57 protein-coding genes (2 of these 57 running past the window's edge) are annotated in these 54968 nt (G+C 67.6%); 25 read left to right on the top strand and 32 right to left on the bottom strand.

What is annotated here, in order from left to right; genetic code table 11:
- Positions 1-377: the 3' portion of a hypothetical protein gene (locus M8A51_RS05345; protein ID WP_251777147.1), read on the top strand. The gene continues 49 nt to the left of window position 1, outside the view; 377 of the gene's 426 nt are visible here — the last part of the coding sequence; its start codon lies beyond the left edge, outside the window; its stop codon occupies positions 375-377.
- Here M8A51_RS05345 and M8A51_RS05350 read toward each other — a convergent pair.
- Together M8A51_RS05350 and M8A51_RS05355 are read right to left on the bottom strand one after the other, a co-directional pair.
- Positions 322-1008 carry a type IV pili methyl-accepting chemotaxis transducer N-terminal domain-containing protein gene (locus M8A51_RS05350; protein ID WP_251777148.1) on the bottom strand — a complete coding sequence of 229 codons (687 nt, stop codon included), beginning with the start codon at positions 1006-1008 and terminating at the stop codon, positions 322-324. The two genes, M8A51_RS05345 and M8A51_RS05350, sit on opposite strands and share 56 nt — an antisense overlap.
- A 107-nt stretch (positions 1009-1115) precedes the next feature.
- Entirely contained in the window at positions 1116-1703 is a 588-nt protein-coding gene (locus M8A51_RS05355; protein WP_251777149.1) for a uracil-DNA glycosylase family protein, read from the bottom strand.
- A gap of 141 nt (positions 1704-1844) precedes the next feature.
- Here M8A51_RS05355 and M8A51_RS05360 point away from each other — a divergent pair, with 141 nt between their 5' ends.
- Together M8A51_RS05360 and M8A51_RS26245 are read left to right on the top strand one after the other, a co-directional pair.
- Positions 1845-2858, top strand: coding sequence for an SDR family oxidoreductase (locus M8A51_RS05360; RefSeq protein WP_251777150.1), 1014 nt, complete (start codon positions 1845-1847; stop codon positions 2856-2858).
- A gap of 2 nt (positions 2859-2860) precedes the next feature.
- Positions 2861-2989, top strand: a complete 129-nt coding sequence (locus tag M8A51_RS26245; RefSeq protein ID WP_259371919.1) for a hypothetical protein — start codon at positions 2861-2863, stop codon at positions 2987-2989.
- A gap of 30 nt (positions 2990-3019) precedes the next feature.
- Here M8A51_RS26245 and M8A51_RS05365 read toward each other — a convergent pair whose 3' ends face one another.
- Positions 3020-3505, bottom strand: coding sequence for a hemerythrin domain-containing protein (locus M8A51_RS05365; protein WP_251777151.1), 486 nt, complete (start codon positions 3503-3505; stop codon positions 3020-3022).
- A 290-nt stretch (positions 3506-3795) separates the two neighbouring features.
- On the opposite strand from M8A51_RS05365, the gene M8A51_RS05370 reads away from it, so the two are divergent.
- From M8A51_RS05370 to M8A51_RS05380, 3 genes are all read left to right on the top strand, one after another.
- Complete coding sequence (locus tag M8A51_RS05370; protein ID WP_251777152.1) at positions 3796-5388, top strand: glycosyl hydrolase family 28-related protein; 1593 nt, start codon at positions 3796-3798, stop codon at positions 5386-5388.
- A 49-nt stretch (positions 5389-5437) separates the two neighbouring features.
- Positions 5438-6208, top strand: coding sequence for a hypothetical protein (locus M8A51_RS05375; protein WP_251777153.1), 771 nt, complete (start codon positions 5438-5440; stop codon positions 6206-6208).
- Between the two features lie 176 nt (positions 6209-6384).
- Positions 6385-6558 carry a hypothetical protein gene (locus M8A51_RS05380; RefSeq protein ID WP_251777154.1) on the top strand — a complete coding sequence of 58 codons (174 nt, stop codon included), beginning with the start codon at positions 6385-6387 and terminating at the stop codon, positions 6556-6558.
- 160 nt (positions 6559-6718) lie between these two features.
- On the opposite strand, the gene speD is transcribed toward M8A51_RS05380, so the two are convergent.
- From speD to M8A51_RS05405, 5 genes are read right to left on the bottom strand one after another with little or no spacing between them, the layout of a single operon-like run.
- On the bottom strand, positions 6719-7105 hold the full coding sequence (speD, locus tag M8A51_RS05385; protein ID WP_251777155.1) for an adenosylmethionine decarboxylase: 387 nt from the start codon (positions 7103-7105) through the stop codon (positions 6719-6721).
- The gene (locus M8A51_RS05390) at positions 7102-7257 is read right to left on the bottom strand and encodes a hypothetical protein (protein ID WP_251777156.1); all 156 of its coding nucleotides are present in this window, start codon (positions 7255-7257) and stop codon (positions 7102-7104) included. The genes speD and M8A51_RS05390 overlap by 4 nt, the downstream gene beginning before the upstream one ends.
- Before the next feature lies 1 nt (position 7258).
- On the bottom strand, positions 7259-8770 hold the full coding sequence (locus M8A51_RS05395) for a DUF4178 domain-containing protein (RefSeq protein ID WP_251777157.1): 1512 nt from the start codon (positions 8768-8770) through the stop codon (positions 7259-7261).
- Complete coding sequence (locus tag M8A51_RS05400) at positions 8767-9807, bottom strand: SPFH domain-containing protein (RefSeq protein WP_251777158.1); 1041 nt, start codon at positions 9805-9807, stop codon at positions 8767-8769. Before M8A51_RS05400 ends, M8A51_RS05395 begins: the two co-directional genes overlap by 4 nt.
- 40 nt (positions 9808-9847) lie before the next feature.
- Positions 9848-10240 carry a DUF350 domain-containing protein gene (locus M8A51_RS05405; protein ID WP_251777159.1) on the bottom strand — a complete coding sequence of 131 codons (393 nt, stop codon included), beginning with the start codon at positions 10238-10240 and terminating at the stop codon, positions 9848-9850.
- 202 nt (positions 10241-10442) lie between these two features.
- On the opposite strand from M8A51_RS05405, the gene M8A51_RS05410 reads away from it, so the two are divergent.
- A complete protein-coding gene (locus tag M8A51_RS05410) occupies positions 10443-11951 on the top strand; it encodes a polyamine aminopropyltransferase (protein ID WP_251777160.1) in 1509 nt (502 codons plus the stop codon).
- A 30-nt stretch (positions 11952-11981) separates the two neighbouring features.
- Positions 11982-13628, top strand: coding sequence for an NAD(P)-binding protein (locus tag M8A51_RS05415; protein WP_251777161.1), 1647 nt, complete (start codon positions 11982-11984; stop codon positions 13626-13628).
- A gap of 13 nt (positions 13629-13641) precedes the next feature.
- Here M8A51_RS05415 and M8A51_RS05420 read toward each other — a convergent pair whose 3' ends face one another.
- Positions 13642-14127 carry a hypothetical protein gene (locus M8A51_RS05420; RefSeq protein ID WP_251777162.1) on the bottom strand — a complete coding sequence of 162 codons (486 nt, stop codon included), beginning with the start codon at positions 14125-14127 and terminating at the stop codon, positions 13642-13644.
- Positions 14128-14348: 221 nt separating this feature from the next.
- Between M8A51_RS05420 and M8A51_RS05425 the strand changes: the two genes are divergently transcribed.
- A complete protein-coding gene (locus M8A51_RS05425) occupies positions 14349-14858 on the top strand; it encodes a MaoC family dehydratase (RefSeq protein ID WP_251777163.1) in 510 nt (169 codons plus the stop codon).
- On the opposite strand, the gene M8A51_RS05430 is transcribed toward M8A51_RS05425, so the two are convergent.
- A complete protein-coding gene (locus tag M8A51_RS05430; protein WP_251777164.1) occupies positions 14836-15213 on the bottom strand; it encodes a phosphopantetheine adenylyltransferase in 378 nt (125 codons plus the stop codon). The two genes, M8A51_RS05425 and M8A51_RS05430, sit on opposite strands and share 23 nt — an antisense overlap.
- The gene (locus M8A51_RS05435) at positions 15210-15521 is read right to left on the bottom strand and encodes a DUF2834 domain-containing protein (protein WP_251777165.1); all 312 of its coding nucleotides are present in this window, start codon (positions 15519-15521) and stop codon (positions 15210-15212) included. Before M8A51_RS05435 ends, M8A51_RS05430 begins: the two co-directional genes overlap by 4 nt.
- 130 nt (positions 15522-15651) lie before the next feature.
- Here M8A51_RS05435 and M8A51_RS05440 point away from each other — a divergent pair, with 130 nt between their 5' ends.
- A complete protein-coding gene (locus tag M8A51_RS05440) occupies positions 15652-16473 on the top strand; it encodes a helix-turn-helix domain-containing protein (RefSeq protein ID WP_251777166.1) in 822 nt (273 codons plus the stop codon).
- 55 nt (positions 16474-16528) lie between these two features.
- On the opposite strand, the gene M8A51_RS05445 is transcribed toward M8A51_RS05440, so the two are convergent.
- The 6 genes from M8A51_RS05445 to M8A51_RS05470 form a co-directional block, all read right to left on the bottom strand.
- Positions 16529-17050, bottom strand: coding sequence for a hypothetical protein (locus M8A51_RS05445; protein ID WP_251777167.1), 522 nt, complete (start codon positions 17048-17050; stop codon positions 16529-16531).
- A gap of 236 nt (positions 17051-17286) precedes the next feature.
- Complete coding sequence (locus M8A51_RS05450) at positions 17287-17910, bottom strand: hypothetical protein (RefSeq protein ID WP_251777168.1); 624 nt, start codon at positions 17908-17910, stop codon at positions 17287-17289.
- The gene (locus tag M8A51_RS05455) at positions 17901-18824 is read right to left on the bottom strand and encodes a hypothetical protein (RefSeq protein ID WP_251777169.1); all 924 of its coding nucleotides are present in this window, start codon (positions 18822-18824) and stop codon (positions 17901-17903) included. The genes M8A51_RS05450 and M8A51_RS05455 overlap by 10 nt, the downstream gene beginning before the upstream one ends.
- Positions 18825-18946: 122 nt before the next feature.
- A complete protein-coding gene (locus M8A51_RS05460; RefSeq protein ID WP_251777170.1) occupies positions 18947-19483 on the bottom strand; it encodes an Hcp family type VI secretion system effector in 537 nt (178 codons plus the stop codon).
- Between the two features lie 187 nt (positions 19484-19670).
- Positions 19671-20306 (bottom strand): protein phosphatase CheZ, encoded by a 636-nt coding sequence (locus M8A51_RS05465; protein WP_251777171.1) that lies wholly within the window; start codon positions 20304-20306, stop codon positions 19671-19673.
- Between the two features lies 1 nt (position 20307).
- Positions 20308-20700, bottom strand: coding sequence for a response regulator (locus M8A51_RS05470; protein WP_251777172.1), 393 nt, complete (start codon positions 20698-20700; stop codon positions 20308-20310).
- A 254-nt stretch (positions 20701-20954) separates the two neighbouring features.
- On the opposite strand from M8A51_RS05470, the gene M8A51_RS05475 reads away from it, so the two are divergent.
- From M8A51_RS05475 to M8A51_RS05485, 3 genes are all read left to right on the top strand, one after another.
- The gene (locus M8A51_RS05475; protein WP_251777173.1) at positions 20955-21323 is read left to right on the top strand and encodes a hypothetical protein; all 369 of its coding nucleotides are present in this window, start codon (positions 20955-20957) and stop codon (positions 21321-21323) included.
- 21 nt (positions 21324-21344) lie between these two features.
- On the top strand, positions 21345-22148 hold the full coding sequence (locus M8A51_RS05480; RefSeq protein ID WP_251777174.1) for an HDOD domain-containing protein: 804 nt from the start codon (positions 21345-21347) through the stop codon (positions 22146-22148).
- Between the two features lie 125 nt (positions 22149-22273).
- The gene (locus M8A51_RS05485; protein ID WP_251777175.1) at positions 22274-23242 is read left to right on the top strand and encodes a Bug family tripartite tricarboxylate transporter substrate binding protein; all 969 of its coding nucleotides are present in this window, start codon (positions 22274-22276) and stop codon (positions 23240-23242) included.
- 54 nt (positions 23243-23296) lie between these two features.
- On the opposite strand, the gene M8A51_RS05490 is transcribed toward M8A51_RS05485, so the two are convergent.
- Complete coding sequence (locus M8A51_RS05490; RefSeq protein WP_251777176.1) at positions 23297-24298, bottom strand: Bug family tripartite tricarboxylate transporter substrate binding protein; 1002 nt, start codon at positions 24296-24298, stop codon at positions 23297-23299.
- Between the two features lie 309 nt (positions 24299-24607).
- On the opposite strand from M8A51_RS05490, the gene M8A51_RS05495 reads away from it, so the two are divergent.
- Positions 24608-25999: a YbaY family lipoprotein gene (locus tag M8A51_RS05495; RefSeq protein WP_251777177.1), complete on the top strand. Its 1392-nt coding sequence runs from the start codon at positions 24608-24610 to the stop codon at positions 25997-25999.
- Here the strand turns inward: M8A51_RS05495 and M8A51_RS05500 are convergent.
- The 3 genes from M8A51_RS05500 to M8A51_RS05510 all read right to left on the bottom strand — a co-directional run bounded on the left by M8A51_RS05500 (position 25961) and on the right by M8A51_RS05510 (position 28760).
- Complete coding sequence (locus tag M8A51_RS05500) at positions 25961-26992, bottom strand: hypothetical protein (protein ID WP_251777178.1); 1032 nt, start codon at positions 26990-26992, stop codon at positions 25961-25963. The genes M8A51_RS05495 and M8A51_RS05500 overlap by 39 nt on opposite strands.
- Before the next feature lie 69 nt (positions 26993-27061).
- Entirely contained in the window at positions 27062-28243 is a 1182-nt protein-coding gene (locus tag M8A51_RS05505) for an HPP family protein (RefSeq protein ID WP_251777179.1), read from the bottom strand.
- 127 nt (positions 28244-28370) lie between these two features.
- Complete coding sequence (locus M8A51_RS05510) at positions 28371-28760, bottom strand: ArsR/SmtB family transcription factor (RefSeq protein ID WP_251777180.1); 390 nt, start codon at positions 28758-28760, stop codon at positions 28371-28373.
- Between the two features lie 125 nt (positions 28761-28885).
- Between M8A51_RS05510 and M8A51_RS05515 the strand changes: the two genes are divergently transcribed.
- The 3 genes from M8A51_RS05515 to M8A51_RS05525 all read left to right on the top strand — a co-directional run bounded on the left by M8A51_RS05515 (position 28886) and on the right by M8A51_RS05525 (position 32989).
- A complete protein-coding gene (locus M8A51_RS05515; RefSeq protein WP_251777181.1) occupies positions 28886-29227 on the top strand; it encodes a DUF2845 domain-containing protein in 342 nt (113 codons plus the stop codon).
- A 58-nt stretch (positions 29228-29285) separates the two neighbouring features.
- Positions 29286-29945 (top strand): GNAT family N-acetyltransferase, encoded by a 660-nt coding sequence (locus M8A51_RS05520; RefSeq protein WP_251777182.1) that lies wholly within the window; start codon positions 29286-29288, stop codon positions 29943-29945.
- A gap of 158 nt (positions 29946-30103) precedes the next feature.
- Positions 30104-32989 (top strand): PAS domain-containing hybrid sensor histidine kinase/response regulator, encoded by a 2886-nt coding sequence (locus M8A51_RS05525; protein ID WP_251777183.1) that lies wholly within the window; start codon positions 30104-30106, stop codon positions 32987-32989.
- A 30-nt stretch (positions 32990-33019) separates the two neighbouring features.
- Here the strand turns inward: M8A51_RS05525 and M8A51_RS05530 are convergent, their stop codons facing one another.
- The 3 genes from M8A51_RS05530 to M8A51_RS05540 form a co-directional block, all read right to left on the bottom strand.
- Positions 33020-34294, bottom strand: a complete 1275-nt coding sequence (locus M8A51_RS05530; protein WP_251777184.1) for a solute carrier family 23 protein — start codon at positions 34292-34294, stop codon at positions 33020-33022.
- Between the two features lie 428 nt (positions 34295-34722).
- Positions 34723-34899, bottom strand: a complete 177-nt coding sequence (locus M8A51_RS05535; protein ID WP_251777185.1) for a hypothetical protein — start codon at positions 34897-34899, stop codon at positions 34723-34725.
- The gene (locus M8A51_RS05540) at positions 34896-35159 is read right to left on the bottom strand and encodes a hypothetical protein (protein WP_251777186.1); all 264 of its coding nucleotides are present in this window, start codon (positions 35157-35159) and stop codon (positions 34896-34898) included. The genes M8A51_RS05535 and M8A51_RS05540 overlap by 4 nt, the downstream gene beginning before the upstream one ends.
- Before the next feature lie 281 nt (positions 35160-35440).
- Here M8A51_RS05540 and M8A51_RS05545 point away from each other — a divergent pair, with 281 nt between their 5' ends.
- On the top strand, positions 35441-35947 hold the full coding sequence (locus M8A51_RS05545; protein WP_251777187.1) for a DUF456 domain-containing protein: 507 nt from the start codon (positions 35441-35443) through the stop codon (positions 35945-35947).
- Between the two features lies 1 nt (position 35948).
- Here the strand turns inward: M8A51_RS05545 and M8A51_RS05550 are convergent, their stop codons facing one another.
- From M8A51_RS05550 to M8A51_RS05575, 6 genes are all read right to left on the bottom strand, one after another.
- Positions 35949-36842 carry an alpha/beta fold hydrolase gene (locus M8A51_RS05550; RefSeq protein WP_251777188.1) on the bottom strand — a complete coding sequence of 298 codons (894 nt, stop codon included), beginning with the start codon at positions 36840-36842 and terminating at the stop codon, positions 35949-35951.
- Positions 36843-37057: 215 nt separating this feature from the next.
- Positions 37058-37681, bottom strand: coding sequence for a TetR/AcrR family transcriptional regulator (locus M8A51_RS05555; RefSeq protein ID WP_251777189.1), 624 nt, complete (start codon positions 37679-37681; stop codon positions 37058-37060).
- 301 nt (positions 37682-37982) lie between these two features.
- A complete protein-coding gene (locus M8A51_RS05560) occupies positions 37983-38489 on the bottom strand; it encodes a BON domain-containing protein (RefSeq protein ID WP_251777190.1) in 507 nt (168 codons plus the stop codon).
- Positions 38486-40147, bottom strand: coding sequence for an ABC transporter ATP-binding protein (locus M8A51_RS05565; protein ID WP_251777556.1), 1662 nt, complete (start codon positions 40145-40147; stop codon positions 38486-38488). The genes M8A51_RS05560 and M8A51_RS05565 overlap by 4 nt, the downstream gene beginning before the upstream one ends.
- Before the next feature lie 39 nt (positions 40148-40186).
- Positions 40187-41233 (bottom strand): ABC transporter permease, encoded by a 1047-nt coding sequence (locus M8A51_RS05570; protein WP_407062207.1) that lies wholly within the window; start codon positions 41231-41233, stop codon positions 40187-40189.
- A 139-nt stretch (positions 41234-41372) separates the two neighbouring features.
- Positions 41373-42311 carry an ABC transporter permease gene (locus tag M8A51_RS05575; protein WP_251777191.1) on the bottom strand — a complete coding sequence of 313 codons (939 nt, stop codon included), beginning with the start codon at positions 42309-42311 and terminating at the stop codon, positions 41373-41375.
- A gap of 173 nt (positions 42312-42484) precedes the next feature.
- Here M8A51_RS05575 and M8A51_RS05580 point away from each other — a divergent pair, with 173 nt between their 5' ends.
- A complete protein-coding gene (locus M8A51_RS05580; RefSeq protein ID WP_251777192.1) occupies positions 42485-44305 on the top strand; it encodes an ABC transporter substrate-binding protein in 1821 nt (606 codons plus the stop codon).
- A gap of 21 nt (positions 44306-44326) precedes the next feature.
- Here the strand turns inward: M8A51_RS05580 and M8A51_RS05585 are convergent, their stop codons facing one another.
- Together M8A51_RS05585 and pyrE are read right to left on the bottom strand one after the other, a co-directional pair.
- Positions 44327-45031 (bottom strand): DUF4124 domain-containing protein, encoded by a 705-nt coding sequence (locus tag M8A51_RS05585; protein ID WP_251777193.1) that lies wholly within the window; start codon positions 45029-45031, stop codon positions 44327-44329.
- 31 nt (positions 45032-45062) lie between these two features.
- Complete coding sequence (gene pyrE / locus M8A51_RS05590) at positions 45063-45743, bottom strand: orotate phosphoribosyltransferase (RefSeq protein ID WP_251777194.1); 681 nt, start codon at positions 45741-45743, stop codon at positions 45063-45065.
- A 332-nt stretch (positions 45744-46075) separates the two neighbouring features.
- Here pyrE and M8A51_RS05595 point away from each other — a divergent pair, with 332 nt between their 5' ends.
- The 6 genes in view from M8A51_RS05595 to M8A51_RS05620 are tightly spaced (at most 42 nt apart) and all read left to right on the top strand, a layout consistent with a single transcriptional unit that may run on beyond the window.
- Positions 46076-46864 (top strand): ABC transporter permease, encoded by a 789-nt coding sequence (locus tag M8A51_RS05595; protein ID WP_251777195.1) that lies wholly within the window; start codon positions 46076-46078, stop codon positions 46862-46864.
- Positions 46865-46876: 12 nt separating this feature from the next.
- On the top strand, positions 46877-47551 hold the full coding sequence (locus tag M8A51_RS05600; RefSeq protein WP_251777196.1) for an ABC transporter ATP-binding protein: 675 nt from the start codon (positions 46877-46879) through the stop codon (positions 47549-47551).
- Entirely contained in the window at positions 47548-48657 is a 1110-nt protein-coding gene (locus M8A51_RS05605) for a capsular biosynthesis protein (protein ID WP_251777197.1), read from the top strand. Before M8A51_RS05600 ends, M8A51_RS05605 begins: the two co-directional genes overlap by 4 nt.
- 5 nt (positions 48658-48662) lie before the next feature.
- Positions 48663-50408 (top strand): polysaccharide biosynthesis/export family protein, encoded by a 1746-nt coding sequence (locus tag M8A51_RS05610; RefSeq protein ID WP_251777198.1) that lies wholly within the window; start codon positions 48663-48665, stop codon positions 50406-50408.
- Between the two features lie 42 nt (positions 50409-50450).
- Positions 50451-53960 (top strand): capsular polysaccharide export protein, LipB/KpsS family, encoded by a 3510-nt coding sequence (locus M8A51_RS05615; RefSeq protein WP_251777199.1) that lies wholly within the window; start codon positions 50451-50453, stop codon positions 53958-53960.
- On the top strand, positions 53957-54968 hold the 5' portion of the coding sequence (locus M8A51_RS05620; RefSeq protein ID WP_251777200.1) for a polysaccharide pyruvyl transferase family protein. The gene runs 86 nt beyond the window's last position; 1012 of the gene's 1098 nt are visible here — the first part of the coding sequence; it begins with the start codon at positions 53957-53959; its stop codon lies off the right edge, out of view. Before M8A51_RS05615 ends, M8A51_RS05620 begins: the two co-directional genes overlap by 4 nt.

A 54968-nucleotide genomic window follows, 5' to 3' on the forward strand; every position in this document is an offset into this window, starting at 1 on the left:
CCTTCGTGCTCAGCGGACAGTACATGCACTGGGTGCACGACCACCTGCGCGGCATGCCGGACGGCCCCCGCCTGTTCTACCGCTCGGTGCACATCTACCTGCTGTGGTCGGCGTTGCTCAATCTGGCGCTGGCCGGGGCCGCAACGGCACCCGGGCATCCGCGCTGGGCCGTCCCGCGCATGCTGGCCTCGACGGCGGTGGCCGTCGGGCCGGCACTGCTCGCGGCCTCCTTCCTGCTGGAAACCTACAACGCAGCCCTGCTGCGGCCGATGGCGCGCTGGGCCATCTACGCCGCGGTGGGCGGCGTGCTGGTGCACACGTTCACGTCGTGGACAAGGTCGCCGCCGCCTGCGCCAGCTCGTCCATCTCGGCCGTGACCTGCGTCATCACATTGGCGACGGCCGTGAACTCGCGCCCGGCGTCGCCGGCCCGCACGGCCACCACTTGCGCATTGACGGCGACGATGCGGGCCTGCTTGGCGACCGAGGTGATGTCGCCCAGCAGGTCGCCCAGGCGGCGCTGCAGCGCTGCCGCACAGCGGCGCGACTCGGCCTCGTAGATCTGTGTGATCTGGTTGAGCAGCGCCAGGATCGGCGTGGCGCCGGCGATCAGCGCCTGCATCAGGCCGGCCCCCTGCGCGGCCGAGGCCTCCAGCGCATCGAGCGTGCGCCGGGCGAGGCCGATGAATTCCTGGATGCGTGCGTCGCCGCCGTTCGGCCCGAAGTAGGCGGCGCGAATTTCCTCGAAGTGGGCACCCGGCAGCCGGCCCTTGCCGTGGATCAGCGTGGCGTGGCTGTCGGCGAACAGACCGACGGCCTCGCGCGCCGCGGCGAGCGCCTGCTCGTGGCCCAGCGACGCCAGCACGGCTTGCAGCGCGATGCGCTGCGACAGCATGCGCTGGCGACCGGCGAGGTTGATCAAGGCGGCGAGCGTGTCGCCGGAGACCGCGACAACCGGGGCATCGGCGAGCGGCGGCGGGGACGTGGCGAGCGTGCGAGCGAGCGGCATGACGGGCCTGGCTGTGTGCATGGCGGGTGAGGGGCCCGCGGGCTCAAGCATGAACCGGGCCCGTTGCCGGCGCGGCGGGCGGCCCGCCCCGCTTGACGAGCGTTCCGTCACGCCTGGCCGGCCAGTACCTGCTGCACGCGCTCGCGCAGTGCCGGCAGCAGCTCGGCCTCGAACCACGGGTTGCGCCGCACCCACAGCTGGTTGCGCGGGCTGGGGTGCGGCAACGGGAACACGGCCGGCGCGTGCTCCCGCCAGCCTGCCGTCAGTTCGGTCAGCGTGCGGCCGCGGTTCGGCAGGTGCCACGCCTGTGCATAGCGGCCGATGACCAGGGTCAGCGCCACGTTCGGCAGCCCCGCCAGCAAGCGCTCGCGCCAGCGTGGGGCGCATTCCGGGCGGGGCGGCAGGTCGCCCGAGCGGCCGGTGCCGGGATAGCACAGCCCCATCGGCAGGATCGCGATGCGGTGCGGGTCGTAGAAGACCTCGCGCTCGATGCCCATCCATTGCCGCAGGCGCTCGCCGCTGGCGTCGTTGAACGGGATGCCGGTGTCGTGCACCTTGCGCCCCGGCGCCTGTGCGGCAATCAGGATGCATGCGTCGGGGTGCAGCTGCAGCACCGGGCGGGTGCCGTGCGGCAGGTGCGGCGCGCACAGCGTGCAGGCGCGCACCTCGGCCAGCAGGCGGGGCAGCGCACTCATTGCCGCGGGGCCCGGAGCCCGTCGGACAAACACCGACCGGCACGCCGGTTGCCGCCAGCCCAATGCGGCGCGGGTGTCCCGGCCGCACGGCCGGCCTGCCGTGCCGCGGCCCACGCGACCCTTTCAACTGGAGAATTCACCATGGCGGTGCACCTGAAACCCCTGCACGAACAAACCATCGTCATCACCGGCGCGTCGAGCGGCATCGGCCTGGCGACCGCGCAGATGGCGGCCCGGCGCGGCGCCACCGTGCTGCTGGTGGCACGCGACGAGCCGGCACTGGCCGACGCGACCCAGCAGATCGTCGCACAGGGCGGCCGGGCGATGTACGTGGTGGCCGACGTCGGCCGCCGCGAAGACCTGCAGCTGGTGGCGGACACGGCCGTCGAGCACTTCGGCGGCTTCGACACCTGGGTCAACAACGCGGGCGTGGCGATCTGGGGCCGGCTGGAAGACGTGCGCGACCGCGACCACCAGCGCCTGTTCGAGACCAACTTCTGGGGTGTGGTCTATGGCTCGCTGATCGCGGCCGCCCACCTGCGCCGGCACGGCGGCGCCATCATCAACCTCGGCAGCCTGACGTCCGACCGCGCGATGCCGCTGCAAGGCATGTACAGCGCGAGCAAGCATGCCGTGAAGGGCTTCACCGACAGCCTGCGCATGGAGCTGGAGGAAGAAGGCGCGCCGATCTCGGTGACGCTGATCAAGCCGGCGGGCATCGCCACCCCCTTCACCGAGCACGCCAAGAACTACACCGAGCACGAGCCCAAGCTGCCGCCGCCGGTCTACAAGCCCGAGGAGGTCGCCAGCGCCATTCTGCATGCCGCCGAACGCCCCAAGCGCGACATCTTCGTGGGCAGCAGCAGCAAGGTGATGAGCACGATGAACAGCCATGCGCCGCGCTGGCTCGACCGCTTCAGCGAGAAAACGATGTTCAAGGCCCAGCTGCGCGAGGGGCCGCCGCTGGCGCAGCAGGACAACCTGTACCAGCCGGGTGCCGATGGGCGCGTGCGCGGGCGGCATCCGGGGCAGATGGTGCGGCCCAGCCTGTATACCAGGGCGGTGCTGCACCCGAAGACCACCGCGGCACTGGTGACGGCCGGCCTGGCGGCGCTGGCGCTGATGGGCCGCGGCTCGGCGCCGCGCAGGAGCTGACGGTGGCCAAATGGATGGCCATCGGCATCGCACTGGGCGCTGCCCTCGGCGCGGCCTACGGCAATGTAACGATGGGCATCGGCGTCGGCCTGGCGCTCGGCATCGCGCTGTCGCTGGCGCGGAAGAAGTAGCCGCGGCGCGCCCACCGGCTGCGCCGGGGTCTACAGCCGCGCAGCCTTGTCGGTCTGCCCGGCCATTTCCTCGGCGGGCTCGCCTTCGGCGTGCATCTCCACCTGGAAGGCCATCATCTCGCGGCCCAGCGCCGCACGCCGGTCGTCGTCGAGCAGCTTGTGCACCTTGGGGAAGAGGTGTTCCTCCTCCTCCTCGTGGTGGTGCTCGGTCTGTTCCTTCAGCACCTTGAACTTCGCTTCGAACGCGGCGTCGCCGGGCTGCATCTGCATCAGGTCGCTGAGCAGCCGTTTCAGCGACAAGTGCTCCTCCAGCGATTCGAGCAGGATGTCCTCGGTGCGCTGCGCCTTCACGGCCGGGTAGAACACCTGTTCTTCCGAGGCGATGTGGGCGCCCAGGTGGTCGGCCACTTCACGAAAGCTTTTCTGCAAGGTGCGGGGTGCCTGGTCCTGCAGCACCCGCTTCATGCGTTCTTCGATCTCGCGATGCTGGCGAGTCAGCAATTCAATGGCATCCATGGGGCGGTTTCCTTGGGGTCGTTCAGGACGTAGAGCACGCGGCGTGCCCAGGCATGCGGCCCGCGATGTGGTGTGCAGGCATCAACCGAGTAAGTGTGATTGCGTAAGACAAGTGCCGATGGCCGGGGGCAGGCGGTGCGCCGAAGCCCGTGTACATGGACCTGGACGGCACCGACGCGGCCCGCGGCGGCCGCCGGAATGTTGCGCAGTCGAGTTGACCGTCCCGAGCGGGCTTGCCATGGTCTCGGCCTGCGGTGGCCGCCGGCTGCCCATCGACCAGGGAAGGCGAGATGAAAATGCAACAAGAGCACCGGTCCGGCCGTCAACGAGGCACCCGCCGCGCCGGGCGGCACCCCGCTGCAGCACGGCTGGTGGCCGCCATCCTGCTCGCGGTACTCGCCGCGTGCGGGGGCGGCGCGGGAAGCAACGAACCCCTCGAGGCGGCCGAGGCGCAGCAGCAACTCCCGTCCTGCGCAGCACTTCCGCCGCTGCCGCTGCAGCCGGCAATGGACAAGCGCAAGGATGTGACCGCCTTCGGCGCGGTGCCCGACGACGAAGGCGACGACACGCAGGCCATCGACGACGCCTTGAAGTCGCTGAAAGAAGGCGACTGGCTGGTCTTTCCGCCGGGGCGCTACAAGCATGCGCGCAGCCTGCAGGTCCGCACGGCCAACGTCGTGCTGTGGGGCGACGGCGCGACCTTGCATGCCACCAACCCGAACGACATGGCCCTGCTGGTGCGCCGCAGCGGGGTGGGCGTCTACCGCTTCACGTTGACCGCCGACACCGACAGGCGCTTGTCGGCACCGTGGCAGGCCCGCATCGCGCTGTATCCCGACGGCCCGGGCAGCGGCGTGCTGGTCGGCAACATCGTGCGGGGCAACAAGGTGCTGCCGGGTCGCGGGCCCGGCGGAGCCAACAGCGCTTCGTCAGCCGGCATCTTCGTGTACCGCGCGCACGATTTCCTCGTCGCCGAGAACCGGGTCGAGCGATCGCTGGCCGACGGTATCCATGTCACCGGCGGCTCGGCGCATGGGCGCGTGCTGAACAACACCGTCCGAGAGACCGGCGACGACATGATCGCGATCGTCTCCTACCTGGGCCAGGGGGGCTGGTGGGCGGAGTCGGCACAACAGGTGGGCGGGGCCTATGAAACGAGGCGATCGACCCACCTCGTGCACAACGTGCTCGTCGAAGGCAACGCGGTGTCGGGGCAGTACTGGGGCCGCGGCATCACCGTGGTCGGGGGAGAGCACCTCACGATCCGTCGCAACACCATCGCCGATACCCCGCATGCGGCCGGCATCCTGCTCGCACGCGAGCAAGGCTACGTGTCGTTCGGTGTGCGTCATGTGCTGGTGCGCGACAACATCATCCAGCGGGTGCAGACCACGGCACCCGCCTACCGCCCGCCGAAGTTCTGCGACGGCAAGCCCGCACCGTGCCCGCCATCGCCGTCCCACCATGGCGGGGTGGAGGTGCATGCACTGGCCTTCCTCGACGAGCTGTCGAACCCGGCCCTGAAAGACCGCGTCGGGGTCGAGCACGTGCTGATCGAAGGCAATGCCGTGACGAGCACGCTGGCGGCCGGCGCGCGCCTCGGCGTCGGCTCGGGCCGCACCTCGACGCTCGAACGTCGCGACCCGCATACCGGGGTGGTGAGCCGCCGTTCCTACACCGGCAGCCGGCTGGCCGGGATCATGCTGGTCCACAACCGCTTTTCACAGGTGGGCGGCGCGGCGCTCGAGGTGCTGCACCAACCCGCACCGTCGCAACCGCTGCTCTGCCAGGGCAACACGCTCGACGGCGCGGTCACCACGAACGGCAAGTGCCTCGGCGACGGATGGCCGGTGATCGGCGCGCAGTTCGAGGGCTGCCGCTGACCGCGGGCGCCCTCCAGGGCCGGCCTCGAAATGCGAAGATCGTGCCTCGATGCCGGCCCTCACACGACTCCACCACCGCCGCCTGCGCGAGATCTATCGCTCGGCGGGCTGGCCCTGCCTCGACCCGGTCGAGATCGAATTGCTGGCGGCCGGCCTGGTCGAGCGCATCGCGTCGCCCGAGGGTCGGGACTGGCTGCGCGTGACGCCGGCGGGCATCGAGCTGCTGGCGCAGACGCTGCAGCGCAACCGCTCGGCGCTCGACCGCCATGAACGGCTGGTCGAGCGGGTCGCGCACGAACAGGCGCGCACGGGGCGGTTGGCGTGGCGGGGCCTGAGCCTGCGTGCCAGGCTCGAAGGCGGCACGGCCGTGGCGCTGGAGCCGGTGCCGCTGATGCCCGAGCTCGAGGCGCCACCGGTGCCGCCGTCGGGCCGCTGGTGCATCGCCCGGCCGGACGTCTATTCGGTGCGCCACACCAGCGTCGAGGCGTATCTGGAACCGGTCGTGCACGAGATCAAGGTGCGGCGTGCCGACCTGCACAGCGACCTGCGCCACGACGCCAAGCGCGCGGCGTATCTCGCGCTGAGCCGCGAGTGCTATTACGTCATTGCGGCCGGCATCGCCGAGCCGCACGAGATACCGCCCGAGTTCGGCGTGATCGTGGCGCACGGCGAGCAGTTCGACGGCCCGCTCGAACTGGCACGGCCGGCGCCCAAGCGCCAGCCGCTGATCGACGGGCGGCTGCCTTTCGGCGTGTGGATGGCGCTGGCGCGTGCCGTGCCGGTGGAGCCGCCGCTGGACGACGGGCAGGGCCGGTTGTAGGTCCTAGGAGTCCGGGCGGCAGAAGGGACGTGCCTGACTGGGGCCGAGAGTCGAGGTGGGTTTCGTGGCCATGGCCGCGAACCACCTTCCCTATGAGCCGCAGCAGATGCTGCTGTCGGCGAAGCGATCCAGGACTGGCTGCCTGATGGGAACCTGGCGCATGTCATGGCGACACGGTGGACACGCCGGACCTTGGCGCCTTGCAAGCGCGCTACGACGAGGACAGCCCGCGCAACCACATCCCGGCCGAGATCGCCCGGCGCAAGGCTCGACTGGCGGTCATCACCGAGGCCCGGCAGGCCCTGGCCGACACCCGCTACCAAGCCGAAGCGGAGTTGAGCGCACGCTGAGCGGCGGTGGAGAGCTCGTCAGACTGACTGGAGCCTCCCTCTCGGAGGGAGGCTGGAAGGTGCGGTCCGACAAGCTGGAGCTCCCTCGCGGAGGGGGCTCGGGGGAGCCGTGCGCAAAGCCGCAGGCCAGGAGTCCGGGGGGCTTCTGCCGCCCAGACTCCTAGCCGATCTGGGGCGGCGCCGGCAGGCGGCCGCGCTCGACGGTCTGCACCCGCACCGAGCGTGCGCCGAGCGCACGCACCAGATGATCGATGGCCGCCTGCGGCCGGCAGGCTCCGCACATGAAGGCGTCCAGCGCCGCGTAGCCGTGCTCGGGCCAGGTGTGGAAGGTCAGGTGCGATTCGGCCAGCAGCACCACGCCGGCCACCCCCTGGCCGGGGCCGAAGCCATGCACCTCGCTGCGCAGCACGGTGGCACCGGCCAGTTCGGCGGCCCGCCGGGCTTCGCGTTCGATGCCGGCGGCGTCGGCCAGCCGCGCCGGGTCTGCGTCCACCAGATCGGCCAGCACATGCAGGCCTTGTGGCGCATAGGCGCCGGTGCCATTCATTTGTGGCCCCCGGAGAAACCGCCCCAGCCACTGGAGCCGCCGCCGTAGGAGCGGTAGCTCGAGCCGCCGGAGCCGCGGTCGTCCGACAGCACGTAGGCGCCATGGCCCAGCAGGGACCCGAGCACCGCGAGATACATCAACAGCTTGCGCACGTCAGCCCTTCATCGCGGTTTTCACGACCCACAGCACGCCGAGCGTCGCGAGGCCGAGCAGCAGACCGAACATCGACGGATGGGTCACCCAGAGAAACCCATGCCCGAACAGCGACAGCGTCATCGCGTTGTCGAGCGACTCGACCCGGCCGGCGTTGCCGTCGAGCGGGCGGCGTTGTCGCGCGGCGGCGGTCTTCTTGCCGAAGGCGGCGGCGACGGCCGCATGCGACAGCGGAACGCCGAGCGACCAGACCTGTTCATGCGATGTGGTCTCGCAGGTCAGGACGCTGCCCTGCGGCATTCCGGGCGTACCCCGCCGCACGGCAAACTCCTCGCAGGCGGTCGTGTCGCCGACGCGCACGGTCCAATTGAAGCTGCCCCAGACGCGCTCGACGCGACTGTCGTAGCGGTCCTTCAGCTGGAAGCTGTGGCCGCGCAGCTCGGCACGGCGCGGGTCCGGCCTGGCCGGCCATTCGTCCAGCGACTCGACGAACAGCCAGGCGTCGTCGTCTGCATCGTCGCCCGGCTGGGACAACCAGCGCAACCCGTGCTTCGCGTTGAACAACAGGTAGTCGGTCCAGCGATAGGTTTCGCCGTCGGAGCGGGCGCTCTGCGCGATCACACCCAGCACGGTCCACGACACGCCCTTGAGCACGCCGACGTCACCCGCTTCGAGAAACACGCCCTGCAGGCGCGCCCGCGCCTGGTGCCCCTCGGCGATCAACTGGGCGGTGCGGCCCTGGACGTCCAGCGTGCTGCCACAGCTGGCACACGTGGCCACCGGGGTGGTCCCGGCCACTGCCTTGACCGTGCCGCCGCAGTGCGGGCAGGCCAGCGCCTGCAGCTTGCCTTTGAGCCGTCCGGCGCTTTCGTTGATGGTCTGCTCGTCGCGCAGCAGCTGCATCTGCAGCTGCTCGAGCAGGACCGGATGCCCCTGGTACAGCACCGGCTCGGCATCGCTGTAGTCCAGCGTGAAAAACCGGCCCCGCGCGCGCAGGTCGGCCACCTGCGCGGTCCAGCGCTCGTCGACCGGAAAAGGCAACTCGCCCTGCGCCGCGACGCAGCGGGCCTCGCGCTTGTCGGCAACGACGGCCGCCAGGCCCTCCACCGGGACCGGCACGCCGGGCGCGAGCGACGCGTAGGTGGGCAGCGGTTGCGTCGCCGGCAGGCGCTGCAGCATCGCGAACTGCCCGGAAGCATCGGACAGCCAGCCGAAGCTGGCGTCGTCGAACAGCACGTGCCACTCGTTCCAGTAGCCGCCGTCGTAGCGCATCTGGATGCGGCCGACCAGCGTGAAGCTCCGCTGGTGCCAGCGGCCGCCGGCGCCGAGCTGCAACGGCGAATAGTCTTCCAGCACCTCCGACTTGTGCCCGGTGGCCTGCAGCGCGTCGCCGTCGCGGCTCAGGTGGCTGTGGCAATACCCGCAGACGGCAAACGAGCTGGCCGAAGACGCGAGCTCGACCGGCGCCCCGCACGCCGGGCAGGGCGCGTGGAACAGCGGCCGTGCGCTCACGACGTCAGCTTGGACAGCACGGCCTTCTTGGCCGCGTCATAGTCGGCCTGGTCGATCAGGCCCTTGTCGAGCAGGCTTTTCAGCTGTGCCAGCTTGGCTTCGGGCGATTCGGCCGGCGCGGCGGCGGGCGTGCCGGCAGCGGCTGCCGTGGCGGCCGGCAAGGCAGACGCCGGCACCGCGGCGGCGGCCATGCCCTGTTGCACTGCCTGTCCCATGCCCAGGCCCACGGCCATCTGGGCCGCCAGCCCGGCGACGCCGCCCTCGTTGCCGGCGGCGATCGGGATCGCGTCGGCAGCCTGCATCTTGGTGTACTGGTCGAGGTTGCCGAGCATGCCCATGCGAATGCGCTTGTCGAGGGCTTCCTGCAGCGCTTCGGGTAGCGACAGCGACATCAGCTCGAAGCTTTCGAGCGACAGGCCGAGCGCCGCGAACGAAGCCTGGGCCGCCTCGCGCACGATGCGGCCGAGCTCGGTCTGGTTGGCCGCGAGGTCGAGGAAGGGTACGCCCGACTTGCCGATCGACGTGGCCATCGCCGTGACGATGGTGCCGCGCAACTGGTCTTCGACGTCGTCCATGCGGTACGCGTCACGCGTGCCGGAGATGGTCGACATCAGCTTCTTCGGGTCGACAATGCGGTAGGCGTACTGGCCGAACGCGCGCACCTGCACCGCGCCGAAGTCCTGGTCGCGCACCGTGACGGCCTGCGGCGTGCCCCAGCGGCGGCCGATGCGCGAGCGGGTGCTGAAGAAATACACCTCGCTCTTGAACGGCGACTCGAACAGCTTGTCCCAGTGCTTGAGGTTGGTCAGCACCGGCAGCGTCTGGGTCGTCAGTTTGTACAGGCCGGGCCCGAACACGTCGGCCACCTGCCCTTCGTTGACGAACACCGCAGCCTGCGACTCGCGCACCGTCAGCGACGCACCGTACTGGATTTCCATGTCGGCGGTGGGAAACCGCCACACCAGCACGTCGTCGCCCGACTCCGTCCAGTGGATGACGTCGATGAACTGCTTCTTGATGAAGTCCATCAGGCTCATGTTCGACCCCTTTGCGTGGTTGAGATGTCCGTCGCGGCGGCTAGCTGAGGCATGCGGCGTTGAGCGCGCCCAGCGCCACGCTGGCGCAGAACAGGCCGATGCCCACGGCGACGTTGCCGTTCTCGATGTGGAGCTTGATCTGGCGCACCACCATCGCGACCAGCCAGAAGACCACGAGCTGCAGCAGTCCGGCCACGGCGCTCCAGGCGAGGAATTGCAGCCAGCCCACCGCGTGCAGCGCGCTCGACACGAGCGTGAGCGTGAACCCCAGCAAGGCGCCGCCGAACGACAGCGCCGCAGCGCGGTTGCCCTGCCGCATCAACGCGAGTTCGCAGTACGGCGTCACCCGTTCGTAGACCACCATGAACAGCAGCATCAGAACGATGCCGCTGCCGAAGTAGCTCAGGTAGCCGAGAAGAAAAGTGGTGTTCATGCTCACTTTGGATCTTGTGGTCCGTTGGCGCTGGCGCGCCCGGCGGCTCGACGGCGGCCCCTTTCGAGGGTCGCTCGATTCTATCGACAAGGGTCTGCCGCAGGAGCGGGGCCGTCCTGCCTGTGCCGGCCGGCGGTGCGGTTCACCCTTGCCCTAAGATGCCGGCACCTTTCGACGGCCGCACCGGCGGGCCCAGCGTCCCTTGAACCGCATCCTGATCCTGTCCGTCTTCGTCGTCGCGTCCTGCGGCATTGCCTACGAGCTGGTCGCAGGCGCCATGGCGAGCTATCTGCTCGGCGACTCGGTGCTGCAGTTTTCATCCGTGATCGGCTGCTATCTGTTCGCGATGGGCGTCGGCGCGGCCTTGTCGAAATACGTCGGCGAGCAGGACCTGCTGAGCCGCTTCGTCGACATCGAGCTGGCCCTGGGCCTGATCGGCGGGCTGTCGGCGGCCTTGCTGTTCTTCGCCTACGCCTGGCTGGCGGCGCCGTTCCGCGCGTTGCTCTACGTGCTGGTGTTCTCGATCGGCGTGCTGGTCGGCATGGAGATTCCGCTCGTGATGCGGGTGCTCCATGCGCGCAAGGCGGTGTTCTCCGAGCTGGTGGCGAAGGTGCTGACCTTCGATTCGCTCGGGGCGCTGGCAGTCTCGCTGCTGTTTCCGCTGCTGCTCGCGCCCTCGCTGGGGCTGATCCGCACGGCCTTCCTGTTCGGCACCCTCAACGTGGCCGTTGCGCTGTGGACACTGTGGCACTTTCGGGCCGAGCTGCCGGCCTACCGCAGCCAGCGCTGGCGGGCGGTGGTGGTGCTCGCGGCCCTGGGCGCCGGCTTCTTCCACGCCGACCGCATGACGCTGTGGTCGGAGCAGCGGCTGTTCGGCGACCAGATCGTGCAGGCCGTGACCACGCCCTACCAGCGCCTCGTGGTGACGCGCTGGAAGGACGACACCCGGCTGTACATCAACGGCAACCTGCAGTTCTCGTCGCGCGACGAGCACCGCTACCACGAGGCGCTGGTGCACCCGGTGATGGCGGCGTTGCCACAGGCGCGCGAGGTGCTGATCCTGGGCGGGGGCGACGGCCTGGCGCTGCGCGAAGTGCTGAAGTACCCGCAGGTGCGCGGCGTGACGCTGGTCGATCTCGACCCGCAGATGACGTCGTTGTTCCGTGACGCCGGCGATCTCGCGGCGCTCAACGCGCGCGCCTTCCACGACCCCAGGGTGACGGTGGTCAACCAGGACGCCGCGCAGTGGCTGGAAGGCACGCAGCAGTCGTTCGATGCCGTGGTGGTGGACTTTCCCGACCCGTCGAACTACGGGCTCGGCAAGCTCTATTCCGTGCCGTTCTATCGCATGCTCGCGCGGCATGTGCGCCCCGGCGGCCTGGTGTCCATCCAGTCGACCTCGCCGTATTACGCGCCCAGGGCGTTCTGGTCCATCGAGGCGACCCTGAAAGACGCCGGCTGGCAGGTGCGCCCGTATCACGTCTACGTGCCGTCGTTCGGTGAATGGGGCTTCATGCTGGCCTCGATGAACACGGCCTATCGTGTACCGTCGCGGCTTCCTGTGGCCACGCGCTACCTGACGCCCGAGCTGCTCGGGCAGCTGTTCGACTTCCCGCCGGACATGGCGCGCGTGCCGGTGGAGCCGAACTACCTCAACACGCAGCCGCTGGTGCGGTACCTCGAAGAGGACTGGGCCCATGCCGTGCGGTGAAGCGCGCCGGCGCCTTCTTCCGGCGCCGACATGAAGCGGCGCCTGCTGTTGGCGGGCGGTCTGGCCGCCGGCGGCTTCGTCGTGCTGCGCGACCGGCTCTCGGCGCTGCTGCCGGGCCGCGGGTTCGACACCGCGGTGCGTCACCCCGGCCAACACATGGGGCATCGCTTGCGCGAGCTGACCCGCCCCGGTGCGCCGCCGGCAGCGCAGCCACCCGCCCAGCGCAAGGCCGACGTGGTGATCGTCGGCTCGGGCGTGGCCGCCCTGAGTTGCGCCTGGGCACTGCGCCGCGCCGGGCTGGACGACTTCGTGATGATCGACGGGCCCGCTCCGCTCGGCAATGCAGCCTGGGGCTCGCATCCATTCAGTGCCTACCCGCGCGGCGCGCACTACCTGCCGGTGCCCACGCGCAGCAGCCTGCACGTGCGCGAGATGCTGCACGACCTGGGCGTGCTGCTGGAGGGCCCGCGCGACGACGCGCCGCTGTACGACGAGCGCTGCGTGGTGCACGCCGGCGTCGAACGCGTGCTGCACCAGGGCCGCTGGCATGCCGGCATCCTGCCTCCGCTGGCACCCCATTCGGCGGCGCAAAGGCAGTGGGCGGCCGTGCAGGCTGCCTTCGGGCAGATGCGTGCGCTGCACGACGCGCAAGGGCGTCCGGCGTTCGAGGTGCCGCTGGCGCTCGGCGCGACGCTGCCGTCCGCGAGCCGGCTCGACGCGCAAAGTTTTGCCGGCTGGCTGGACGCGCACGGCATCACCGACCCGCTGCTGCGCTGGTACTTCGACTACAGCTGCCGTGACGAATATGGCGTGGAAGCGGCCCTGGTGTCGGCCTGGGCCGGCCTGCACTACTTCTGCGTGCAGCGTGGACAGGCGCGGCACGCCGAGCCCGGCGCGGTGCTGACCTGGCCCCAGGGGCTGGGCTGGATCGCGCACGGGCTGCAGGGCCGGCTGGCGCCGCAGCAGCGGATGACCGGCGCGGCGCTGCGGGTGTCCCGGCTCGCCGGGCAGCGGGGCTGCCGCGTGACCGTGCTGGACGAGCAGGGCCGGCTCAGCGCGCTGCAGGCGCGCAAGGTGGTGGTGGCGACGCCGCTGTTCGTGGCGCGCCGCCTGGTGCCCGAGCATTTCGACGGGCTGGAGCAGGCGCCGGGGCCGGCGATGAGCCCGTGGCTGGTCGCCAACTTCTTCATGCGACGTTTTCCGGCCGAGCGGCCCGGCGAGCCGCTCAGCTGGGACAACGTCGTCGCCGGCTCTTCGGCACTGGGCTACATCGTCGCCACCCATCAGGCCATCCGCACGGCCTTGCCGGCGGGGACGGTGCTGACGGCATACCACGCGCTCGGCGCCGCAGACAACGAGGCCCGGCGTCGCTGGGCGGCGCAGGCCCCTGCCGATGAACTGCTCGCGCTCGCGGGCGCCGACCTCGACACCGCCTACGGCCGCGAATGGAAGCGCTGGTGCACCGGCGCCGAGTTGACGATCCACGGCCATGCGATGGCGGTGCCCGCTCCCGGCTTCCTGCATGAGCCGCTCATGCGGCGCGCCCGCGCCGCGCTGGCGGACGGCCAGGACGTGCTGTTCGCCCATGCCGACCTGTCCGGCTACAGCGTCTTCGAGGAGGCGTCCTACTGGGGCGTGCAGGCGGCCCGCGGCATCGCCTACGGCGCGCCGCGGTGAAGCGGGGCGCGTTTCACCGCGGCGGCGGCGTGTCGTCCGAGATCACGACCGCCTGCCCGCGATAGCGCACCACACGTCCGCCATGGACGTCCGCATACGCCTGGGCCTGCTCGGCATTGCTGAACCACGGGTGCAGCGACGCGACGCTCAGGGCCTCCACCTGGTAGTCGCCGAGCGCCTGCGCCGGCAGCGTTTCGAGCACCGGCTTGTAGCGCTCCCAGCTCGGATGGCCGGCTTCGAGCGCGAGTGCCCGCAGGAAGTGCTTCAGCTGCAGGCGCTGCCGCTCGCGGTACAACGTGCTCAAGGGCTGTGTGCCGAACAGGCCCGCGGCATGCACACGCCGCACGGCGGGCATCGCCACCATCAGGCGTTCGTCACGCGCTTCGCGCAACAGCTCGCGCGCCTGGCGGCGCACGAAGGCGAGTGCACTGCCGCGCGCTTGCGCCGAGCGGGGGGACGAAGAAACAACGGAAGAGGAAAGGGTGCGCTGGGTTTGCATACCGGCTCCACTGAAAAACCGGCCCGTTCCCGCATCGAAGGCCCATGTGTGGATAAGGTATGCAAGCAGCACGGTGAACGTGGAAGGCTTGCCGCAGGTGCTGCTGGAGCTCACGCGAGAGCGGGCGTCCTGCACGCCCGAGTTGCGCAGTATAGGCCCGCGCCACCCGGCGCGCGCGCAGCCGGTACGATGGGCAGCTCGTTCATGTGTGAAATACATCGATGACTGCTCCCCGCACCCCGACGCTTTTCTGGGAAGACTTCGCCCCCGGCTCCGTGCGCGAGTTCGGCGGCCTCACCGTGCAACGCGACGACGTCATCCGCTTTGCCGGCGAATTCGACCCGCAGCCCTTCCACCTCGACGAAGAGGCCGCCCGTCAGTCGCTGTTCGGCGGCCTGGCGGCGAGCGGCTGGCACACCTGCGCGATGGTGATGCGCATGATGTGCGATGCCTACCTGCTCGACGCTGCCAGCCTCGGCTCGCCGGGCATCGACAACCTGCGTTGGCTGAAGCCGCTCTATCCCGGCGACGTGCTGCACGTGCGCATGACGGTGCAGGAAGCCCGGCCGATGAACAGCCGCCCGCATGTGGGCCTGATCCGCAGCCAGTGGGAGGCGATCGCCCGCCGCCCTGATGGCCGCGAGGAGACGGTGCTGACGATGGAGGGCTGGGGCATGTTCCGGCGGCGCGAGGTCCCGGCGCCCGACGTCAGCGCGCCGCCATCGCCTTGACGAACCCGGCCGCGGCCAGCAGCACGCACAGCCCGATGTCGACCCACATCACGCGCTGCAGCGGCTCGCTCAGCGCCGGGTGCTCGGTGGCCAGCACGATGAAGGCCCCCATGCTGAGCAGTGCCGCACCCCAGGCCCACCAGCGCAGCGGCGCGACGAAGGCGGCGCACACCATCCAGGCCCCCAGCACGCCGAACAGCACGGCGCGGTGGCGCAGCAGCAGCGCCAGGGTCGGCTCGCTGGCATCGATGCCGTAGAGCCGTTGCAGCACCGGCGCCCCCAGCACGCCGGCGGCGGGCAGCAGGTGCACGACGCCGGCCAGCAGCAGCGTGGCGGCGAACCCCCACTCCTTCACGCGGCCCTCGGCGCAGCGTAGGGCGCCGGCTCCTTGGGGGCCAGCGCCAGGTACAGCAGCGGGCCCACCGAGCCGGCCAGCAGCGTCAGCGGCAGGTAAGGCCACACCGTGCGGCCGGTGCGCTTCGCGTCGTGCGCCATCCAGATCATCGACAACAGCCCGAACAGCGCGATGTCGAAGCCGACCTGCCAGGCGGCAGGACCGGTCAGCAGGCTCTGCCAGATGGCCAGGTAGCCCACCTTCCACACCACCCAGGCGGAAAACGCGCCGAAGACGGCCAGCCCGATCGATGCAGCGGTACGAACCATGATGTGCTCCTTTCGTGAATGTGGGCACACTGTGCGCCGGACGCCTGCAGCGCGGCAATTACGCAGCAGGTAATTGGCGCCATGCAGCATCGGGCGTGCAATGGCGACACCGGGCACCACGAACACCCAGATGGACACACGACACACCCCCCACATCGGCGAGCACATGAAGCAGGTCCGCCATGTGCGCCGGCTCAGCCAGATGGAGCTGTCGCTGCGCGTCGGCGTCTCGCAGCGCCACCTCAGCTTCATCGAGACCGGGCGCGCACAGCCCAGCCGCGAGATGCTGCTGGCGCTGCTCGATGCGCTGGAGCTGCCGCTGTCGCAGCGCAACGAGCTGCTGATGAAGGCCGGCTACGCGCCCTACTTCCCGGCCACGGCGCTGGACAGCGCCGACATGCAGCCGGTGCGCGAAGCGCTGCTGCAACTGTTGGCCGCGCACGACCCGAACCCGGCGATGGTGCTCGACCGCCAGTGGAACCTCGTGCTCGTCAACCGGGGCATGCTGGCGCTGTGGCGCACGCTGAGCGGCAGCGACGCGCTGGTGCAGGCCTACGAGTCGGGCACCGAACTGAACGTGCTCGACCTGATGCTGGACCCGGACGGCCTGCAGCAGCTGCTGGTCAACCGCGACGAGTTGCTGGAAGAACTGCACCAGCGGGTCTGGCGCGAGGTGCCGCACGAGCCGGCACTGCAGCCGCGGCTGGAGGCTTTCGAGGCGCGCGGAGCGCCCGCGAAGCGCCGCTCACCGCACGTGACAACCACGATGGCACCGCCGTCGCCGGTGCTCGCGGCCCGCTTTCGCGTGCCTGGCGTCGAGCACGAGCTGGCCTTCTTCTCGATGTTCACCACCTTCGGCACGCCGCACGACATCACCGCGGCGTCGCTGAAGGTGGAGCACCTGTTCCCGGCGGACGAGGCGACGCGGGCCTATGTGCGGCAGTGGTTGTAGGCGGCGCAGCCGCTGTTGCTTGCCCCTGCGCCTTTGATCGACCGCGACGGCTGATTCATGGGCTGGCGCTGCGTTGCTTGCGTCGCGCGGCCAGTTGTTCGCACAGGCCGGGTTGCGGCTGGACGTAAACCACGGCGAGGGAACGGAACCCGCTATACGACGCCTCTTCGCATGGTTCGTAGCCCGCGGCTTTCAAGTGGACGTCCATCAGGCATATGGCGATAGGAGTCCCAAAGAACAGGACGATGAAGCCCCAGATGGAGACTTTCAGAACCTTGATGAGCCCGTTCGTGGGAGATCCGTTGGGCGTTGCGACCCCTTGAAGGATGAAGATGGTCATGCCGATCATGCCGATCGCACACCCCAACAGAATCGTGAATTCATAGTTGTACGTGATGCTGGGCGGCTTGGTCAGCAACGCACGCCACAGATCCGAGCCGGCCACCACGACCCACCCGGAAACACCGACAGTCAGGGCGGTGAAGAGCAGCGCTCCTGCGATCACCTTCCAGCGTGCGGGCGGAGGCGGCTCGACGCCCTGCGGATTCCTCTTCCGTTCTACCCGTAGGGTAGCCACGTCGACCTCCTTGTTTGGGCGCGGACGCAGTTGCTCCACGAACTTTCGACCGCGCCGGGACTCACGTCGCCTCGTGGATGCCACGACCGGTGCCTGGCATGGTGCCGCTTCTTGACTGTTGCGCTTTTGGTCAGAGATGAGCTGTGTCGGTGCAAGCAGAAGGAGGAGGCCGAGGCCTTTCACCGCTCAGCCGAGGTTCAGCACGTTGCGCGCCAAGTTCCAGGCGTCGACAGCGTTCATTTCGCCCTCTCACCGTCGCCCGGGGGAACTTTGGACCGACTGTCAGCGGAAGGTTTCGGGGGGCTGCCCGGGCGCGACTGATGCGTCACGGCTGAATCATGTCTTCCTCCTCGTGCCCCCCGACTGATCACGTGCCGCACAAGGAGAAAACCTGCGCCGGCCAACAGAACAGCTATTGCTATGGCGAGGTCCCAGTCAACCCTTGCCCCATCTTGGCCGGGCCATAGAGCAATACGCCCGCTCGCTTGAAAGTGCGCGAGAAGGGTCGCCGTGGCCAAGACGAGGCCGGCACTGGTGATGACCCAGATTGTTCCCAGCAACTTCGCGACCCAGCGGCACCAAGCCGGTACGACCTCTCGCATTTCCGTCATTCCGCGTTTCCGAGCAATCGCAGGAAACGCGATGGCAGCAAGCAGCATGACAGTGCGCAGCGGTGCCCAGATCGTGCCTGTGAACACGGCCAGCTGGAACGGCCCGAAGTGCGGCTGCTTCCAGTACCGTTCTACGAGCTTCTTTGGCATCAGGAAATGCACGCCGATCACGACTGCACCGGCGACCAGCACCGTGCAGACGAGCCCGAACAGGATCAGGCCGACACCTCGTTCATCGACTAACGGCATACCTGGTCCACACCGGCTCCATCGACAAGGTCGATTTCGCTGAAATTACTCGAGTAGACACGCGACGCCACCTTGCCTGCCAAATAACTCGCAGCGGCGCCGCTTGTTGCAAGAATCAAGGCAGTTCCCCAACCAATCGGATTGGACACTACAAAAAGACCGATCACGATGCCCGTGACGGAACTGGTGACGGTGTCGACAAGAACTTCATTCTTCTTCTTCCGATCTTCGGTATTGGCGATCTGAACGCAAGCGGCCGTCATCCCTACCCCGGTCAGGACGATACCGCCCCTGGAGGCCAAGGAGCCCAGTTGCCTGAGTCGAGCCACGTTTTGACTGATGTTGTGGTCATACGGCACGCCGCCATGACGCGCAATACGAATGGCCTGCTGAGTATCGAGGCCCCGGAACATCATCCGCTCGAAAGGACCGGCGTTGGCGCGGAACCGTTCGATCAGCAACCGCCTGCGGTAGTCGTACTGCCCCTTGGTCAGCTGGCCGCTCCTGTACGCCGCATACTCGTCGCCGATCTGTCGCAACAGATCCAGATTGCCGCCGCTCAACAGGTTGGCGCCACTCCCCAGCGCGACGCTGCCCGGGCTGTTTAGCAGCCCGCTGTGCTCGGCCCAGGCCATCGCCCAGAACCTGCGGCGCTCCTCTGCGCTCGCCGTGGGGGCGCTCAACAACGGGCCGCCCAAGCCCGGCGGCAGCATAGAACCGTGGGGGTCCGGCACCCGCAGCGCCACGCGCCCCAACTGGTCGGAGTTCTTCAAGCGCGGATTCATCTGCAGGATCACGGCGCGCAACTCCTCGCAGCGCCGCGACCACGGCGGCTCGTCGTACAGACGCAAGATGACGGACGCCAGGGAATCGCCCGACTCGGGCGTGTACTCGTAGTAGAACGGTTGTGCCATGGGAACTCCTCCTTGATGGATCTACTTCTTGGAATCGAAAGAATCGGCCGATGGATCGGCGCTCGGCGCGCTGTCTCGGCAGCCACCGGGATGAAGCAAGGGGGCCGGTGCCCCCACGAAGCTCAGCCGAAGTTCGGCACGTTGCGCGCCAGGTCCCAGGCGCCCGTGATGTTGACCTTGCCGGACTTGTCGCCGCCGATGCTCAGTTCATCGTAGGTCCAGCGCACGGCCGAGTACTTCAGCGTGAAGACCTCTTCGCCGGAGTTCTCTTCGACCGTGGGCTCCACCGAGGCGACCACCACGTTCTTCAATTCGATCTTGAGGTACTGGTGGCGGTTCTGTGCTCCCGAAGGGCTGCCGACGTTGTTCTTGCCACCGTGGGCGCGGTAGAAGTAGATCACCACGTCGTTGATCACGGTGCCGCACGAGCAGGCCTGCAGCAGCTTGGGCGTGGCGCCGTCGACTTCCTTGGTGAAATGCATCTCGCCGTGTTCGCAACGCTCGGCGGTGTGGCCGCCGGCGGTGGACGACGAGGACGAGCGCGGCTGCCTGACCTCGTGCTTCCACGCGCTCACTTCCACGGTGTCCTTGTGCCTGCTGTCGCGCGAATCGCCCTTGATGTCGCAGCTCTTGAATTCGACGTAGATGTCCTTGGCCATGTCGCTCCCTCGAAGGATGTGTGGAAAAAGAAACTGGCCGTTGAACGGCCAGCGAGGGAAGTCTTCAAGGCGAGGGACATCGCGTCCGTGAGGAAATGAAACCCGACGGCGGTCTCCAGGGCATCCGCTTACATCACCCCGGGATGAGGGGCTGCGAACCTTGACAGGAAGGCACCGCCCAGCGGCCTCAGAACCCCAGCGACGCGAGCAGGTCGTCCACTTCGTCCTGCTGCAGCGCCTTGTCCGGCACCTGCGGCCCGGCCAGCTCCTTCGAGGCGGCCGCCGCCACGGGGGCCGGTGCCGGCACCACGGCCTGCAGCTGCTCCGGCGCACTGTCGACCAGCAGGTCGAGCAGCTGTTTCTCGGTGCGGTCGATGATGTTGATGACCTTCTTGATCACCTGGCCGGACAGGTCCTGGAAGTCCTGCGAGAGCATGATGTCGCCGAGCACCGCATTCTGGCCTTCGGCGAAGGCGGCAGCGCGGTCGGCGTAGCTGGCGCACAGCTTCATCATCGCGCGCGCCCGCTCGGGCGACAGCTCGGGCGTATCGGCCAGCCGGCGCAGGCTGCCGGCCAGTTCGTGCCCCTGCGTCGCGACCGCGTCGCACTCGGGCTTGGCGGCGTCGACCAGGTTCAGCACCTTGTTGGCGGCGTTCTCGGTCATCTTGCCGACGTAGGCCAGCCGTTCGCGTGCGTCGGGGATCTCGCTGACCACGCTTTGCAACTCCGAGCCCGCGCCGAGCGCGATCATCGCCTCGTGCAGTTGCCGGGTGATCGAACCCAGGCGCGCAAATGCGTCCTGCGGGGAAATCGTCGCCTTCATCTCACCCCAACCCTTTCTTCTTCAGGATGTTCTGGATCTTTTCGTTCAACACCGCGGCCGTGAACGGCTTGACGATGTAGCCGTCCGCACCGGCCTTGGCCGCCTCGATGATGTTTTCCTTCTTCGCCTCGGCCGTGATCAGCAGGAAGGGCAGGTCTTTCAGCGTGTCCGAAGCACGCACCTTCTGCAGCAGCTCGAGGCCCGTCATGTTGGGCATGTTCCAGTCGCTGATCACGAACTGGATGCCGCCACTTTCCAGCTTGCGCAACGCGTCGACGCCGTCCTCGGCCTCGACGGTGCGCTGGCAGCCCAGCTCCTTGACCAGGTTGGCGACGATGCGCCGCATCGTGCTGAAGTCGTCGACCACGAGGATGGTCAGATGAGCAAGAGACATCGTTCGTTCGGGAGTGGTGGGCGGGCCGGACGCGCGTGGGCACGGCTGCCGGATAACGGGTCGATTGTTGCTGAAGCGTCCCGCGATTTCGTGACGGCATGCCGTCGCGGCGTGGCTTTGTTCACGCCAGGCGGCGGATCCGTTGCACGAAGGTGCTTTTGCCCAGGCGGCCGCTCGGGCATGCTGGCTGCGTGACTGCTGCGGCGCGCTTGCCGTACAGTGCCGTGCAGGCAGCTGCGCAACAAGGGGGCGGCATGAAGCGATGGGCAACAGCAGGGATCGCGGTGGCGATGGGGGCGGGGGCCGCCTGCGCCGCCGACGTGAGCTGGGACGCGCAAGGGGCCGCCAGCGTGGTGGTGACGGTCGCACCGAGCGACGCGCAGCAGCTATGCACGCGGCTCAAGAGCGGCCAGCGCGTGATCTGGGCCTTCGTGTCGCAGTCGAGCGTCGACTTCAACCTGCACCATCCGCAAGGCAAGGGCGTGAACTACCTCGTGCAGAAAAGCGCCGTGCGCGAGGCACGCGACGCGCTGGAGTCCGCCGTTGCGCAGGAGTACTGCTGGGTGTGGACCAACCGCACCGAAGCGCCCGCGCAGATCTCGGTGCAGATGCGCCGACGTTGAACAAAAAAGAGTGCCTTCGTCATGCCCGTCGACCCGACCCTGAGAGCCCTCGACATCGACCTGCCGGCGCAGCCGGCGGTGCTGGTGCAGCTGTCGCTGCTGCTGGCCGAGGAAGCGGTCGACTTCAAGGCGATGGGCAGCCTGATCGAAGGCGACATGGCGCTCGCGGCAGCGGTGCTGAAGGCGCTCAACTCGCCGATCTACGGGCTGCGCCAGCCGGTGCGCACCGTGCAGCAGGCCATCCAGTACCTCGGCAGCAACGAGGTGGCCGCCATCACCTACGAAATGGGGCTGCGCTCGGTGTTCCCGGCCGCGCGCGAACTCGATGCGCTGTGGTTCCGCGCCAACCGGCGCGGCATGGTGATGGCGCTGATGGCCCGGCGCCTGGGGCTCAACGCTTTCGTCGCGCACTCTGCCGGCCTGTTCGAAGAATGCGGCAAGGCGGTGATGTTCAGGCACGCGCCGCAGCGCTATGCCCCGATTCTGCAGGCCTCGCCGAGCGACGACCTGCTGGTGCTGCAGGAGATGCAGGCCTTCGGCGTGAGCCACGACGCGCTCGGCGCAGCGTTGTGCGAAACGTGGACGCTCGCACCCGCGGCCGTCACCTGCGTGCGCTATCACGTGGTCGTGCAGAGCGGCGGTACCTGGCCCGACAAGCCGGACGCGCGGCCGCTGTGCGCGCTGTCGGCGGTCGCGCACTACCTGCTGCGCGCACCGGAGGCTGTCGAAACCGCAGTGCGGGCCTCGGCCACCCTCGGCGGCCTCGACGAGGAGCGCCTGCTCGAGGTTGCGCAAGACGCGCACGCCGTGCTGCGTGCCGCGTGACGGAACTGCATCACGCCGGCTGACACCGAAGCGACACCGGGTCAGGTGAAATCCGGGTGTCGGCGGCGCACCGGCACTGCCATCCTCTGCAGCCTCCCCTACAGCACACCCAAAAGGTATTCCCCATGCAACGTCGACAGATGCTCAAGGTCCTCGGCGCGTCCGCCGTCTCGCTCGGTGTGGCGGGCGGTGCGCGTGCGCAGGCCTACCCCAGCCAGACCATCAAGCTGATGATCGCGTTCCCGGCCGGCGGCCCGACCGACCTGACGATGCGCGTGCTGGCCGAGAACGCCAGTAAGATCCTCGGCCAGACGGTCGTCATCGAGAACAAGCCCGGCGCCGGCGGCACGCTGCCCGCGCAGGCGCTGCAGTCGGCGCAACCCGACGGCTACACGCTGGCGCAGATCCCGCTCGGCGTGTTCCGCCTGCCTTACACCACCAAGATCAACTGGGACCCGGTGAAGGACGTCACTTATGTGCTGTGCGTCACCGGCTATGCCTTCGGCGTGGTCGTGCCCACCGCATCGCCGCTGAAGGACTGGAAAGACTTCGTCGCGTATGCCAAGGCCAACCCCGGGCAGCTGACGTACGGCTCGACCGGCATGCTGACCAGCCCGCACCTGACGATGGAAGAGATCGCGCAGAAGCTCGACCTCAAGCTCAACCACATTCCTTACCGCGGCAGCTCGCACCTGATGCAGGCGATCCTGGGTGGCGAAATCATGTCCGCGGCCGACTCGACCGGTTTCGCGCCGCACGTGGCGGCCGGCAAGATGCGCGTGCTCAACACCTGGGGCGACAAGCGCCTGCCGACCTTCCCGGACGTGCCGACGCTGAAGGAGCTCGGGCTGGACATCGTGCAGGCCTCGCCCTATGGCATCGGAGCGCCCAAGGGCATGGACCCCAAGCTCGTGAAGACCATCCACGACGCCTTCAAGCAGGCGATGGAAATGCCCAACCATCGCGAGGCGTTGGCCAAGTTCGACCAGAACCTGATCTACATGGACTCGGCGCAGTACAGCCGTTTCGCCGCCGAAACGTTCAAGAAGGAGAAGGCGCTGGTCGAGAAGCTGGGGCTGGCCAAGCCGAGCTGATCGGTATTCGGGCGCTCCTGCAGGGTGGGCCGCGGCCCGCCCTGCTTCCCGGTGTCAGTCCACCTTGGCGCCCGAGGCCTTCACGACCCCGGCCCACTTCTTCGTCTCGGCGTCGATCATCTTCGCGAACTGCGCCGGCGTGTTGCCGCCGGGGATGGCGCCCTGCGCCTCGAGCCGCGCCTTCAGCTCCGGGCTCGCGAGCGCCTTGGCGGTTTCCTGCTGCAGCCGGTTGACGATCTCGGGCGGCGTGCCGGCCGGTGCCAGCAGGCCGAACCACGAACTGGCCTCGTAGCCCTTCACCGGGCCGGCTTCGGCGATCGTCGGCACGTCGGGCAGGGCGGTCGAGCGAGCGCCGCTCGTCACGGCCAGCGCCTTCAGCTTGCCCCCCTTGATCTGTGGCATCGCCGACGGCAGGTTGTCGAACATCACGTCCATGGTGCCGCCCACCAGGTCGAGCAGCGCCGGGCCCGAGCCGCGGTACGGGAAGTGGACCATGTAGGTGCCGGTCAGGCTCTTGAACAGCTCGCCGGCCAGGTGGATCGACGTGCCGTTGCCGCTGGAGGCCATGTTGAGCTTGCCGGGGTTGGCCTTGGCATAGCGGATCAGGTCGGGCACGCTGTCGATCTTGTAGGCCTCGGCCTTGGCCGGGTTGATCACCAGCACGTTGGGCACGCCGGCCACCAGCGTGACGGGCGCGAAGTCCTTGATCGGGTCGTACGGCAGCTTGGGGTACAGCGACTGGTTGATGCCGTGCGTGCCCACCGTGCCCATCAGCAGGGTGTAGCCGTCGGCGGCCGAGCGGGCGACTTCCGCGGCGCCCAGGTTGCCGCCGGCGCCCGGCTTGTTTTCGACGATGAACTGCTGGCCCAGGGCCTTGCCCAGCTCGGGTGCCAACGCGCGCGCCAGGATGTCGGTGGTGCCTCCGGGTGCGAACGGCACCACGATGCGCACCGGCTTGGTGGGCCAGGCCTGGGCGAACGAGGTGCCGGACCAGCCGGCCAGCGCGAGGGTGCCGAGGGCCGCGGCGAGCAGGCGGCGGCGGGGAGTCGAATGCATGGAAGATCCTCCGTTGGAATCTTCCGAGTGTCGGAAGCGAAGCGGGCGCTGACCACCCGGGCTATCCCCGGCTACGGTCACGGCGGTGCGTCCTGCGCGCGGTCGTTCCGCGATGCGGGTTGCTCCCGTCTTCACGAAGCCCGGCTGTACGAGCGCACGCGAACATCGAGCCGAGCAGGCCGGAGCGCGGCACATCACGCTGGACACGCTCTGCCGCGGGGACCCGTCACGGGCCTCGAGGCGCCGCTTGCGCCTGCCTGCGTTTTGCTCGACAGTGCCGGGCACCACACGCGAAACAGCCCCCTCTCGATGGTTCACCTTTTCCGCACCGCGGCCGCTGTATGGCTGGCCGCGGCCTTCGCCGGTCCTGCCGCGGCGCAGGCGCCGTCGTGGCGCATGCAGTACCGCTGCGACGACGGCTCGCGGCTGGCCGTCAGCTTCGACCACGAAGCGTCGCCGTCGATGGCCTGGATCGGCCATGGCGGCCTCAGCGCCGGCCTGACCGCCTCGACCGACCCTTCCGTCTACACCGCTGCGCGCTGGACGCTGCGCACCAGCGGCAACCAGGCAGCCCTCGAAAACACCGGTGCCGGGCCGCGCCACTGCACCGGCGACGGCCCGCTGCAGCGCCTCGTGGTCGACCGCGAAACGCGGTTGCGGCTGGCGCTGCCGGCGAGCTGGCTGTCACAGCGCTATCTCGTGCATCTGGTGCGAGGCGCCGATGCGCAAGTCCTGTTCCCTGCCGCCGAACTGGTGGTCGTTGTCGAATACCAGCCGCAGGCGCCGTCGCTGCGTTCGCACCCCTTGCTGCAACTGGTCGTGCTGCCGCCGCAGCGATGGCAGGCGCTGCAGCAGCGGCCGAAGCAGATGCCGCTGCAACGGCTGGGCCAGGAGTTCGGGCGGGTCTATGGCGCCGCGCTCGACGGGCAGCACCCTTACCCGGCCGGGTCGGCCGATGCCCAGACCTTCGAGGTCATGCGTGCCGCGCTGGCGGAGCCTCCCCAGGATCTGCAGTCGTCCTTCGGCTGGCTCGGGGTCGACGAAGGCGGTCGCCGGGCCACGCTCGCCGGCCGTCTCGCGTGGCGCGGGCGCCCGGCGCTGAAGCGCGGCGACGAACTGGTGGTGCAACTGCTCGACACCTCGCGGCCCGACGCCGGCGCGGCAGTGCTGGCCGAGCAGCGCATGCCGGCGAGCCGCGATACACCAGGCTACGCGTTGCAGTACGAGGCAGGGCAGATCGACCCGCGCGGCCGCTATGCGATCGTGGCCCGGGTGGTGCGCGACGGGCGACTGCGGTATGCCACCGAGGGCGCGCAACCGGCGCTCACGCGGGGCGCAGCGGCTCGCCCGCGCGTCATGCTCACGGCCGCACGTGGCACGCCGGCGCCAGCCGAAGGCGGCCTGGTGTGCCAGGGCCACGAACCCGACTGGTCGCTGCGCCTGTGGGACAGCCGCTCGACGCTGCAGGGTCCCACGGCCAGGCCGCTGCAGCTGCGCGGGGCCTGGGAGCGCATCGACCACCTGCAGCCGCGCGTCGCCGTCTGGCGCGGTGCGCCGGCCACGGCCCGCACGCCGCTGGTTGCGATGCTGAGCCAGGAGCACTGTGTCGATGCGATGGGCGAGGAGGGCGAAGCGCCGTCCAGCCATCGCGCGGTGGTGTCGCTACCCGACGGCCGGATCGTCAGCGGCTGTTGCCGCTGAACGGCGGGCTTGCCGTTCCTGCAGGCGCAGGTTCTCGACACGCAGGTGGCCCAGGCTCAGCGCCACCATCGGCCGCGCCTGGCCGCCCAGGCCTGCGACCCGCAAGCTGACGTCGGCCGACACCGCACCGCTGCTGCCCGTCAGCCCGGGCAGGTCGAACTGCGCGGCACTGGCCGCCATGTCGGGCATCCGCACCACCAGCTTGTGGCTCAGCACGGCGGCCGACACGATGACCCGGTTCTTGCCGTCCGCCCGCCCCGACAGCACGACGTGTTGCCGTTCGGCGCCGAGCGCTCCGTCGCCGAGCTGCAGTTCGGCCGTCAGCCGGGTGCGGTCGAGCGTGCCGGCGACGTGACGGTCGGCCAGCTTGCCTGGCCACGCGTGAGGCTGCTGCGCAAGCAGGCCCTCGACGAACGCTCGCAGGTCGAGCTGCCCGCGGTCGGTGATGCGGCGGACCCGGCCGCTGCTCAGCGTCTCGAAGCGGGCGCCGGGGACGTCGTTGGCGGTGAAGAGGTAGAGGTACTCGCGCCCGAGCTTGGGCGAGTCGACGTAGACGCCGCCGCGGCTGATGCCCATCGACGAATCCGGGCCGATATGCTCGACGCTCACGCCGTTAAAGTCGATGCGCCCGTCGCGCAGACGCAATTGCACTTCGGCATCGACCACCCACACCGCATCGGTGACGAAAGCGTGCACCAGGCCCTGCAGGCCGGCGAGCGCGTCGAGGCGCCAGGGCTCACCGTGCGGCGGGGCGGCGTCCGGCAGTTCGGCTTCGTCGACCTCGACCCCCATCAGCTGCAGCCGGCCGATGTCGGCCTGCTGCAGGCGCGGCGGCCGGCCGTTCGCTGCCGGCGTGAAGCGGGCCGACAGCGACTCCAGCCGCGCACGCGCCACCCGCAGCGTGAGTCCGCCCAGCTGCCACTGCAAGTCCCGCGCTTCGATGTCTTGCGCGCTGGTGCGCAGGCCGGCACCCGTTCCCTGGAAGAGCTGCATGCGGCCACTGTGCCACCGGGGCCGCGCTGCTCCGGTATACGGAACGTAACGCGACCTCGCAGACGCGGGTCAGGCGGCCGTCTCTCCGGCGCGGCACAGCGCAGCCACCATGTCGGACTGCGTGATGATGCCGACCAGCCGCTCGCCTTCGCCGATCACTGGAATGTGGTGGTGCCCGGTGCTGCCGAACAGCGGCGCCAGATCGGACAGGTGCCGGTCTTCGCTGGTGACCCGCACCTGGCGCGTCATGATCTGGCCCACCACCTCCGGCTTGGTGGTGTGGGTCAGCCCGCTCTTGCGGATCAGCGCGCGCAGCTTGCGGTCGAAACCCTCGTGCCGGTCCAGCTCGGCGCAGCGCATGAAATCGGCCAGCGTGACGATGCCGACGATACGCCGCACCCGGTCGACGACGGGCAGCGCCTTGATCCGGCGTTCCCGAAGCAGGGCCCACGCCTCTTCCAGCGGGGTGCCGAACTCGACCGTGATCACGTCGGTGGACATGATGTCGCGGCAGCGGATATCGGCCAGCCGGCGGCGGTAGCCCTGCAGTTGGGTCTGCTCGATCAGGGCCTGCAGGTCGTCGCGGCTGACGTCGAGCACCTGGTTGTAGCGCGCGAGCACGGCGTCGAGGTCGGCCGCGATGGTGCGGGCGTCGTCGGGCCGCGGCGGGGCCGGTTCGGGCGGCAGTTGCGCGTGCGGGTAGCTGCGCCCGCCGAGGTTGTTGTAGGCGATGCCGGCCAGCACCATCAGCAGCGAGTTGCCCGCGACCGGAAACAGCGCGAAGCCCGGGTCGGTGACGCCCGCCAGCGCGACCAGCAACGCCGAAGCGCCGCCCGGCGGGTGCAGGCAACGCAGCGCGAACATCAATGCCACCGCGAGTCCGACAGCCGCCGTGGCGGCCAGCTCCGGCGGGGCGACCAGGTGCGCGCAGGCAATGCCGGCGAGCGCCGAGACGGTGTTGCCCGCGACCACCGCCCACGGCTGGGCCATCGGGCTGGCGGGCACGCCGAAGACCAGCACGGCCGACGCGCCCATCGGGGCGATCAACCAGGGCAGCGCCGAGTTCGCGCCGAGCAGGTGGGACAGCGAGCCGGTGACGAAGATGCCGACCGCCGCGCCGCACACCACACGCAGCCGCTCGCCGCGGCTGACGTTCAATGGCGCCGGCCGGAAGGCGCGCAACCAGGCGGAGGGGAAGGCGGGGCGGCGGCTTCGGCCGGTGAACAGGGCGGTCAGGAACGAAGGCGTCATGGCGGCGCGGGTGTCGCAACTGCGCCGAATGACGCGGGCTGCAGGGCAGGGGCAGGGCCCCGGATGGGCGGAGCCGGGATTGTCGCTGCCCCGCACCCGGTCTGCCGGCGCGTGGTGACTCTGCCCTTCACCGCCTGCCGGCCGATCCGCGCGTGGCGGACGTGGCGGCGGCGCCGGGATGCACCTCTTGCTCGTGGTACAGCAAGCGGGCCAGCGCATCGAGCCGCTGGCTCCAGTACGGCTCGTAGTGCGCCAGCCAGGCGGCAGCCTCGCGCATCGGCGCCGCGTCCAGCTGGCAACGCACGACGCGGCCTTCCTTGGAACGCGCGATCAGGCCGGCGGTTTCCAGCACGGCCAGGTGCTTCATGAAGCCCGGCAGCGACATGCCGTGGGGCTGGGCCAGCTCCGTCACGGTGCGGCTGCCTTCGCCCAGGCTGCGCAGCACCTGGCGCCGCGTCGGGTCGGCCAGCGCTGAAAAGACGAGGTCGAGCGTGCGGCCCTCTTGTTGATTAACCATGAAGTTAAGTTTGTGGTGCCGCGGGCGGGTTTGTCAACGCCGTGCGCAGGGCCGTCGTGCCGGCATGGGCATGCGCCGCGCCGCAGCAGCACAATTCGAGGGTGTTCCGCACGAGGAGCCACAAGATGAGAGCGATTCCCGTCCTGGTCGCGCTGGTGGGCGCGACGTGGCTGCCGGTGGCGCACGCCGAGTCGCTGCGCTGCAACGGCCAGTCCACACAGTTGGGCGATTCGCGCCTGTCGGTGCTGCACAAGTGCGGCGAGCCGCTGCTGAAGGACGCCTACTGTGCGCCGGTCTACCACGTGCCGTCCTACCAGCTGGTGCCGCCGCCGCTGGTCGGTATCGCGGTGCCGTGCCGGGCGGTCGAGGAATGGCTGTACGACCGCGGCCCCGGCAACCTGATGGCGACGGTGCGCTTCCAGGCAGGTGTCGTCCATTCGATCGACTACGGACGTCAGCCGCGCTAGCGCCGGCGCGAGACGTTTGCTCACCGGTGGCGCCCGGAGGGTCGCAAGAATGCGCGGCATGACAGCAGCATCCACCTCCTGTGGCCTGCCGCCTTTGGCGGCAACCCCCCGCGTCGCGCGAGCGCCCGTCGTGCGTGCATACCGGCCGGCCGATCTGCCTGCCGTGTACGAAACCTGCCTGCGCACCGGCTGGCATGGCGGCGACGCGGCCGCCCACTGTCCCGAAGCGCGCCTGCCCGGCGACCTCTTCGGTGGCCCGTATGCGGCGCTGGAACCGGGGTTGGTCTTTGTCGCCGAAGACGGCCTGGGTGTTGCGGGGCATGTGCTCGGCACGGCCGACACGCTGGCCTTCGCACGCTGCACCGAAGCGCGCTGGTGGCCGGCGCAGCGCCGGCGCCATCCGCTGCCCGACCCCGATGACGAGCGGCCGGCCGCCTGGCTGGTGCGCGCGCTGCACCAGGGCGTACCGACCGACATGCCCTTTCTCGACGACTACCCGGCACACCTGCACATCGGCCTGCTGCCGCGCGCGCAGCGACGCGGGCTGGGGGCGGCGCTGGTGAAGCGCCTGTGCGCCGCCCTGCAGGCGCGCGGGGCGGTCGGCGTGCATCTCGGCGTGTCGGCGCTCAACCCGCATGCGATCGGCTTCTACGAGCATCTGGGGTTCGAGACGCTGGAGTCGCACGAGTGGGGACGCTGGATGGGATGCCGCTGGTGAGCGGCGTTCGCGTGCTTCGGGCGGGCGTGTCATGGCACACGTTCCCGTCAGCGTGCACTAGGGTAGATCGGGGCTTGCGGCGTGCCGGCGCTCCCTAGAATCGCCGCTTGTTCCCGCCGGCGGCGGGCCGCTCGTGGCCCGCGCCGCCGGCCTCATCCGTGAGCACCAAGCGTTCCACCGCCCTTTCGTCGTCGAGCGTGACCGATACTGCGGTCGTGCGCTGCTTCTTCGCCGCAGGGGCCTTGCTGTGCATCTTCGGCGCGCTGTTCGCGTTCGACTCCTCCCTTGCACCGGCGCGGCGGTGGCTCGTCGCGGCTGTGGGCCTCGTGGGCGCGCTGTCGTTCCTGGTCGTCGGCCGGCTGAGCCGTCGCGCGCTGCGACGTGCCGCCGAACACGATGCCCGTTTCAACACGCTGCTCGGCCTCGCAGCCGACTGGTATTGGGAGCAGGACGAGCACTTCCGCTTCACGCGCCTGTCGGCCTCCTTCGACGAGATCAGCGGCTTGGAGGCGAAGGCGGTCCTCGGCAAGTGCCGCTGGGAGATCCCCGACGCCGTCGTGACGCCGCAGGAATGGGTGGCCCACCGCACCGCACTGCAGGCGCACCTTCCGTTCCGCGACTTCGTGATGCGCAGGACGCAGGCGGACGGCCGCATGGTGCACCTGTCGATCAGCGGCGAGCCCATCTTCGACGCCGACGGCAGATTCTGCGGCTATTGGGGCATCGGGCAGAACATCACCGAGCAGCGCGCCGCCACCCTGGCGCTCGCTTCCAGCGAGCGGCGCTATCGCAACCTGTTCGCGCGCTCGCCGTTGGCGCTGCTGATCCACCGCGAAGGCCGCATCATTTCGGCCAACGAGGCGGCCGCACGCATGTTCGGCTACGGCGTGCCTGACGACCTCGTCGGGATCGAGCTGCTCTCGCTGTACGACGTCGCCTCGCAGGCGCTGGTGCAACGCCGCGTCCTCGACCTCGAGGCGCTGCCGATCGGCGAGAGCCTGCCGGTGGTGGACCTCGTCGCGCTGCGCCGCGACGGCTCGCCCGTCGACGTGACCGCCACCGGCTCGCGCGTGGACCTGCCCGACGGGCCGGCCATCGAATCGATCTACCTCGACGTGACGCAGCGCCGCCAGGCCGAATCTGCGTTGCTGCACTCCGAGGCGATGCTGTCGAGGCTGTTCCTGTCCAGCCCCGACGTGATCACCGTCACCGACCCCGACACCGGCCGCTACGTGATGGTCAACCCCGGCTTCACGCGCGTCATCGGCTACGAGCCGCACGAGGTGATCGGGCGCACGGTGCTCGAGCTCGGCATGCTGCAAAGCCAGGAGCAGCGCGAACACTTCCTGAGCGAGATCCGCCGCAACGGCTCGGTGCAGGACCTGCTGATGCCGTACCGCGCGAAGGCCGGCCACACGGTGCTGGTGCAGTTGTCCGGCGCCATCTTCGAGGTCGACGGCAAGCGCTACCTGCTGGTGCTGGCGCGCGATGTCACCGAGCGCGAGCGTTCGCGCGCCGAGTACAAGGCCATCCTCGACAACGCCTCGGTCGGCATCGCGCTGGTGCTGCGCGGCCGCTTCCATCAGGCCAACCGTCGCTTCGAGGAAATGCTCGGCTGGGCGCCGGGCGAGTTGATCGGGCAGCATGTGCGCGCCATCTGGCCGTCGGACGCCGAGTTCGAACGGGTCTCGCAGCTCACGCGCGAGGTGATGTCGCGGCACGAACCGCTCGACTTCGAATGGGAGATGTTCAGGCGCGACGACGGCCGCTTCTGGGGGCGCTGCCGCGCCCGCCGGGTCGAGGACGCCGGCACCGACCGCGGCGCGACGATCTGGATCGTCGAGGACATCACCGAGCAGCGTCGCGCCGCCGCAGACCTGGCGGCCGCGAAGGAGCAGGCCGAAGCCGCCAACCGCGCCAAGAGCGCTTTCCTCGCCAACATGAGCCACGAGATCCGCACGCCGCTGCACGGTGTGCTGGGGCTGGCGCAGCTGGCGCTCGGCGTGGGCATCGACGACCACCGGCGCGAAGAGTACCTGCGGCGCATCGTCGACAGTGCGCAAACGCTGTCGACGATCATCTCCGACATTCTCGACCTGTCGAAGATCGAAGCGGGCCGGCTGCAGCTCGAGGCCATCGCGTTCGACCTGCCCGAGCTGCTGCAGACGCTGCACCGTTCCTACGTCGAGCAGGCGGCGGGCAAGCAGATCCAGCTGGTCCTGAAGATCACCGACGACCTGCCGCAACGGGTCATCGGCGACCCGGTGCGCACCCAGCAGATCCTCGGCAACTTCATCAGCAATGCGCTCAAGTTCACCGACAGCGGCCGCGTTCAGATGATGGCCACACCGCTGGGTGACGAGCGGATGCGTTTCGAGGTGCACGACACCGGCCCGGGCATCGACCCGGACGTGCTGCAGCGGCTGTTCAAGCCGTTCACGCAAGCCGACGAGTCCATCTCGCGCCGCTACGGCGGCACCGGCTTGGGACTGTCGATCTGCCGCGAACTGGCGCACCTGATGGGCGGCGAGGTCGGCGTCGACAGCACGCCCGGGCAGGGCAGCGTGTTCTGGGCCGAGCTGGCGCTGCCGGCCGCCGGAGAAACGGCCGCACCGGCGGTGGCGCCGCCGCCGGCAGCCGACAGCCTGCAGGGACTGCGCGTGCTGGTCGTCGAGGACAACCCGGTCAACATGATGATCGCCGCGGCGATGCTCGAGCAATGGGGCGTGGAGGTGGCGCAGGCCCGTACCGGCCAGGAGGCGCTCGATGTCATCGACGCCGAGCAGGGCCGGTTCGATGCCGTGCTGATGGACGTGCACATGCCCGGCATGAGCGGCTTCGAGGCCACCCAGATGCTGCGCCGTCGCTACGACGCGCAGGCACTGCCCATCATCGCGCTGACGGCGGCAGCACTGGTGTCCGAGCAGGAGCGCACGCGCGCCGTCGGCATGAACGACTTCGTCGCCAAGCCGATCGATCTGCATCGCCTGCATGCGACGCTGGAGCGCTGGGCGCGCCGGCCCGGCGCGAACCGATCGGCATGACGAACGGTGGGCTCCGGCCCACCCTGCGCGTCAGACCTTGGTGCGGTTCAGCAACGCGTACAGCAAGATGGCGCCGAACGTCGCGGTGCCGATGCCGCCCAGCGCAAACTGCCCGATGCGCAGCGTGTAGTCGCCGGTGCCCAGGATCAGCGTGATCGCCGCGACGATCAAGTTGGTGTTGTCGCTGAAGTCGACCCGGTTGTCGACCCAAATCTTGGCGCCGGCCACCGCGATCAGCCCGAACACGACGATCGACACGCCGCCCATCACGGCCAGCGGCACGGTCTGGATCAGCGCACCGAACTTGGGGCTGAAACCGAGCAGGATGGCGATCAGCGCCGCGACGACGAAGATGGCCGTCGAGTAGATCTTGGTGGCCGCCATCACGCCGATGTTCTCCGCGTAGGTGGTCACGCCGGTGCCGCCCGACGCGCCGGAGACGATGGTCGCCAGCCCGTCGCCGACGAAGGCCCGGCCCATGTACGGGTTCAGGTCGCGCCCGGTCATCGCGCTGACGGCCTTGATGTGGCCCAGGTTCTCGGCCACCAGGATCACCGCGACCGGCGCGATCAGCAGCATCGCGTTGGCATCGAACACCGGCGCGGCGAAGCCCGGCAGCCCGAACCACGGCGCGGCCGCGATCTTGGAGAAGTCGATCGGCTGCCCCAGCCCGAGGCCGTTGGTGAGCACCGCATAGATGAGGGAGGCGACGATCAGGCCCACCAGGATCAGCAGCCGCTGCACCATGCCGCGCGTGAACACCGCGACGGCACCCACGCTGACGAAGGTGACGGCCTGCATCCAGGCGTCGAACGGTGTCGGGGCCATGTTCTTGATCGGGATGGACGCCAGGTTCAGGCCGATCACCGCGACCACCGCCCCGGTGACCACCGGTGGCATGAAGCGCTCGATCCAGCCGGTGCCGGTGCCCATCACGACCAGGCCGATCAGCGTGTAGAGCACCCCGCAGGCGATGATGCCGCCCAGCGCGATGCCGAGGTTGGCATTGGCGCCCTGGCCGGCATAGCCGGTCGCTGCGATGACGACGCCGATGAAGGCGAAACTGGAACCGAGGTAGCTCGGCACCCGGCCGCCGACGACGAAAAAGAAGATCAGCGTGCCGATGCCGCTCATCAGGATCGCGACGTTGGGGTCGAACCCCATCAGCAGCGGCGCCAGCACCGTGGCGCCGAACATCGCGACCACGTGCTGCACACCCATCGCCAGCGTCTGCGGCCACGGCAGGCGTTCATCGGGCGCGACGATGCCCTCGGTCTTCTCGCGCCATTGCGGGAACAGGCTCATGAAAAAGCTCCTTGTTGTGCTGCCGCCGCACGCGCGTGCGGCAATGCGGTCGGCAGTGTAGGAGCTTCAGAGGCAAGCCGGGCACCCGGAAAGCCCGGGTAGCGCACCGAGTGGCGGGCGGATTGTGCGGGCCCAGCGAACACCGCAGATCCGGCTGTGCCGGTCTGCTGGTGTTGCCCCTTGAGGGGGCCGGCGTAGCCGGTAGGGGGAGATCTGTGCCACCACCGCGGAGCCGGTTTTGCCGGTCTGCTGGTGTCGCCCGCTTGAGGGGGCCGGCGTCGCCGGTACGGGGTGGGCCGGAAGCAGAAAAAAAGGGATGGCGGCCGGGGCTCTCGCTCTCTCCGACCCCGGCCGCCGCCCTCTCCCTCGACGTCCCAGAAATAGTTGCGGGTTTCTGGGGACTGGACAAGCTGTCGTGTGGCGCGCGTTCAGCGCGGCTTGAACCCCAGCGTGCGTTGCGCCGGTTCGCTGCGCGACTGCAGCACCTGGTACTGGCGCAGCCCGGCCGTGCCGCTCGGCTGCGTCGCAGCGCGCTGCTGCTGTTGCGTGGTGGTATGTTGAGCCAGCACGGTCGAGGCGCTGGCGGACGCGGCGAACTGTTTCATGGCTTGAACCACTGGCTGGGGGCGAAATCGGTGCACAGGAAGGCCGGTGCGCTGCTGGGCGAACGGAACAGCCTGGACAACGTGGGCCACCGGCTGTGCTGGCCGCCGTCTTCGTTGCATGGCGTCAGGCGCAACAGCGACGACCAACCCCCTCGGCCGCGCGGCTGGGTCGCCGACTGCAGCTGCGTGCGCCGGCGTCGGGCGATCTGCCCAGCCAGTGACTGCGTGCCGGAGCGTCGTTTCGGGGCCTGGTGAGACATGTTGTGTACGCCTTGGTCTTCGGATGCCAGTCAAGGCGCATCTTTCATGCCATGCCCCGGTTCGGTAACCAAAACCCCTCCGGACCGGCCATTTCTCCTGTGAAGCGCACGGCGCAAGGTGTACTTTTTGTTGCAGGTATGGCGCGAATCGTCAGCCTGACCAAGCGCTGGCGTGCCGCAGCGGGCGTCTTCTGTCAAACCGCCGGGCTGCTGCGGGCCTTTCGCCCAGGGCCTGCGCAAGCCGGCATGATCGGCAGGTCCCGCACTTCATGGAGCCCCGCATGACCGAACTCGGCCTCGTCGCCCCGCCCGCCGTCTGGTGGGTGCTCGCCCTGATGCTGATGGGGCTGGGCGTGCTCGGCACCGTGCTGCCGGCACTGCCAGGCACCGTCCTCGTGCTGGCAGGCATCGTCATTGCCGCCTGGATCGACGGCTTCGTGCGGGTGTCCGGCTGGACCGTCGGCGCCATCGCCGTGCTGGCGGTGATCGCCTGGGCCGCCGATTACGTGGCCGCGCTGCTCGGCGCGCGCAAGGCCGGCGCCAGCCCGCTGGCGCTGGCCGGCGCGGCCATCGGCACGCTGCTCGGCGTCTTCACCGGTTTCATCGGCTTGCTCTTCATGCCGCTGGCCGGGGCGATGGCGGGCGAATACTGGGCCCGGCGCGACGCCCGGCGTGCCACGCAGGTCGGGCTGGCCACCTGGATCGGCTTGCTGGTTGCGACGGTGGTCAAGGTGGTGCTGGCCTTCGTGATGATCGGCGTGTTTTTCGTCGCCTGGCTGTGGTGGTAGTTCAGGCCAGAAAAGCCGCCACCCGCTGCGTGACGGCTGGCTCTTTCAGCAGCCGCCGGTGCCCCAGCCCGTCCGTCAGCATCAGCTCGGCCTGCGGCAGCAGCGCTTGCAGCTTGAGCCCCTCGACCAGCGGCACCGCCGTGTCGGCGCGGTCATGCACCACCAGCGTCGGCTGCGCCAGCCGCGGGGCGGTGCGGTGCGCCGACATCTGTTCGAACACCACCGCCTCGCGGGCCTCCAGGTAGCGCACCATCGCCTGCCGCGTGGTCTCGCGCAGCCCGAAGGCGTTCGCGTAGTCGCGCGTCACCTGCACCAGGTCGGTCGGCGAGGCGATCGTCACCAGGCGCTCGGCAGCCAGCCCGCGTGACAGCGCGACGGCCGCCGACGAGCCGCCCATCGAATGCCCGACCACGCCGCGCAGCGGCCCGAGCCGGTCGCCCAGGTAACCCAGCGCGCGGGCGAACTGCGCCAGCGTGCTGTGCCAGGCGCCGCTGCGGCCGTGCCCCGGCTGGTCGACCGTCACCGCCGCCAGGCCCCGCTCGGCCAGCGCTTCCGCCAACGGTGCCATCTGCAGCCCCCAGCCGCCCCAGCCATGCGTCAGCAGCACCATCGGAGCATCGGCGGGCGCCGGCCAGCGGTACAGCGTCAGCGACGCGTTCTCGAACGGCATCGACTCGACCCGCACCCCGGTCGGCGGTCGGAAGTGGCGTGTCGCGAGCTTGGTCGGCACCGGCGTACAGAACACGCGCGCCGCGACCCGGGCGGCGGCCGAGGTGGGGCTGAAGGTCTCGGCCGTGCGCAGGCCGGCGCGCAACATCGGGAACAGGCGGTTGGCGGTGAAGCTGCGCGCGGTGGGCGTGGCCAGCGTAGAGGTGGTGGCAGCGGCGTCGCTCATCTGGTGGTCCTTTCAGTGGCCGTCACACGAGACCGAAGTCGGCGTTGCGGCGGGGCACCGACCGCACCAGGGCGGCGGTCACGAAACCGAGGCGCACCGCGGCGCCGAGCACGATCAAACCCAGAACGATCAACATGGTTCTCTCCTATTTCGCACGATCGTGCGAAGTTTGTCGACGAAGTGCACCTCGTGGGTGCCACACGGAAAACATGGCATCAGCTTTCAGAAGCGGGAGGCGCGGTCAAGTGGGCGGCCACCAGCCGCTCGTAAGCCTTCCAGGCGCGCTCGGCGGCGCGCGGGTCGCGCAGGAAACGCGCGTCGCGCATCAGCGCGATGAAGATGCCGTCGATCTCGAACACAAGCTGCTCGACGTCGGTGTCGGCGCGCAGATGGCCGGCGTCGATGGCCTGGATCACGGTGCGGCGCAGCGTCGCGCGCCAGCGCATCACGCCGTCGAGCAGCAGGTCGCGCAGCGGGCCCTCGCGGTCGTCGAACTCGAACGCGCCGGCGCAGTAGATGCAGCCGGTGCGCATCTCGACTTCCTGCACGCGCTTGAGCCAAAGGCGGGTGATCGCATTCAGCCGGGGCAGGCCGCGCGGCTCGCGCATCGCGGGCACGAACACGTCCTGCAGGAAGCGGCGGTCGTATTCCTCGATCACCGCGGCCTGCAGCGCTTCGCGCGAGCCGACGCGCGAGAACACGCCGCTCTTGGACATGCCCAGCCGCTTGGCCAGCTCGCCGATGGTCAGGCTTTCCAGGCCTTCGGCGGCTGCCATCAGCAACGCGGTATCGAGGATGGCCGCGCGCGTGAGTTCGCTGCGGCCGGTCTTGGCTTCCATGCAGGCAAATTTAGCACGATCGTGCGAAGTTTCAAGCGCCGTTCGTCGGGTTTGCGTCGGGCCCTCGCTCCAAGAGCGGTCGACCCACTGCCATCGTCCCGGGCCGCGGCAGACATTGTCTCGCATGGCGCGGTCGCCATGGCTGCCGCCAGGTATGTATCAGAAGCAAAAAAGGCGGTCACGCGGGCCGCCTCGGGCGTGACGGGGGGCGCGTCAGCGCATGCCGGTACACGATGACCGCGTGTTCGTCGTCGTGCCAAGCAGGACGTGGTCCTCGCTCGTGGGGCTGCATCAGCGCGTTCTATGGCGGCAGCTTCCCCGTCACCGGGTAGGGCGGCGGCGCTCGGGTGCCGGTGATGAGCAGAGGGAGCACTCGATCCACGTCTGCCACCCCCTGCATCGCCTGCTCGAGAGCGACCCCCTGCGCCGCGCTGGCGACACAACCTTCCAGGTAGATGAACCGACGCTGCACCGTGATCCACACCGAACTGCGATCAAAACGCGCGTCGGCACGCACGGCCTCCAGCGCTCGCTCGGCGATGCCGGCGTCATAGCGGTAGGCGTTCGGTTCGGCGCACTTCTTCTCCAGCCAGCAAGTGGTTCCTCGCTCGGCCCGCTGGTGTGCTTCCTGCCGCATGCCGGCCGCGTCATAGGCGGGGCCGCGCGGCACCGGGCATCCGGGCAGGCCTTGGGTGGCTTGCACGAAGGGGTCGCCGAAGGGGTTGAGCCGCCAGCCGGAGCCGGGTTCATCGGCGCCGTGGGCTGCAAGCGCTGCCAACAGCAGCCCAACGACGGTGGCGGCCTTCATGCCGCGCCCGTGTCGGCCCGCCGCGCCAGCCCGCCCGGCACGGCGGCCAGCAGGCGCCGGGTGTATTCCTCCCGGGGCGCGGCCAGCAGTTCCGCGGCTCCCGCCTGCTCCACCACCTGCCCGTCCTTCATCACCAGCACCTCGTCGGCCATGAAGCGCACCACCGCCAGGTCGTGGCTGATGAACAGATACGCCAGCCCCAACTCGTCCTGCAGGTCCTTCAGCAGGTTGAGCACCTGCGCCTGCACCGAAACGTCGAGCGCCGAGACCGCCTCGTCCAGCACCAGCACGTCGGGCTGCAAGGTCAGGCAGCGTGCGATGGCGATGCGCTGGCGCTGGCCGCCGGAAAACTCGTGCGGGTACTTGTGCATCGCCGAGGGGTCCAGGCCCACCTTCAACAGCAGCGCCTGTGCACGCGACTCGCGATCGGCCGCATCGCTGCCGATGCGGTGGATCTGCATCGGCTCCAGCAGCGTCTGACCGATCGTGAAGCGCGGGTTCAGCGAGGCGTACGGGTTCTGGAACACGATCTGCAGTCGCCGGCGCATCGGCTGCCATTGCGACTCGCTCAGCCCCAGCAAGTCGACCTCGCCCGCCGGGGTGTGGCAGCTGGCGGCACCCGATACCGGCCCGCTCGAAACCGAGTGCAGTCGCAACAGCGTCAGCCCCAGCGTGGTCTTGCCCGAGCCCGACTCGCCGACCACGCCCAGCGTGTGCCCGCGGCGCAGCTGAAAGCTCACGCCCTGCACGGCCTTGAACTCGCGGCGGCCGAACACACCGGCGCGCAGCCAGAAGCTCTTTGCGAGCGAGCGCACCTCCAGCACCACCGGCGCGTCCGGGTCCTTGGGTTTCGCCGGGGTCGTGTTGACGCGCTGGGCGATGTGGTCGTCGACGACCGCCAGGCGCGCCGGCGGCGATGCCAGGGCGGGCCGGCACGACAGCAGCGCCTGCGTGTACGTGTCCCGAGGCGCCGAGAAGATGCGCTGCACGGGCCCCTGCTCGCGCACCTCGCCCCGGCGCATCACCACCACCTCGTCGGCGATCTCGCCCACCACGCCGAGGTCGTGGCTGATGAACAGCATGCTCATGCGGTGCTGCGCCTTCAGCCGCGCCAGCAGCTCCAGGATCTGGCGCTGGATGGTCACGTCCAGTGCGGTCGTCGGCTCGTCGGCGATCAGCAGCTTGGGGCCGCAGGCCAGCGCCATCGCGATCATCACGCGCTGCTGCTGGCCGCCGGACAGCTCGTGCGGGTAGGCGTGCAGCCGGCGCTTGGGGTCGGGCAGGCCCACTTCGTCGAGCAGGTGCTCGGCCTGGGCCAAGGCCTCGCGGCGCGACCGACCCAGGTGCCGCACCAGCGGCTCGGCGATCTGCCGGCCCACCGTCAAGACCGGGTTCAGCGAGGTCATCGGTTCCTGGAACACGCACGCGATCTCGCGCCCGCGCAGTGCCTGCAACTCGGGCCGGGTGGCCTGCAACAGGTCGCGGCCCTCGAACAGCACGCGACCTTCGCGCTGCGCGTTCTCGGGCAGCAGGTTGACGATGGACATCGCCGTCACGCTCTTGCCGGAGCCCGACTCGCCCACCAGCGCCACGGTGCGGTGCTCGGGCACCTGCAGGCTCACGCCGCGCACGGCGTGCACCAGCGCCCCGCGCTCCATGCGGAACGACACGCGCAGGTCGTCGATCTCGAGCAACACCTACTCCAGCCCCCGCAGCTTCGGGTCCAGCGCATCGCGCAATGCGTCGGTCAACAGCGAAAACGCGGTGACGAACACCGCCATGAACGCCGTGGTGGTGGCCAGCTGCCACCAGTGGCCCAGCAGCATTTCGTTCTGCGCCTCGCTCAGCATCGTGCCCCAGGACACCTGGTCCACCCGCACCCCGAGCCCCAGGTAGGACAGGATCACCTCCGCCTTGATGAAGCCCACCACCAGCAGCGACAGCTGCACCAGCGCCACGTGGCTCACGTTCGGCAGGATGTGGCGGAACACGCGCGACAGGCGTCCCGCGCCGATGGCCTGTGCCGCCCGCACGTAGTCGCGCACCGCGTGCTTGATGAACTCGGCGCGCATCTGCCGGTACACGCCGGTCCAGCCGGTCAGCCCGAGGATCAGCACCACGGTGCCGACGCCGCGGCCGAACACGGCGGCGAACGCGAAGATCAGCAAGATGCCCGGAATCGACGTGAACACGTTGTAGACCCATTCGAGGAAGTCGCCGACCTTGCCGCCGAAGAACCCGCCCAGTGCACCGAGCACCGTGCCGATCGCGGTGGCCACCGCGGCGGCCAGCACGCCGACGAAGATCGAGATCTGCGCGCCCTTGATCGCCTTGGCCAGCACGTCGCGGCCGATGCGGTCGCCGCCGAGCGGCAGGGTGGCGGCGCGCTGGGGCTCGCTGCTCTCGATCCTGGACGCGCGCTCGGCCCACTCCTCGTAGCGCGGCGCCAGCGGGTCGACGTCCGACAGGTCGGCCGCCGGGCCCTGCGGCACCGGCACCGCCTGCCGGGGCTCGGCGGGCGCCGGCCCCATGAAGCCGGGCCGGGCGTAGGGCTCGCCCACCTCGGCCTGCCAGCCGCTGGCCACCAGCCCCACGGCGGCGAGCAGGATGAGCGCAAGGAAGGCCGCCACCACCGCCAGCGCCGCCATACCGACCCGGTCGCCGCGAAAGCGCCGCCAGGCCAGGGCCCATACGCTCTCGGCGGAGGCTGTCCCAAATGAAGCGGTCTGAGTGGCTGCGTTCACGGCAAACGACTCCGTGCCTGTCGTGTCGCCGCCTTGGGCATGACGCCGGCCCGGGCCAGCGGACGCCGCGGATCCGGCGTTGCCGGTCCGCTGGCGGCGCCCCCTGGAGGGAGAGCACCGAAGGCGCTGCGGGAGCGGATCATTTCAGGACCACCCTCGGGTCGACCAGCTTGTACAGCACGTCGGTCGCCAGGTTGATCAGCATCGTCAGCACCGCCAGGTAGATGGTCACGGCCTGGATCACCGGGTAGTCGCTGCGATTCACGGCGAGCAGCACCTCGCGCCCCAGGCCGGGGATGGAAAAGAACACCTCGATCAGGAACGAGCCCACGAACACGCCCGGCAGCCCGGCGCCGATGTGGGTGAGGATGGGGATCATCGCGTTGCGCAGCACGTGCCGCAGCAGGATGGTCCGCTCGCCCAGGCCCTTGGCGCGTGCCGTGCGCACGTAATCCTGGTCGATCTCGTCGAGAAAGAAGCTGCGGTACAGGCGCGTCTGCGGCGCCAGCGACACCACCACGGCCAGCAGCACCGGCAGCGGTGCATAGGTGCGCAGGTTGGTCCATGCCGAATCGGTCCAGCCCTGCACCGGAAACCAGCCCAGCTTGAAGCCGAACAGCCACTGCCCGACGATCACGTAGACGAGAAACGAGATCGACATCGCCACCGTCGTGACGATCATGATGGCGCGGTCGGTCAGGCTGCCCCGCACCGCGGCCACCGCCAGTGCCAGCGGCACGGCCAGCATCACCTCCAGGACCAGCAGCGGCAGCATGATGGTCAGCGTGGCCGGCAGCCGGCTGGCAAACAACGATGCCACCGACTCGTTGGTGGCCCAGCTGCGACCCCAGTCGAACGAAAGGATCTGCCGCACGAAGATCCACAGCTGCTCGAGCACCGGGCGGTCCAGCCCCAGCTGCTGACGGATCGCCGCGATCTGCTCCGGCGTCGCGGCCAGGCCGGCGAGGATCTCCGCCGGGTCGCCGCCGAAGCCCTTGAACAGGAAGAACACCAGCAATACCACGCCCGCCAGCGTCGGGATCATCTGCCAGAGGCGTCGCAGCAGGTAGGCAGCCATGGGCCGGGGGCGTCCTCGCGGTGTGCGTGGGGGGTGTGCGTGCGGGGCAGTCTAGTCGGCCTCTGCCCGCACGCCCTATTGGGGCAAGTGCCCCCTGCTGCAGCAACCCCTGTGCCGGAACCAAACGCCAGGCGTATGCTCGACTCAGCTTTGCTGCCCCGATGGAGAACCCGATGCTGGGACGCCGCCGCTTCGCCCTGCTGCTCACCGTGACGCTGTGGTGCGGCGCTGCGGCGGTGCCGGCACAAACCCCCGCGAGTGCCGAGCCCAAGGTGCTGAAGTACGCCTTCGCGGTCGCCGAAACCGGGTTCGACCCGGCGCAGATCTCCGACCTGTATTCGGCCATCATCGCGGCGCACATCTTCGAGGCACCGCTCACCTACGACTACCTCGCCCGCCCGGCCCGGCTGGTGCCGCAGACCGCCGCGGCGATGCCGGAGGTGTCGGCAGACTTCACCACCTTCACCGTCCGCATCAAGCCGGGCATCTACTTTGCCGACGACCCTGCCTTCAAGGGCCGCCGTCGCGAGCTGACCGCGCACGACTACGTCTACTCGATCAAGCGCCACTACGACCCGCGCTGGAAGAGCCCCACCCTCTACGTGTTGCAGAACGCCAAGATCGTCGGCATGGACGCGCTGCGCGAGCAGGTCACGAAGCACCACCGGCCGTTCCCCTACGACACCGAGGTGGCCGGCCTGCGGGCGCTCGACCGCTACACCTTCCGCATCAGGCTGGCCGAGCCCAGCCCGCGCTTCCAGTTCGTGCTGTCCGACGGCGCCACCCTGGGTGCCGTCGCGCGCGAAGTGGTCGAGGCCTACGGCGACGCCATCGTGGAGCACCCTGTCGGCACCGGGCCCTACCGGCTGACGCAGTGGCGGCGGTCGTCCCGCATGGTGCTGGAGCGCAACCCCGGCTTCCGCGTAGAAACGTTCAACGCCCAGCCCGCGCCCGACGACGCCGTCGGCCAGGAGATCGCGCAGCGGATGCAGGGCAAGCGGCTGCCGCTGATCGACCGCATCGAGGTGTCCGTCATCGAGCAATCCCAGCCGCGCTGGCTGGCCTTTCTGAACGGCGAGACCGACCTGGTCGGCGTGCCGCTCGAATTCGCCAACGTCGCCGTGCCCAACGGCGAGTTGGCGCCGCACCTGGCCAAGCGCGGCATCCGCATGGACCGCTCGCTCGGCTCCGACGTCACGCTCACCTACTTCCAGATGGAGCACCCGGTGGTGGGCGGCTACACGCCCGAGAAGGTGGCCCTGCGCCGCGCCATTGCGCTGGCCATCGACGTGGAGCAGGAGATCCGCCTGGTGCGGCGTGGCCAGGCCATCCCGGCCCAGTCGACCATCCCGCCGATGACCTTCGGCTACGACCCCGACTTCCGCAGCGAGATGAGCGAGCACAGCGTGCCCAAGGCGCGCGCGCTGCTCGACATGTACGGCTACGTCGACAAGAACGGCGACGGCTGGCGCGACCTGCCCGACGGCTCGCCGCTGGTGCTGGAAGTCATCAGCGGCCCTGATTCGCTGGCGCGCGAGTTCAACGAGCTGTGGAAGAAGAACATGGACGCCATCAACGTGCGCGTCAGCTTCCGCGTGACCAAGTGGCCCGAGCAACTGAAGCTGTCGCGCGCCGGCAAGCTGATGATGTGGGGCGTGGGTTTCAGCGCCACCGTGCCCGACGGCGACGACCTGCTGTCCATCGCGTACGGCCCCAACAAGGGTTCAGGCAACCACGCCCGCTTCGACCTGCCCGCCTTCAACGCCCTCTACGAGCAGCAGCACCGCATGGCCGACACGCCCGAGCGTTTCGAGTTGATGACCCGGGCCAAGAAGATGCTGGTCGCCTACATGCCCTACAAGGTGCACACGCATCGCATCGGCACGACGCTCGTGCACCCCTGGGTGGTCGGGTACCGGGCCCACCCGTTCGCGCGCGACTTCTGGCGCTACATCGACATCGACAACGCGCGGCGGGCGGTCGCGGTGGATTGACCCGCGGGCCGCCGCAGCCGGTCAGCGCACCCGGGTGCCACCGCCCGAGCGGCCACCGCCGGTCTCGTCCGCCTGCGGCGGCAGTGTGCCCGGCGACGCACCGCCCCACAGCCGGCGCAAGCGCTCCAGCTCCTGGTCGAAGATGTAGTTGATGCGCTGGATCTCGGCCTGCTGGTTCGCGATCAGCGTCTTGTGCGCGTCAACCGCCACGTCGACGAACTCGATCGACTGCTTCAGCTTGGCCGGCAAGGGTTTTCCCTTGTAAAACTCCGCCTCGTCGAGCAAGGGTCGACGTTCCTTCTCCAGCTCGGCGATACGCGCCTGCGAGTTGGTGACCGCGTTGCGCACGTCGTCCAGGGCCGCTTCACGGGCGCGGCGGTGCTCGGCCTCGGTGGGGTAGCGTGCCAACAGCATGCGGTCGCGCCGGATGGCGTCCTGCTGGGCCAGGCGCTCCTGCGCCTTGCGGCGCTCCCTGGCTTCGAGCTCGGCGCGCTCTTCGGCGGTCAGGCTGGGCGGCAGCACGCTGCGCGTGGAGCCGTCCTTGTTCATCACACGCTGCTCGCGGTCCAGGCATTCGATGATCGGCCGGTCGGACGTGAGCTTGCGGCCCTTTGCGTCGGTGCAGGTGTAGATGCCCTGCGCCGCGGCCGGCAGGCACAGCGCAGCGGCGGCCCCTGCCGTGCCCGCCAACTGCATCAGTTTCAGTGTCACCCCGGCCAGTCTCATCGGTCTGTTGTGTTCGCTTCCAGCGCTGCCGCTACACCCCATAACGGTCGCGGTATGCCGCCACGCTTGCGAAATGCGTGCCCAGCTGGGCGTCGGCGCTGGATTGCAGATACTGCAACAAGTCCGTCAGGGTGGCAATCGCGCAGACACGCAGGCCGAGCTGTCGCTCCACCCACTGGACCGCCGAATATGGCGCATCGTTGCCGTTTTCGGTCGCCTTTTCCTGTCGGTCCAGGGCAATGGCAACGCCGCACGGCGTGGCCCCGGCGGCCTGGATCATCGCGATCGACTCCCGCACCGAGGTGCCGGCCGAGATCACGTCGTCGATGATCAGCACCCTGCCTTGCACCGGTGCACCCACCAGCACCCCGCCCTCGCCGTGGTCCTTGGCTTCCTTGCGGTTGTAGGCGAACGGCACGTTGCGCCCCAGCCGCGCCAGCTCGATCGCCACCGCGGCCGCCAGCGTGATGCCCTTGTAGGCCGGGCCGAACAGCATGTCGAATTCGATGCCCGACTCCAGCAGCCGCCGCGCATAGAACTCGGCCAGCCGGCCCAACGTGGCACCGTCGTTGAACAGCCCGGCGTTGAAGAAGTACGGGCTCAGGCGGCCGGCCTTGGTCTTGAATTCGCCGAAGCGCAGGACGCCCGCTTCGACGGAGAAGCGGACGAAAGCCTCCGCCAGGGGGGACGAAGAAGGAAGCGTGCGGGCCATGGGGTAGGGAGAAATCATTCGAGAACGCCGAGGTGCGGGGGATTTTAGGGGCGTGAACCGCAGTGTCGGGCGAGCGGCGAAACACAGGGCATCTCGATGGTCATCGAGATCACCAAACCTCGCTCAATAGATTGAATCAATGGCCCGCGCTGGGTTGGCCAGGAAAAACCTCTCGGTAAACACTCGTTCGGGGGGGCATCCAGGCGGCACCGAAAATATAATCACAGGTTGCCCTGAAGGGCTTCGAAGCCGTCACCGCTGGCGCACCGCCTGACGAGACGGCTTGCTTTTTGGCTCCAAAGGCTCCCTCGTACTGAATGCCCGTCTCTCTCATGCCCAAGCGCACTCCCTGGCAGATCCAGCGGGCGGTGCTGTTTGCACTTTTCGTGCGCGAGTTGAAGACGCGCGTGGGAGGGCGATGGTTGGGTGGGTTCTGGCTGCTGTTCGAGCCCTTGGTCCACGTCGTGCTGCTGATGATGCTGGTGACGTTCCTGCGTCGCATCAGCGCTCCGGGTATCGACGTCCCGGTATTCCTGATCACGGGCCTGATGCCCTTTTTCATCTTCAAGGACTTGTCGGTGCGCCTGATGGACGCCATTGACTCGAATCGAGGGTTGTTCAACTACCGCCAGGTCAAGCCGATAGATGCCCTCGCAACGCGTGCCCTGCTTGAGGTGACCTTGCGCAGCCTGGTTTACTTGGTGGTCCTCGGGGTCCTCGGATGGCTAGGTTTTCATGTCATCCCCGTGCGGCCGCTCGAACTCATCGGCGTGAGCCTGGTGCTTGTGCTCCTGGGGGCTTCGTTGGGGCTTTTGTTCGCAGTCGGCACCGATGACTTTCCGAAGGCACGCGTCTTCATCCGAATGCTGTTCGGCATGCCTCTGTACTTAGGCTCGGGCGTGATTTTCTCAGTCCATCGGCTACCGCCTGACGCGCAGGCATGGCTGCTGTGGAACCCGGTGCTGCACCTGATCGAGTTGTCGCGCGCCTGCTTTTTTCCGTCGTACCGTACGCTGCAGGGGGTGTCACTCAGCTATCCGGCAGGACTGGCGGTGGTCTTCGGTTTTTTCGGCATGGCGTTGTACCGCGTGCGCCGGGACCGGTTGCTCACCGTGGCGTAGCGGGGCGCTCGCATGATCGCACTGCACGACGTCACCAAGTCGTATCCGACGCCGCATGGGCGTCGCTATATCTTCCGCGACCTCAACTTCAGATTTCCGGATGGCGTGAGCATCGGCCTGATCGGGCGTAACGGCGCCGGCAAGTCGACCTTGATGCGCCTGCTTGGAGGCATTGATGTGCCCGATCGCGGCGAAATTCGAAGCGACGTGAACATCTCCTGGCCCCTCGGCCTGGGAGGCGGATTCCAGAGCTCGCTGAGTGCGCGCGACAACTGCAAGTTTGTGTGTCGGATCTACGGCACCTCGCACGAGGACATGCTGGCAAAGGTGCGTTTCGTCGAGGAGTTCGCCGAACTCGGTGAGTACTTCGACATGCCGATGAAAACGTACTCATCCGGCATGAAGGCGCGCATTGGCTTCGGCCTCAGCATGGCATTTGATTTCGACTACTACCTGATCGACGAGGCCATGGCTGTCGGCGATGCGCAGTTCAAGCGCAAAAGCAAACAGGCCTTCAAGGAAAGAATGAGCAACTCCAAGATGATTCTGGTGTCCCACAGCATGAACGACATACGTGAATATTGCGACGTTGTCGTGCTGGTTGAGGGAGGGCAAGCGGTGCTGTACGAAGACGTCGAGGCCGGTATTGCCCAATACCAGGGGCAGATCAAGGCGGCTCGCTCATGATGAAGTTCATCTACTGGCTGACACCCAGGCGCCTCAAGATCGGAATGATCGCGCTCCCGATGATCTTCGCGGTGATTTATTACCCGATGATCGCGGCCGATCGGTTCGTGAGTTCCGTGACTCTGACCGTTCGGCAGGCAAGCCAAGACGCCTCTGCCAACATCCCGGGCATGGCGATGCTGCTGGGGGGAGTCAACCCGCCCTCCCGTGAAGACACGCTGTACTTGCAGCAGTATGTGCACTCTCTCGACATGCTCAAACGGCTCGATGCTCGCCTGAACCTGCGCGCGCACTACGAGTCCGAAAAGCTCGACCCGATCTACCGGCTGTACGGTGGTGCCAGCCAGGAGTGGTTTCTCCAGTATTACCGCGCACGGGTCGAGGTGTTGTTCGATGACCTGTCGTCGTTGCTCACCATACGCGTTCAAGGCTTCGAGCCGGAATATGCACAACAGGTTGCGCAGGCGATCATCGAGGAGAGCGAGAACTTCGTGAACGCCTTCTCGCATCGCATTGCACGCGAGCAGATGCGTTTCGCCGAGCAGGAGCTCCAGCACGCTGCCCAGAGGCTGCAAACCAGCAAGGCAGAGGTGCTGGCATTCCAAAACAAGCACAAGCTGCTTGACCCGACCGCCCAGGCCGAGGCCAGCGGCGCACTGGTGGCCGAACTGCAGTCGACCCTCGCGCGGCAAGAGGCGGAGCTGCGCAACTTGCGGAGCTTTCTTCAGGAAGACGCCTACCAGGTGCAGGCGCTGAAGGGGCAGGTCGCTGCGTTACGCGCGCAACTCGACGCCGAGCGCAAACGCAGCACCACTGGGAACAGCAGCGAGCGGCTCAACGAGCTTGCTGCAAAATTCCGTGATCTGATGCTGCAGGCGCGGTTCGCCGAAGACGCCTACAAGCTGGCGCTGTCTGCGGTCGAAAACGCCCGTATTGACGCGACCCGCAAGATCAAAAGCCTGGTTGTCATCGAGTCTCCGGCAAAGCCAGAGATTGCCGAGTACCCGCGGCGCGTCTACAACCTGATCACGCTCCTTATCGTGTGCTGCCTGCTGTATGGGGTTGCACGGCTTGTCGTCGCCACCATCCGCGACCACCAGGATTGACCGGCATGAAGTTCACCTCACTACTCCCTGGCGCAGGCCGGATGCTGATTCTCCTGTTGCTGTGTGCTCCTTTGCTCGCGCGAGCACAAGCCTTCGTGGACCCATTGAATACGAGTCCACGCGGGCTCACCGACACCACCTCGACCCCTCGGAAAGAGGAGCCGCGACCGCCAGCGACCGGCGCCTCGTACGGCTCAACCGAGCAGAAGCCGGTCCACAAGGCCGTCAACTCGTTGAGCCCTCTTCCGCCCGACCCTTCCAGTTCGGCGCAGCCAGTCATGTTCGGTTCGCAGATCTTTACCGGTCGGTTCGGTGCCGTGCCGTTCTCTGGTTTCAACCCCAATTACCAGGTCACCGTGGGTGACCAGATCAATGTCCGCATGTGGGGCGCATTCAACTTCGACGCTGCGCAGGCCGTTGACCCACAAGGCAACATCTTCATCCCGAACGTAGGGCCGGTTCAGGTGCAAGGCGTGCGCAATAGTGAACTGAACGCGCGGGTGGAGCAGCAGGTCAAGCGAGTGTTTCGCTCCAATGTCGGCGTGTACGCTGCGCTTGGCGCTGCTCAGCCGGTGAAGGTCTACGTCACGGGGTTCGTGAGGGCGCCTGGCCTGTACGGTGGGTTGTCCTCGGACTCGGTGCTCTACTACCTGGACCAAGCTGGAGGCATCGACCCGGCGCGCGGCAGCTACCTGGAAGTGGACGTGCTGCGGGATGGCAAGGTGCGTGCCAAGTTCAATCTGTATCGGTTTCTGCTTGACGGACAGATCGAGCACGTCCAGCTGCAAGACGGGGACACGGTGGTTGCGTACCCACGCAAATACACCGTGCAAGTGGGCGGCGAGGTGCTCAACCCCTACATCTTCGAACTGGGACAGGACAGCGTGCCGGCCACCGAAGTGCTGAACCTGGCGCGCCCGCGCGCCGGCGCCACGCACATGAGCATCGTGCGCAAGCTGGGGGCCGAGCAACGCAGCGAGTACCACCCTTTATCGGCCGCGAGTCAGGTCACGATACAGAACGGCGACGAACTGACGGTGACTTCCGATAAGTATCCCGGCACCATTCTCGTGCGCATCGAAGGAGCGCATCTGGGTGAGCGAACGCTGGTCATGCCCTACGGCGCACGCCTGCGAGATGCGTTGGCACGGTTGAAGCCACCACCCCAGGCGAACGTTGCCGGCGCGCAGTTGTTCCGCCAATCTGTGGCAATGCAGCAGAAGGAAATGCTGGAAGCTTCGCTGCGCAGCCTGGAAACATACGCTTTGACGGCCCGCAGCGCCACCAGCGAGGAGGCTGCGCTGCGCAGCCGTGAAGCCGAGCACATCCTCAAGTTCATTGAACGTGCTCGGACCATCCAGCCCAAAGGGCAAGTCATCCTCGCGAACCGACAAGACGCGCAAGAGACGCTGCTCGAGAACGGGGACACCATACACGTGCCCGAGCAGAGCAACCTCGTGCTCGTCAGTGGCGAGGTGCTGTTCCCGAACGCGCTCGTCTACGATGCTTCCGCCACGACGCAGGACTACATCGCCCGCGCCGGTGGCTACACGCAGGGTGCGGACGAAGCCAAAGTTGTGGTCCTGCACCAAGACGGCAGCGTGGCGGCCGACTCGGATGCTCGCCTCCAGCCGGGCGACCAGGTGATGGTATTGCCGAAGATCGAAGCCAAGAGCGTCGAGTTGACCCGTGGCATCACGCAGATCCTGTATCAGATTGCGGTGTCCGCCAAGGTGCTGCTGGGCCTGTGAGCCCGCTTCATCGCAAGCGTTCGACACGGAACGGAGACCCACGTGAACAGAAAACTGAGGAAACTGCTTCGAGATCCGAAGCAATTCTTTCTTGATGCGAGATTGCTGCGTGCTGTGTGGGCGCGTCTTGGTGTGCAGCGCAAGGCAGCTCCCAGGGTGAAGCGAGCCGCGGCCAGCGCGCCGGCCGCGCCGGCCGCGCCGGCTGCGCAGCCGATAACCGGTGTGCCGGGATTCGAGCGGTTCGAGCTGCATGGCAGCAACTGGACCGAGTGTCCTGACAAGCCGGTCGCAGTCTTATGGGGCTTCGCGCCCTGGAAGCGGGAAGTGGCCGCCCGTTATTTGCCAGAGTATCGCGTGGCCTACGTGCGTGGCAACACGCCTTGGCACTTGTTGCAGCCTTCGCTCAGCTCGCTCAACGAACCTGCGTTCGTCGTATGGGGCATGACCGAGCACAACAAGGCGCTGGACTTCGCTCAGGCGCGCGGCATACCCGTGTATCGCATGGAGGACGGTTTCCTGCGTTCCGCCGACTTGGGCAGTCGACACACAGTTCCGCTTTCCCTGGCGCTGGACAAGCGCGGCATCTATTTCGATGCCTCCAAACCGTCAGACCTGGAGGAATTGTTGAACCACCATGATTTCGACGCGAATCCGCAGCTGATGGCCGCGGCTGGTTCGCTGTTGAAGATCATGCGCAGCCTCAGACTAAGCAAGTACAACCTCGGCAGTCTGAGATCTGCAAACGATGTCCTGGGTCTGCGGCTTCGGAAGCGTGTCCTTGTCGTGGGGCAAGTGGAAGACGACGCGTCCATCCTGCACGGGCTAGGCCCAGGTTGGACAAATCTACGGCTGATTCAACTGGCCAGGGAGGAGAACGCGGGTGCCGAGATCGTTTACCGGCCCCATCCAGACGTAGCGCAAGGGTTTCGGTCAAATACGCACACGCTTGAGACACTGCAGCAGATATGCCGTGTGCTGACGGAAGACGTCATGCTCGCCGACCTGTTCGGGGCTGTCGATCATGTATATACGCTAACGTCGCTCAGCGGATTCGAAGCACTTGTGCATGGCCTCCCGGTAACCGTAGTCGGCGCGCCCTTCTATGCCGGATGGGGCCTGACCGACGACCGGACACAGGTTCCGCGTCGGTCCCGGAAGCTGACCCTTGAAAAATTATTCTGCGCGGCGTACCTGCTCTACCCACGCTACCTCGCAAACCTCGACGATCCGGTCCGCGGGTGTCTGGCGGCAATGCTCTCGGTCACGGCGCAGCGTCGCGAGGCTCTTAACCGCCAGCTTGCGGAAAACGCCGGTCCGGAAATACTGCTGACGTCCGAACACTGGCCGGTAGCGCTTCGGCCGACAGTGTTCCCGACACTGATCAAGAAATACGGCAAGAAACTCACGCCCATCTTGCATCTGCAGCGAATATTCGCGGGCTGCCATGGAGATCATTTCCAGCGGTCAATGGCATACCTGCTCGCCGCGAAATTGAAGAATACGCTGGCCCTCGATTCCTTTCTCGGTGAACTGCGGGGATGCATCAAGCCGGAGCACTTTGGCGCGCTATTGACTGATCTGCACGCGATCACCGAGAACGCCGCGGTTATCGAGCAAATGTCCTGGTACTGCGAGCAAGGTGGCAATCACGAAGGGGCGAGGCAGGCGCTCATGCACTTGGCCTTCGATGTGCCATACCTGCTGCCGAAGGAGACACAACTCGCGGTTCCAGCAAGCAAGCAAGCTCAAGTATTCAAACTGGCGCAGTTCGAACTCCGGCATCGCAATCTGGATGATGCGTACCGTTTGCTGAACCGCCTCCTGCTATCTGGCGTCGTCACCGGTGATGTATTGACGAGCATCGCAGAGATCGCTCGGCTCCGGTTCGACTTTTCGTCAGCTGCTGCGTTGCTCAAATTCTTCAACCGTTACGAACCTTCTTGGAAGGCTGGCCGTGCTCATGTTCTGGAAGCACAAAGCGCGGCACTGGTGCCTGATCCGCCCGCCGCTATCGAGGCGATGGCGCGAGCATGTGCGGTCAACCCCCAGTTTGCCGAATCAGTTCCTTCGATCACTGACGTTCTAGAACGAGGATTCGGGGAGCTCCCGTACGCTGATGCATTTGTCGCCGCTAACGAAGCCGAAGATGTTGGGAGCCCGATTGCTAGGGCGCGAGCGTTGATTGCATCGCAAAGACCCGATCTGGCCGAACATACTCTACTGTCGTATATACCTGCCAATGGGGAACTCCAGAAGTATTGCCTGGCGCTCTCGGCCGCCTATAGCTTCCAAGGGAAGCTAGATGAAGCCAAAAATCTGATCTCCCGTCTGTTGGAACAGCGGCCGAGTTTACAGCTATGTAGAGAAGCGCTCCGCGTGGCGATAGTCAGAAATGACTATGCGTGGGGAAAGAAACTGCTGAACGATGCAGCGGCGAGGGATATAGATGTCGGCGATATCTATTATCGAAAAGTGGCATTGGGGCTGGGCGACATCAAGAGCAGTTACCTGAGCTTCCGCAAGATGCGAGCTCATAAGACGATTCGGGCATATGTCGGAGATAGATATGTTCAATCGTTGGATAAATTGCCAAAGCGGGCAAACACGAGTGTTCTCGTAGTGGCCTTTTTTGGTCCTGGCGACGAAATTCGGTTTTCCAGCAAATACCGGGAAATGAAATATAAATGTGGAGAGGCGGATGTTACATTCACCGCCGATCCGCGTCTTTATCCATTGCTTCGTCGCTCGTATCCAGAGTTGACATTCGTCCCAGTGGCTCGCATTAGAAGCTTGGCTTGGTTGTCCGACTACACCAGTTTCGACAGGTTGCCCGGATCAGATTTGCATACGTTTTTTGACAATACCGGGTGGGCTCTCGCAAACAATGCGAATCACGTTATCCTGACTACTGACGCTCTAGGCGATGTGGTTGGAGGATACGAGACGTTCGAAGGATCGCCCTATTTACGAGCTGACGCGAAACTCGTGTCGCGCTGGCGTGACCGTTTGACGCCCTGGGCCAAGAAGCCTCTTGTAGGATTGAGTTGGCGTAGCAGTCTCACTACCTACTCGAGGAGCGAGCACTATTTATCAGTCGAAGAGTTGGAGCCGCTTTTTGAACGCCAGGACGTGCAGTTCGTAAATTTGCAGTACGACGAGTGCTCGGCCGAGCTTGCATATCTTGAGCGCAAGTATCCAGGTCGGGTAATCAACTTCCCCGATTTGGATCAATTTAACGATCTTGAGGGTGTGAGCGCCTTAATGACTTGTCTGGATTTGGTCATTGCACCCGCTACTACTGTGGTGGAACTTGCAGGAGCGCTTGGTCGTCCCACGCTGTTGCTATCAAACTCCTCGGAACTTCACTGGCGTAAGAGGCCGGGAACTCTCCATGATGTGTGGCACCGGTCGATCACACACGTCGAAGGGAATCGACTGGGTGACAAGAAGTCGGTCGCACAGGCGGCAGCAAAAATGCTCGCCGAGCATCCACTCTTGGCCGATGGCGCAGATTGGGGGCCCAGACGCTTGTTTTGGAAGTGCGCGGCGTGAACATTCTGCTTACAACCTTTCCCGAGCAGCGATCCGCCAATGTCGGAGACGCTCTTATTGCGTTCTCCGCACTGAATCTTCTCCAGGCCAGATATAGGGAATATTCACCAAAGGTGCTGTACCGAGAGTTCGATCTGGACACATTGGGTCACCACAAGGCGGATAGCGTTTTGGCGCCGGGGTTCTCCGTTAGCGAGGGCGTTTATCGCAACCTGTACAGTCTGTACGCCGATCTAGATCGCCTCGCGCATTTTTACCCTGTTGGCTGCAGCTTTCAAACGCCTTTGATTCCAGGCAAGCCACTTAATGCCTTTCGCTACGGAAACGACACGGTTTCATTTTTGCGAAATATGGCGACGAGGTTCGGCCCGTTGCCATGTAGAGATGCATCGATCGTTCGTATTCTTGAGAACAATGGCATCGCTGCAGTCTATTCCGGGGATTTGGCCTTATTTGACGAAACGCTTGTCGGCAAGGAGTTCACGGGCAGTGCGGAGCCTTCTTCGATTGTGGTGACGATCGGACACCATCCGAAATATGCCCATCAGTCTCTTAGGCTAATGCATCTCTTGAAGGAGCACTTCAAGGATGCGAAACTGTATGTCGCCTTTCATAGCCGTCCCAACGGGCATTCTCTTCAGCTCGCAGCGCAAGCTACTCGCTTGGGGTTCTCCGAACTTCACCTATATGGGAGCGTCGATAACCTCAATATCTACGATTCGATCGACTTCCATATCGGCTATCGTTTACATGGCCATGTGGCATTTCTTCGCCGGAGAAAACCATCGGTGCTGTTGATGGAGGATGTGCGATCGTACGGGTTTGCTTCAACGCCCGGGATGGAGGTTGGTTGTATTCAGGCGTTCGTGCAGGATTCGCTAGAGCCGGAAGAAAAGGCAGCCGAGGCTGCGATTGGGTTTGCCCGTGATCAGTTGAGAGAGAACTTCTTGGGCTACGCCCGGTGCTTTGCGAGCATCGATCGCACATACACCGATTTCATCGCCCCAT

The organism is Caldimonas mangrovi (assembly GCF_023721835.1).
Classification (GTDB): domain Bacteria; phylum Pseudomonadota; class Gammaproteobacteria; order Burkholderiales; family Burkholderiaceae_C; genus Caldimonas; species Caldimonas mangrovi.

Bases quoted from the DNA above. Each gene is read 5' to 3' on its own strand.
- M8A51_RS05440 (WP_251777166.1), top strand. From the start codon at position 15,652: ATGGACACACGACACACCCCCCACATCGGCGAGCACATGAAGCAGGTC.
- M8A51_RS05355 (WP_251777149.1), bottom strand. From the start codon at position 1,703: ATGAGTGCGCTGCCCCGCCTGCTGGCCGAGGTGCGCGCCTGCACGCTG.
- M8A51_RS05465 (WP_251777171.1), bottom strand. From the start codon at position 20,306: ATGAAGGCGACGATTTCCCCGCAGGACGCATTTGCGCGCCTGGGTTCG.
- M8A51_RS05540 (WP_251777186.1), bottom strand. From the start codon at position 35,159: ATGTCTCACCAGGCCCCGAAACGACGCTCCGGCACGCAGTCACTGGCT.
- M8A51_RS05535 (WP_251777185.1), bottom strand. From the start codon at position 34,899: ATGAAACAGTTCGCCGCGTCCGCCAGCGCCTCGACCGTGCTGGCTCAA.
- M8A51_RS05520 (WP_251777182.1), top strand. From the start codon at position 29,286: ATGACAGCAGCATCCACCTCCTGTGGCCTGCCGCCTTTGGCGGCAACC.
- M8A51_RS05405 (WP_251777159.1), bottom strand. From the start codon at position 10,240: ATGAACACCACTTTTCTTCTCGGCTACCTGAGCTACTTCGGCAGCGGC.
- M8A51_RS05610 (WP_251777198.1), top strand. From the start codon at position 48,663: ATGAAGTTCACCTCACTACTCCCTGGCGCAGGCCGGATGCTGATTCTC.
- M8A51_RS05360 (WP_251777150.1), top strand. From the start codon at position 1,845: ATGGCGGTGCACCTGAAACCCCTGCACGAACAAACCATCGTCATCACC.
- M8A51_RS05605 (WP_251777197.1), top strand. From the start codon at position 47,548: ATGATGAAGTTCATCTACTGGCTGACACCCAGGCGCCTCAAGATCGGA.
- speD (WP_251777155.1), bottom strand. From the start codon at position 7,105: ATGAATGGCACCGGCGCCTATGCGCCACAAGGCCTGCATGTGCTGGCC.
- M8A51_RS05555 (WP_251777189.1), bottom strand. From the start codon at position 37,681: ATGGAAGCCAAGACCGGCCGCAGCGAACTCACGCGCGCGGCCATCCTC.
- M8A51_RS05510 (WP_251777180.1), bottom strand. From the start codon at position 28,760: ATGGTTAATCAACAAGAGGGCCGCACGCTCGACCTCGTCTTTTCAGCG.
- M8A51_RS05415 (WP_251777161.1), top strand. From the start codon at position 11,982: ATGAAGCGGCGCCTGCTGTTGGCGGGCGGTCTGGCCGCCGGCGGCTTC.
- M8A51_RS05480 (WP_251777174.1), top strand. From the start codon at position 21,345: ATGCCCGTCGACCCGACCCTGAGAGCCCTCGACATCGACCTGCCGGCG.
- M8A51_RS05460 (WP_251777170.1), bottom strand. From the start codon at position 19,483: ATGGCCAAGGACATCTACGTCGAATTCAAGAGCTGCGACATCAAGGGC.
- M8A51_RS05580 (WP_251777192.1), top strand. From the start codon at position 42,485: ATGCTGGGACGCCGCCGCTTCGCCCTGCTGCTCACCGTGACGCTGTGG.
- M8A51_RS05400 (WP_251777158.1), bottom strand. From the start codon at position 9,807: ATGAGCCTGATGGACTTCATCAAGAAGCAGTTCATCGACGTCATCCAC.
- M8A51_RS05435 (WP_251777165.1), bottom strand. From the start codon at position 15,521: ATGGTTCGTACCGCTGCATCGATCGGGCTGGCCGTCTTCGGCGCGTTT.
- M8A51_RS05595 (WP_251777195.1), top strand. From the start codon at position 46,076: ATGCCCAAGCGCACTCCCTGGCAGATCCAGCGGGCGGTGCTGTTTGCA.
- pyrE (WP_251777194.1), bottom strand. From the start codon at position 45,743: ATGGCCCGCACGCTTCCTTCTTCGTCCCCCCTGGCGGAGGCTTTCGTC.
- M8A51_RS05565 (WP_251777556.1), bottom strand. From the start codon at position 40,147: ATGGAGCGCGGGGCGCTGGTGCACGCCGTGCGCGGCGTGAGCCTGCAG.
- M8A51_RS05450 (WP_251777168.1), bottom strand. From the start codon at position 17,910: ATGCCGTTAGTCGATGAACGAGGTGTCGGCCTGATCCTGTTCGGGCTC.
- M8A51_RS05475 (WP_251777173.1), top strand. From the start codon at position 20,955: ATGAAGCGATGGGCAACAGCAGGGATCGCGGTGGCGATGGGGGCGGGG.
- M8A51_RS05500 (WP_251777178.1), bottom strand. From the start codon at position 26,992: ATGCAGCTCTTCCAGGGAACGGGTGCCGGCCTGCGCACCAGCGCGCAA.
- M8A51_RS05470 (WP_251777172.1), bottom strand. From the start codon at position 20,700: ATGTCTCTTGCTCATCTGACCATCCTCGTGGTCGACGACTTCAGCACG.
- M8A51_RS05560 (WP_251777190.1), bottom strand. From the start codon at position 38,489: ATGAAGGCCGCCACCGTCGTTGGGCTGCTGTTGGCAGCGCTTGCAGCC.
- M8A51_RS05505 (WP_251777179.1), bottom strand. From the start codon at position 28,243: ATGACGCCTTCGTTCCTGACCGCCCTGTTCACCGGCCGAAGCCGCCGC.
- M8A51_RS05600 (WP_251777196.1), top strand. From the start codon at position 46,877: ATGATCGCACTGCACGACGTCACCAAGTCGTATCCGACGCCGCATGGG.
- M8A51_RS05455 (WP_251777169.1), bottom strand. From the start codon at position 18,824: ATGGCACAACCGTTCTACTACGAGTACACGCCCGAGTCGGGCGATTCC.
- M8A51_RS05485 (WP_251777175.1), top strand. From the start codon at position 22,274: ATGCAACGTCGACAGATGCTCAAGGTCCTCGGCGCGTCCGCCGTCTCG.
- M8A51_RS05420 (WP_251777162.1), bottom strand. From the start codon at position 14,127: ATGCAAACCCAGCGCACCCTTTCCTCTTCCGTTGTTTCTTCGTCCCCC.
- M8A51_RS05545 (WP_251777187.1), top strand. From the start codon at position 35,441: ATGACCGAACTCGGCCTCGTCGCCCCGCCCGCCGTCTGGTGGGTGCTC.
- M8A51_RS05365 (WP_251777151.1), bottom strand. From the start codon at position 3,505: ATGGATGCCATTGAATTGCTGACTCGCCAGCATCGCGAGATCGAAGAA.
- M8A51_RS05425 (WP_251777163.1), top strand. From the start codon at position 14,349: ATGACTGCTCCCCGCACCCCGACGCTTTTCTGGGAAGACTTCGCCCCC.
- M8A51_RS05550 (WP_251777188.1), bottom strand. From the start codon at position 36,842: ATGAGCGACGCCGCTGCCACCACCTCTACGCTGGCCACGCCCACCGCG.
- M8A51_RS05350 (WP_251777148.1), bottom strand. From the start codon at position 1,008: ATGCCGCTCGCTCGCACGCTCGCCACGTCCCCGCCGCCGCTCGCCGAT.
- M8A51_RS05515 (WP_251777181.1), top strand. From the start codon at position 28,886: ATGAGAGCGATTCCCGTCCTGGTCGCGCTGGTGGGCGCGACGTGGCTG.
- M8A51_RS05530 (WP_251777184.1), bottom strand. From the start codon at position 34,294: ATGAGCCTGTTCCCGCAATGGCGCGAGAAGACCGAGGGCATCGTCGCG.
- M8A51_RS05370 (WP_251777152.1), top strand. From the start codon at position 3,796: ATGAAAATGCAACAAGAGCACCGGTCCGGCCGTCAACGAGGCACCCGC.
- M8A51_RS05375 (WP_251777153.1), top strand. From the start codon at position 5,438: ATGCCGGCCCTCACACGACTCCACCACCGCCGCCTGCGCGAGATCTAT.
- M8A51_RS05575 (WP_251777191.1), bottom strand. From the start codon at position 42,311: ATGGCTGCCTACCTGCTGCGACGCCTCTGGCAGATGATCCCGACGCTG.
- M8A51_RS05495 (WP_251777177.1), top strand. From the start codon at position 24,608: ATGGTTCACCTTTTCCGCACCGCGGCCGCTGTATGGCTGGCCGCGGCC.
- M8A51_RS05490 (WP_251777176.1), bottom strand. From the start codon at position 24,298: ATGCATTCGACTCCCCGCCGCCGCCTGCTCGCCGCGGCCCTCGGCACC.
- M8A51_RS05585 (WP_251777193.1), bottom strand. From the start codon at position 45,031: ATGAGACTGGCCGGGGTGACACTGAAACTGATGCAGTTGGCGGGCACG.